The organism is Paenibacillus sp. MB22_1 (genome assembly GCF_047200555.1).
Lineage (GTDB): Bacteria > Bacillota > Bacilli > Paenibacillales > Paenibacillaceae > Fontibacillus > Fontibacillus phoenicis.
In genome coordinates this window covers 647,501-705,171 of sequence record NZ_JBLADV010000002.1, presented here as the reverse complement: position 1 = coordinate 705,171, position 57,671 = coordinate 647,501, and the positions used below count along the sequence as shown (strand labels likewise).

40 protein-coding genes and 1 pseudogene (1 of these 41 cut by a window edge) are annotated in these 57,671 nt (G+C 52.7%); 31 read left to right on the top strand and 10 right to left on the bottom strand.

Annotated features, from left to right (window positions below):
* Window positions 1–10: 10 nt before the first annotated feature.
* From ACL02P_RS15045 to ACL02P_RS15035, 3 genes are all read left to right on the top strand, one after another.
* Window positions 11–757, top strand: coding sequence for a hypothetical protein (locus ACL02P_RS15045; RefSeq protein ID WP_009225381.1), 747 nt, complete (start codon window positions 11–13; stop codon window positions 755–757).
* A 2-nt stretch (window positions 758–759) separates the two neighbouring features.
* Entirely contained in the window at window positions 760–2,310 is a 1,551-nt protein-coding gene (locus ACL02P_RS15040) for an MDR family MFS transporter (RefSeq protein WP_412837586.1), read from the top strand.
* 98 nt (window positions 2,311–2,408) lie between these two features.
* A complete protein-coding gene (locus tag ACL02P_RS15035) occupies window positions 2,409–3,686 on the top strand; it encodes an MFS transporter (protein ID WP_412837585.1) in 1,278 nt (425 codons plus the stop codon).
* Window positions 3,687–3,781: 95 nt separating this feature from the next.
* Here the strand turns inward: ACL02P_RS15035 and ACL02P_RS15030 are convergent, their stop codons facing one another.
* Complete coding sequence (locus ACL02P_RS15030) at window positions 3,782–5,098, bottom strand: CynX/NimT family MFS transporter (RefSeq protein WP_412837584.1); 1,317 nt, start codon at window positions 5,096–5,098, stop codon at window positions 3,782–3,784.
* Window positions 5,099–5,562: 464 nt separating this feature from the next.
* On the opposite strand from ACL02P_RS15030, the gene ACL02P_RS15025 reads away from it, so the two are divergent.
* Window positions 5,563–6,861 (top strand): IS110 family transposase, encoded by a 1,299-nt coding sequence (locus ACL02P_RS15025; RefSeq protein ID WP_009227147.1) that lies wholly within the window; start codon window positions 5,563–5,565, stop codon window positions 6,859–6,861.
* Window positions 6,862–7,273: 412 nt separating this feature from the next.
* Window positions 7,274–7,939: a DNA-binding response regulator gene (locus ACL02P_RS15020; RefSeq protein WP_412837583.1), complete on the top strand. Its 666-nt coding sequence runs from the start codon at window positions 7,274–7,276 to the stop codon at window positions 7,937–7,939.
* Window positions 7,940–8,198: 259 nt separating this feature from the next.
* On the opposite strand, the gene ACL02P_RS15015 is transcribed toward ACL02P_RS15020, so the two are convergent.
* Window positions 8,199–9,812, bottom strand: coding sequence for a VanW family protein (locus tag ACL02P_RS15015; protein WP_412837582.1), 1,614 nt, complete (start codon window positions 9,810–9,812; stop codon window positions 8,199–8,201).
* Window positions 9,813–10,010: 198 nt separating this feature from the next.
* On the opposite strand from ACL02P_RS15015, the gene ACL02P_RS15010 reads away from it, so the two are divergent.
* The 6 genes from ACL02P_RS15010 to ACL02P_RS14985 all read left to right on the top strand — a co-directional run bounded on the left by ACL02P_RS15010 (window position 10,011) and on the right by ACL02P_RS14985 (window position 18,064).
* Entirely contained in the window at window positions 10,011–11,357 is a 1,347-nt protein-coding gene (locus tag ACL02P_RS15010; RefSeq protein ID WP_412837013.1) for an ISLre2-like element ISTco1 family transposase, read from the top strand.
* Window positions 11,358–11,645: 288 nt separating this feature from the next.
* Entirely contained in the window at window positions 11,646–12,332 is a 687-nt protein-coding gene (ftsE, locus tag ACL02P_RS15005; RefSeq protein ID WP_009225387.1) for a cell division ATP-binding protein FtsE, read from the top strand.
* Window positions 12,322–13,236: a permease-like cell division protein FtsX gene (gene ftsX / locus ACL02P_RS15000; RefSeq protein WP_412837581.1), complete on the top strand. Its 915-nt coding sequence runs from the start codon at window positions 12,322–12,324 to the stop codon at window positions 13,234–13,236. The genes ftsE and ftsX overlap by 11 nt, the downstream gene beginning before the upstream one ends.
* A 96-nt stretch (window positions 13,237–13,332) precedes the next feature.
* The gene (locus ACL02P_RS14995; protein WP_009225389.1) at window positions 13,333–14,550 is read left to right on the top strand and encodes a murein hydrolase activator EnvC family protein; all 1,218 of its coding nucleotides are present in this window, start codon (window positions 13,333–13,335) and stop codon (window positions 14,548–14,550) included.
* 566 nt (window positions 14,551–15,116) lie between these two features.
* A complete protein-coding gene (locus tag ACL02P_RS14990) occupies window positions 15,117–16,568 on the top strand; it encodes a S41 family peptidase (protein ID WP_412837580.1) in 1,452 nt (483 codons plus the stop codon).
* 140 nt (window positions 16,569–16,708) lie between these two features.
* Window positions 16,709–18,064 carry a PDZ domain-containing protein gene (locus tag ACL02P_RS14985; RefSeq protein ID WP_412837579.1) on the top strand — a complete coding sequence of 452 codons (1,356 nt, stop codon included), beginning with the start codon at window positions 16,709–16,711 and terminating at the stop codon, window positions 18,062–18,064.
* 439 nt (window positions 18,065–18,503) lie between these two features.
* On the opposite strand, the pseudogene ACL02P_RS14980 reads toward ACL02P_RS14985, so the two are convergent.
* The 4 genes and pseudogenes from ACL02P_RS14980 to ACL02P_RS14965 form a co-directional block, all read right to left on the bottom strand.
* Window positions 18,504–19,280, bottom strand: a pseudogene (locus ACL02P_RS14980) (IS110 family transposase); the annotation flags it as partial.
* A gap of 239 nt (window positions 19,281–19,519) precedes the next feature.
* Window positions 19,520–20,170 (bottom strand): hypothetical protein, encoded by a 651-nt coding sequence (locus tag ACL02P_RS14975; RefSeq protein WP_036645353.1) that lies wholly within the window; start codon window positions 20,168–20,170, stop codon window positions 19,520–19,522.
* A 447-nt stretch (window positions 20,171–20,617) separates the two neighbouring features.
* Window positions 20,618–21,499, bottom strand: a complete 882-nt coding sequence (locus ACL02P_RS14970; RefSeq protein WP_412837578.1) for a flagellar motor protein MotB — start codon at window positions 21,497–21,499, stop codon at window positions 20,618–20,620.
* Window positions 21,496–22,332 (bottom strand): flagellar motor protein, encoded by an 837-nt coding sequence (locus ACL02P_RS14965; protein WP_009225395.1) that lies wholly within the window; start codon window positions 22,330–22,332, stop codon window positions 21,496–21,498. Before ACL02P_RS14965 ends, ACL02P_RS14970 begins: the two co-directional genes overlap by 4 nt.
* Window positions 22,333–22,593: 261 nt before the next feature.
* Here ACL02P_RS14965 and uvrB point away from each other — a divergent pair, with 261 nt between their 5' ends.
* Both uvrB and uvrA read left to right on the top strand, forming a co-directional pair.
* Window positions 22,594–24,588: an excinuclease ABC subunit UvrB gene (gene uvrB, locus ACL02P_RS14960; RefSeq protein WP_009225396.1), complete on the top strand. Its 1,995-nt coding sequence runs from the start codon at window positions 22,594–22,596 to the stop codon at window positions 24,586–24,588.
* A 597-nt stretch (window positions 24,589–25,185) separates the two neighbouring features.
* Window positions 25,186–28,065: an excinuclease ABC subunit UvrA gene (uvrA, locus tag ACL02P_RS14955; protein ID WP_412837577.1), complete on the top strand. Its 2,880-nt coding sequence runs from the start codon at window positions 25,186–25,188 to the stop codon at window positions 28,063–28,065.
* 312 nt (window positions 28,066–28,377) lie between these two features.
* Here the strand turns inward: uvrA and ACL02P_RS14950 are convergent, their stop codons facing one another.
* Window positions 28,378–30,015 (bottom strand): nitrite/sulfite reductase, encoded by a 1,638-nt coding sequence (locus tag ACL02P_RS14950; RefSeq protein WP_412837576.1) that lies wholly within the window; start codon window positions 30,013–30,015, stop codon window positions 28,378–28,380.
* Window positions 30,016–30,369: 354 nt separating this feature from the next.
* Here ACL02P_RS14950 and ACL02P_RS14945 point away from each other — a divergent pair, with 354 nt between their 5' ends.
* From ACL02P_RS14945 to ACL02P_RS14935, 3 genes are all read left to right on the top strand, one after another.
* Window positions 30,370–30,585 (top strand): DUF2759 family protein, encoded by a 216-nt coding sequence (locus ACL02P_RS14945; RefSeq protein ID WP_016314089.1) that lies wholly within the window; start codon window positions 30,370–30,372, stop codon window positions 30,583–30,585.
* Window positions 30,586–30,885: 300 nt separating this feature from the next.
* Window positions 30,886–32,097 carry an S-layer homology domain-containing protein gene (locus tag ACL02P_RS14940; RefSeq protein WP_412838253.1) on the top strand — a complete coding sequence of 404 codons (1,212 nt, stop codon included), beginning with the start codon at window positions 30,886–30,888 and terminating at the stop codon, window positions 32,095–32,097.
* Between the two features lie 632 nt (window positions 32,098–32,729).
* On the top strand, window positions 32,730–35,426 hold the full coding sequence (locus ACL02P_RS14935; protein ID WP_412837575.1) for a DUF5704 domain-containing protein: 2,697 nt from the start codon (window positions 32,730–32,732) through the stop codon (window positions 35,424–35,426).
* Window positions 35,427–35,470: 44 nt separating this feature from the next.
* On the opposite strand, the gene ACL02P_RS14930 is transcribed toward ACL02P_RS14935, so the two are convergent.
* The gene (locus ACL02P_RS14930) at window positions 35,471–36,022 is read right to left on the bottom strand and encodes an AbrB/MazE/SpoVT family DNA-binding domain-containing protein (RefSeq protein WP_412837574.1); all 552 of its coding nucleotides are present in this window, start codon (window positions 36,020–36,022) and stop codon (window positions 35,471–35,473) included.
* 209 nt (window positions 36,023–36,231) lie between these two features.
* Here ACL02P_RS14930 and ACL02P_RS14925 point away from each other — a divergent pair, with 209 nt between their 5' ends.
* The 3 genes from ACL02P_RS14925 to ACL02P_RS14915 all read left to right on the top strand — a co-directional run bounded on the left by ACL02P_RS14925 (window position 36,232) and on the right by ACL02P_RS14915 (window position 40,551).
* Window positions 36,232–36,855: a deoxynucleoside kinase gene (locus ACL02P_RS14925; RefSeq protein ID WP_412837573.1), complete on the top strand. Its 624-nt coding sequence runs from the start codon at window positions 36,232–36,234 to the stop codon at window positions 36,853–36,855.
* 3 nt (window positions 36,856–36,858) lie between these two features.
* A complete protein-coding gene (locus tag ACL02P_RS14920) occupies window positions 36,859–37,512 on the top strand; it encodes a deoxynucleoside kinase (RefSeq protein ID WP_009225404.1) in 654 nt (217 codons plus the stop codon).
* Between the two features lie 438 nt (window positions 37,513–37,950).
* On the top strand, window positions 37,951–40,551 hold the full coding sequence (locus tag ACL02P_RS14915) for a DUF3656 domain-containing U32 family peptidase (RefSeq protein WP_412837572.1): 2,601 nt from the start codon (window positions 37,951–37,953) through the stop codon (window positions 40,549–40,551).
* A 300-nt stretch (window positions 40,552–40,851) separates the two neighbouring features.
* Here the strand turns inward: ACL02P_RS14915 and ACL02P_RS14910 are convergent, their stop codons facing one another.
* The gene (locus tag ACL02P_RS14910) at window positions 40,852–41,151 is read right to left on the bottom strand and encodes a DUF6809 family protein (RefSeq protein WP_016314083.1); all 300 of its coding nucleotides are present in this window, start codon (window positions 41,149–41,151) and stop codon (window positions 40,852–40,854) included.
* Between the two features lie 666 nt (window positions 41,152–41,817).
* Between ACL02P_RS14910 and ACL02P_RS14905 the strand changes: the two genes are divergently transcribed.
* The 5 genes from ACL02P_RS14905 to rfbD all read left to right on the top strand — a co-directional run bounded on the left by ACL02P_RS14905 (window position 41,818) and on the right by rfbD (window position 45,681).
* Window positions 41,818–42,015 carry a hypothetical protein gene (locus tag ACL02P_RS14905; protein ID WP_036645370.1) on the top strand — a complete coding sequence of 66 codons (198 nt, stop codon included), beginning with the start codon at window positions 41,818–41,820 and terminating at the stop codon, window positions 42,013–42,015.
* Between the two features lie 145 nt (window positions 42,016–42,160).
* On the top strand, window positions 42,161–43,036 hold the full coding sequence (galU, locus tag ACL02P_RS14900; RefSeq protein ID WP_412837571.1) for a UTP--glucose-1-phosphate uridylyltransferase GalU: 876 nt from the start codon (window positions 42,161–42,163) through the stop codon (window positions 43,034–43,036).
* A gap of 171 nt (window positions 43,037–43,207) precedes the next feature.
* A complete protein-coding gene (rfbC, locus tag ACL02P_RS14895; RefSeq protein ID WP_412837570.1) occupies window positions 43,208–43,753 on the top strand; it encodes a dTDP-4-dehydrorhamnose 3,5-epimerase in 546 nt (181 codons plus the stop codon).
* Window positions 43,754–43,786: 33 nt separating this feature from the next.
* The gene (rfbB, locus tag ACL02P_RS14890; RefSeq protein WP_412837569.1) at window positions 43,787–44,809 is read left to right on the top strand and encodes a dTDP-glucose 4,6-dehydratase; all 1,023 of its coding nucleotides are present in this window, start codon (window positions 43,787–43,789) and stop codon (window positions 44,807–44,809) included.
* Window positions 44,806–45,681, top strand: a complete 876-nt coding sequence (rfbD, locus tag ACL02P_RS14885; RefSeq protein ID WP_412837568.1) for a dTDP-4-dehydrorhamnose reductase — start codon at window positions 44,806–44,808, stop codon at window positions 45,679–45,681. Before rfbB ends, rfbD begins: the two co-directional genes overlap by 4 nt.
* A 47-nt stretch (window positions 45,682–45,728) precedes the next feature.
* On the opposite strand, the gene ACL02P_RS14880 is transcribed toward rfbD, so the two are convergent.
* The gene (locus ACL02P_RS14880) at window positions 45,729–46,871 is read right to left on the bottom strand and encodes an acyltransferase (protein WP_412837567.1); all 1,143 of its coding nucleotides are present in this window, start codon (window positions 46,869–46,871) and stop codon (window positions 45,729–45,731) included.
* Window positions 46,872–47,048: 177 nt separating this feature from the next.
* Here ACL02P_RS14880 and ACL02P_RS14875 point away from each other — a divergent pair, with 177 nt between their 5' ends.
* From ACL02P_RS14875 to ACL02P_RS14845, 7 genes are all read left to right on the top strand, one after another.
* Window positions 47,049–47,939 (top strand): phosphatidylinositol-specific phospholipase C/glycerophosphodiester phosphodiesterase family protein, encoded by an 891-nt coding sequence (locus ACL02P_RS14875; protein WP_412837566.1) that lies wholly within the window; start codon window positions 47,049–47,051, stop codon window positions 47,937–47,939.
* A gap of 417 nt (window positions 47,940–48,356) precedes the next feature.
* On the top strand, window positions 48,357–49,058 hold the full coding sequence (locus ACL02P_RS14870; protein WP_412837565.1) for a heptaprenylglyceryl phosphate synthase: 702 nt from the start codon (window positions 48,357–48,359) through the stop codon (window positions 49,056–49,058).
* A 49-nt stretch (window positions 49,059–49,107) separates the two neighbouring features.
* Window positions 49,108–51,486: a DNA helicase PcrA gene (pcrA, locus tag ACL02P_RS14865; RefSeq protein ID WP_412837564.1), complete on the top strand. Its 2,379-nt coding sequence runs from the start codon at window positions 49,108–49,110 to the stop codon at window positions 51,484–51,486.
* Between the two features lie 386 nt (window positions 51,487–51,872).
* Window positions 51,873–53,891 carry an NAD-dependent DNA ligase LigA gene (ligA, locus tag ACL02P_RS14860; protein ID WP_412837563.1) on the top strand — a complete coding sequence of 673 codons (2,019 nt, stop codon included), beginning with the start codon at window positions 51,873–51,875 and terminating at the stop codon, window positions 53,889–53,891.
* Window positions 53,892–54,102: 211 nt separating this feature from the next.
* Entirely contained in the window at window positions 54,103–55,470 is a 1,368-nt protein-coding gene (locus ACL02P_RS14855; protein WP_412837562.1) for a radical SAM protein, read from the top strand.
* 282 nt (window positions 55,471–55,752) lie between these two features.
* Window positions 55,753–57,213 (top strand): ABC transporter substrate-binding protein, encoded by a 1,461-nt coding sequence (locus ACL02P_RS14850; protein ID WP_036645378.1) that lies wholly within the window; start codon window positions 55,753–55,755, stop codon window positions 57,211–57,213.
* A gap of 179 nt (window positions 57,214–57,392) precedes the next feature.
* On the top strand, window positions 57,393–57,671 hold the 5' end (the start) of the coding sequence (locus tag ACL02P_RS14845) for an MFS transporter (RefSeq protein ID WP_260070890.1). 960 nt of this gene lie beyond the right edge of the window; only the first 279 of its 1,239 coding nucleotides appear in the window; it begins with the start codon at window positions 57,393–57,395; the stop codon falls past the right edge of the window.

Sequence of the window (57,671 nt, the reverse complement as noted above, 5' to 3'; positions counted from 1 at the left end):
GGGATTGGGGATGGCTGAACAAGTCATGCAAGACCGCAGCGCCGATTTGAAAATCGTCGGCAACGGGACGTCAAACGGCGGGTTTTTTAATAAAGTCAAAATTGTCGGCGAAGGCGAAATCAACGGAGATGTAGATTGTCGCAGCTTAAGTTGCACGGGGACGCTGGAGGTTGACGGAGGCTTGCGTGCCGAGACCGTCAAGGCGACAGGTACGATTGCAGTCACCGGACCGATGCGCGGAGAAGAGCTGAACCTCACCGGCACCCTTAACGTCCGGGGCAGCCTTCAAGCCGGCAAAGCCAAGCTGAATGGGGAAATCCGCATCGATGGCGGCATCGCAGGGGAGGAGATCGGGCTGTTCGGAAGCTGCGAGTTGAACGGCGACTGCCAAGCCGAGCGGTTACGCCTGAGAGGGTCCGTGCAAACCCAAGGTACGATCAACGCCGAGCGAGTGGAGCTTGCGATGTTCGGCCGTAGTGAGGCCGGTGAAATCGTCGGCGGGCAAATCCGCATCGCCCCGCACCCCACGTGGAAGTGGGTGTCGTTGTTTAAGCCCTGGGGGACACCAGCGCTGCAGGCGAAGATGATTGAAGGGGATGTCATTCGCTTGGAAAATACCGTAGCCGATGTCGTGCGCGGCGGGGATGTCTTCATTGGTCCCGGCTGCCGGATCCGGCTCGTGGAATATACAACACATTATCATCAAGACCCGCACGCAGAGGTGGGGGAGCACTTGAATGTTTGGAGGAATGAATAAGGATGAACGCGCAAAAAAGCGGCCGTCTCGGCTTCGTTGTTGCCGGTTTGCTGCTCGGCATCTTAATGTCCGCCATGGACAATACGATCGTGTCCACGGCGATGGCCACCATCGTGTCTGAGCTGGGCGGCCTGGATAAATACGTATGGGTGACCTCCGCGTACATGGTCGCGGAAATGGCAGCGATGCCGATTTTCGGCAAGCTGTCCGATATGTATGGACGTAAACGGTTTTTTGTTTTTGGCATCGCCATGTTCCTGCTAGGGTCTGTGCTCTGCGGTACGGCTGACACCATCGTGCAGCTTAGCATCTACCGAGCGATCCAGGGGATCGGGGGCGGAGCGCTGATGCCAATCGCTTTTGCCATCGTGTTTGATGTGTTCCCGGTGGAGAAACGCGGCGCCATGGGCGGTTTGTTTGGCGCCGTCTTCGGGATCTCCAGTCTGGCCGGCCCGTTGCTTGGGGCATTTATTACCGACCATCTGAACTGGCGCTGGAATTTCTACATCAATATCCCGCTGGGGATCGTCGCTTTGTTCCTGATCCTGGCTTTTTACCGGGAATCGGCCGTTCACTCCAAACAACACATCGATTGGTGGGGGGCAGTAACCTTGATTGGTGCGGTGGTTGCCCTGATGTTTGCCTTGGAACTGGGCGGGCAGCTGTACGCCTGGGATTCCGGACAGATCCTTGGCCTGTTTGCGGCGTTTGCCGTGCTGTTTACGATTTTTCTGCTGGTAGAACGTAAGGCGGAGGAGCCGATCATCTCCTTCGCGATGTTCCGCAAACGGCTGTTTGCGAGCAGCAACCTCGCCGGGTTGTTTTACGGTGCCGCATTTATCGCAGCTTCGGTGTATATTCCGTTGTTCGTGCAAGGAGTCACGGGTGGTACAGCTACCAATTCGGGCTTGATCCTGTTGCCGATGACGCTGAGCTCTGTAGTTGCCTCGCAAGTCGGGGGCTTTCTCGTGCAGCGTACCAGCTTCCGTAATGTGATGATCTTATCGGCGGTTATTTTTATCTTGGGGATCGCTTTGCTGGCTACCATTACGCCGGACACGACCAAGTTGATGCTGTCGATTTATATGGCCATCGCAGGCTTTGGCGTGGGGTTCTCCTTCTCTGTATTGGGAATGTCGGCCATTCAAGATTTTGGACCTTCACAGCGGGGAGCTGCCAGCTCGACGATGTCGTTCATTCGCTCGCTGGGGATGACAGTGGGGATCACCATCTTTGGGATCGTGCAGCGGAACCTGTTTGCGAACCGGTTAAACGAATCGTTATCCGGCATGGGCGGCGGAGCCGAAGGGCTTCCATCCCTGGATGATCCGCGGACGCTCCTGGCTTCGGAAGCACGTAAAGCCATTCCGGCACCGGTTCTGGAGCAGATTGTAACGGATCTGTCGAAGTCGATTACCACGATGTTTTGGTGGACGCTGGTGCCAGCTGTACTGGCTTTGATCACGGTATGTTTTATGGGCCATGCCAAAATGAGCGGGTTTGGGCCTAATGCGGCGGGTCGAAATGAAACGAAGCCGGTGGTTTCGGAGTGAGATATATCCAGATTCAAGGGAATCAAAGAAACAATTGACATCCCTACAGTTGATATGGATAATCTATAGTTTATCCTGAGCAATAATGAGGTGTTTACGTGAAAAGTAATGGGTCACAGGCTTTGCCTTCCGGGAGCTTGTTCCGGAACAGGTTCTACCAGACGATCCTGATCTCTAACCTGTTCTTGCAGATTGGGATCTGGGTCCGTAACTTTGCGATTCTGATGTTTGTCACTGACCAGACCAATAACGATCCGCTGGCGATTTCGCTCATTTCCGTCGTGGAGTTTGCGCCGATCTTCGTGTTCTCTTTCATCGGAGGGGCATTTGCGGATCGATGGAAGCCGAAGCGGACGATGATCTGGTGCGACTTCTTGTCCGCCGTCTCGGTTTTTGCCGTACTGCTGACGCTGCTGTACGGTTCGTGGGAAGCGGTTTATTTTGCCACCTTTATCTCGGCCATTCTGTCGCAATTCTCACAGCCGTCGGTGATGAAGTTGTTTAAGCAGCATGTCCATCCGGATAAAGTGCAGCAAGGGATGGCATTATTTCAGTCACTGGTTGCCATCTTTATGGTCATTGGTCCGTCGTTGGGGATTTACTCCTACCACCAATTTGGGATCTATGTCTCGATTGGCGTGATGGGCGTGGCTTTCCTGCTCTCCGCTTTGGTGCTGTTCCGGCTGCCGGCGGATGCGGAGCCAGAGGAGAAACAGGAGAAGACCTCCAATATCCGCAAGGAATTGGCGGACGGCTTCCGCTATGTCTGGCGTAGTCCTGTACTGAAGGTATTGGGCGCCACGTTTGCCATCGCTGGCTTCTCGGTTGGGATTATTCAGACGCTGGGGTTGTTTGTCGTCACCGAACGGTTGGGGCAGTCGAAGGAATTCCTGCAATTTTTGCTGGCGGTGAATGGGGTAGCGATGTTGATTGGCGGCGGTGTAATTATGGGCTTAGCCAAAAAAATCCCACCTCAAATGCTGTTAGCCTTCGGGATGGCGGTCAGCGCTGTCTGTATCGCGGGCATGGGGCTGTCGACCAGCGTTCCGTTGACGTTGGCATTGCAGTTCCTGAACGGATTGACGTTCCCTTGCATCCAGATCGGAATCAACACGATGATCCTGCAATGGACGGAGCAATCCTATGTCGGCCGCGTCAATGGCGTACTTAGCCCGATGTTTATGGGCATGATGGTCATCATGATGTCGGTGTCCGGCGTGTTGAAGACGTTCTTCCCGCTTGTTGGCATTTACGCGGTATCCGGCACCATCATGCTGCTGGGCGCGATGATCCTGGTCCCGATCTTCAAGCACAAGCCGGCGGTGCTGCCACAGCCGCAGCCGCAGCCGCATCTGGAAGGACAGCCAACGAGCTGAGGTTGGCAGTAATGAGAAAAGCTGTCCCTTTGGGGCCTATTTGCGGGCCTCGGGGACAGCTTTTTTGAGTTGTGGCTTGGGGGCTTGCATCTCCTTTAGCGTGCATCAACATATCCCTTGCGCCCGGCGGCATAGCCAAAGAGGGCGGTTATGATCGAAACACCGGTGATCACAGCAAGCGGGGTGTCCCAGTTGCCGCTAAGATCGTGGAGATAGCCAAACAGCGTTGGCCCAAAAGCAGCCAAGATATAACCAATCGATTGAGCCATGCAAGATAGAGCACTGGCCTGTTCCGTTGTGCGCGAGCGCAGCGAGAAGAACACGATCGCCAGACCAAAGGTGGAGCCGGAACCAACCCCAAGCAGAAGGATGAAGAGTGGAGCTAACGAGACCGATCCGGCCCAGATGCCTCCAAAGCCTATCACGCATAACGCAGCGGAGGCGGCGGTCAGCCACTTCTGGTTGTCCGATCGCGCGGCGAACAGCGGCATTAAGAAGGAGCCGGCCATACTGACTAACTGCATCAGCGATAACATCCAACCGGCTTGTTCGGCATTCACCCCGCGCTCCTGCAGGATGTCCGGCAGCCACGAAATGCTGACGTAAAACAGGATCGACTGGAAGCCCATAAACATCGTCACCAGCCAGGCAACCTTGGAACGCCAAATATTGCGGAGCCGTGGAGCAGAAGCAGGGCTTAGATCAAGCTGATCGGACTGGGAGCGTAAGGAAGTGCTGATTGCTTCCCCCTCCTTCGGGGCGACGGAACGGCCCGCAACGGCTGCATTGTTCTGGTTCTGGCCAGCTTCGGTACGTTTGGGCAGGAGCGGCAGCCAGGCCAAGCTGGCAATCGCCGTCAACACCACCCAAATCGTTAACGCACCGCGCCACCCCAGCGGGCCTTGGGACAACGGCACGCTGATCCCGGAGGAAATCGCCGCCCAGAAGGTTAAGCACGTGGTGAACAGGCTAGTCATCAGACCGACTTGCTGCGGGAAGTCGCGTTTGATCAGCCCGGGCAGCAGCACGTTACAAACCGCAATCGCGATGCCGATCAACGCGGTGCCGGCAAATAGCGCAGCAACGGACGGCAGGGAGCGGACTAGGATGCCGCCGGTCATCAGGACCATGCTGAAGAACAACGTCCGCTCGATCCCCAGCTTTGCGGACAAGCCCGGCGCAGCCAGCGCAAACACCGCGAAGGCGATCAGCGGCAGTGTCGTCAGCATGCCCGACATCGCGTGCGACAAGCCCGTGGCCGCCTCGATTTCGCCAATGAGGGCACCTACGCCGGTGATGGGCGACCGCAGGGCAGCGGCGGTCAGAAGCACGGCAGTGACCAGTAGCCCTACTGAGGTGCGACGCGTTTGATCTAAGTCTGGGTTAGAGGCGGCCGCGATCGTTTTATTCATCTATAAGGAAGCCTCCTTCTGACATCGACAATAATTTCAGCAACAACGATGGATTCGCTTAAAGTTGGATACCCTAGTTTGGAGAAGCTGTCAATTATTTTATGCAGTAAATTTATGATGAAACGGTTGTTGCAGGTTTTAGATGCAGTTCAGTATACTTCAAGTTTACATCGGGTGGCAAATTGCGGATTAGATGACTTGTTCAGGAGGGATATGGAAGAATCTGACGAACATGTGGTAAAATCATGTGTAACCGAAAAATATAGAGTCGTGAAGCACACGCCTTTTGTTGTCGGACGATGCCGTTTGTCTCGTCTGTCGATGAAAGGCGTTTTATTTTTTCATAAATTGAGGAGCAATTCCTGTAGTGAATTAATTTGCGGTTTGAAATGAAAAAGCGCCTCCTGTATGCTGGGTCTCGGAATGTCGCACATTCACTGCCCTAAATGAGGAGGACGCTCTAGATGAAGCATAACCAATCCAGCAAACAAAATCAACGGATTTCGAGAATTTCTGAAACAACACTGGTCATCGGGACCGACATCGCGAAGCACAACCATGTCGCTCGGGCCTTCAACTATCGTGGCATTGAGCTTGGCACGCGTTGCCTGTTCCAGAACGACGAGAATGGCCTGCTGAACTTGTTGGCTTGGGCCGAATCCATCCAGCAAGAACATGGACTGACGGACGTACTACTTGGCGTAGAGCCAACCGGGCACTACTGGTTCCCGCTGTTTCACTTCCTGAAGCGGCGCGGCGTCGAAGTCGTTTTGGTGAATCCGCATCACGTCAAGAAAAGTAAGGAACTCGACGACAACTCGCCGACCAAGAACGACATCAAAGATGCGAAGGTCGTTGCCAAACTCGTCATCGACGGACGCTATACACAGCCGCAGCTGCCGGAAGGCGTTTACGCCGACCTGCGTGTGCTGATGAACCAGCGAGACCGTTTGTGCGGGGATTTGAACCGGGTGAAAGGAAGAATCCATAATTGGCTGGATCGCTTCTTTCCCGAATATAGACAAGTGTTCAAAGACTGGGAAGGCAAGGCCTCGCTTATTACGCTCACGCACCTTCCCCTGCCGCAAGACGTCGTCGCCGCCGGCGAAACAACGGTCGTGGCCATCTGGAAGAAGAACGGCGTGAAACGAGCGGTAGGCCCCAAGAGAGCGGAACTGCTCTATCGGAAAGCCCGAAAGTCCATCGGCCTCACGGAAGGCGCTACGGCGGCCAAGCATGAGCTAGCCATGTACTTGGAGCAGTACGCCATGCTGTGCAGGCAGATCGAAGAACTGATGGAGCATGTGGCGGCTCTGGTGGAGCAGATTCCGGGCGCCTGTCACATGATGAGCATTCCATGCATCGGCCTCGTTACGGTTGCAGGCTTCCTGGCGGAAGTCGGGGACTTGAGCGGCTACGATCATAGCCAGCAAATTGTCCGTCACGCCGGTCTCAGTCTGCGGGAAAACAGCTCCGGGCTCCACAAGGGGGAAACGACCATCAGCAAGCGAGGTCGCTGTCGCCTTCGGGCCCTGCTGTACCGAGCAGCGCTGACGATGGTTGCCAAGAACCCGGAGTTCCGCGCGCTGCACCTGTACTTTACGACGCGCCGGGATAACCCGCTGAAGAAGAAGCAGTCGATGATTGCGATCTCGAGCAAGCTCATTCGCGTCATGTTTGAGCTAGGCCGTAAACAGAAGGACTATGACGCCAGCAAAGTGCTCGGCCCCCATCGGGAGGCTCAATTGCAAACAGCAGCTTAATTCATTCACAGCTGGATAACTCACTCACGTTTTATCGCTTATACACATGTTGATCTTTGACAAACGAAGCACGGATAGGCTGGGAGGAATTCATTCCATTAGGGCGTCGACCCCGCAGAGGAGCTAACCTGGCCTCCACCCCTTGAAAGGTAGAACGAAGGAATGTAAGGGCATCGACCCAGGGAGATATGGGAGGGTAAACCGCAAGGGCTCATGTGGAGATCCATATGCGACCATACGGCTTTCAAAAAGCGGGGTGGTCCCCACCTCTATTCCCGCCAACAGGTCGATCCCAAATATTCGCTCCTCGTCAAATCCTATCCAAGGGGGCTTTGGATGTCAAAGAAGAAAACATGCGAAAAAGTGAGAAAAACGGAGAAACCATTAATTTATTGAGGGAGGTTGGTGTTGGATGGGATTTCAGCAGATGCATGCGCAGTGGATCAGCGAGCATTTGGAACGTCGGCAAGGGGAGAGTGAACGAAGGTTGAGGGAGGGGCATGGGCACGCAGAAAAAGCTTTTGTCGAAAAAGTGTGGTGGCCGGCTTTCGGGCATTTTCGGCAGCTTCATCCCGAATACGAGGTAACGGATTTTAAGGATGGGTACCGCTATCTTGACTTTGCTTATCTTCGTTCCGGACTAAAACTAGCGATTGAAATTGACGGATACGGCCCGCATCTGCGCGGGATCAGCCGGAATCGCTTCTCGGACCAATGCCGCCGGCAAAACGACCTGATCCTAGATGGCTGGAAGGTGCTGCGATTTACTTACGATGATGTCAGCGAGAACCCGCGTTACTGTCAGCAAACTCTGCAGCAGTTTATGGGACGGTGGTTGGGGGAGGCGGATAATTTGAGGCAGATCAACTACCAGGAGAGGGAACTGCTTCGTCAGTTTCTTCGTGCGGGAAGACCGTTAACACCGGCGGATATCTGCCAAACGATGGGCGTGGAAAATAAAACTGCGCGCAAATGGCTGCGGCAGTTGTTGGAGAAGCGGTGGATCCAGCCGGCCAGCGGCAGCGTACGGATCCGTTCTTATCGACTTTCGCTCGACGCCGAGCGTCTTCTTTTGTAGACCAAGAGGGAATAACGCCCTTTTGTGGTCTTATTTGACTCCCCCAGACAATTTCCGGGGAAATAACGGTAAAAAATGTCCTTATCCTTAAGGAAACGTCGCAATAAGGGCGGGTTTAGGTTTCATATTGTAAAATAACGCCACAATTTTCCCTTATTTCAGTGAAGCGGCGTGAAATTGACGAAATAAGGCCTATTTTTACCGTTATCCTCGGGGTTAGAAGGGAGGGAGGAGGGGCAATGCCGCCTCCCCGTGATTCTTACCGAAAATTCGGCCCGGTGACGCCGTCCTCCAAAATCTGCTTAGGTGAGCTATCAAAGGAGTTGCCGCCGCTGGAGTTGCCACCCGAGCTGCCCGAGCCGACTTGACCGCCGGTTCCTGAACGGCCCGTGCCGCTACCTTTGCTGCCGCCATTTCCGCTCCGGTTGTTCTCGCGATTGCCACTACCTGCATCTCCGCCATTGCTGCTCCCGGTGGACCCCGCCTTGACTTCACGCACTGCGATGACATTAGGTTGCGCGGGGTACGTGTCTTTGGAGAGCAGAGTGCGTTCGACCGTCTTGCCGTCTACTTTTTTGATGCGGTACGTCTCCACGACATATCCCTGCTTCCCGCGCACGAGCACTTGCTGGCTGCCCGCAGGCAAGGAGCGGTTGATCACATACTTGTTGGGCGGGGAAATGACTTCGGTTGTACGCGACTCCAGCATGTATCTCACGTTCTCCGGCATATCGCCAAAAAGCTTAACAGTTAGTTGACCGTTTTTCACCTCGGCGCGGATGAGGAGATGGTGGCCGGAGGTGTTTTGGAAGCGGAAATTGATGTAGCCTTTGGCGAACGTGGCGTCCTGACCTTTGGGCAAGTATTTGACCGGAAGGGAGTGGTTGCGCCGCTCCACGATGGTCAGCCCGGCACGAACCGCCGCATTGTAGAGCGTGCTCGACACTTGGCAAATCCCGCCTCCAACCCCAGGGGTCAGCCGCCCTCCAAAAATAACCGGCGCCTCCCGGAAGCCGTACGTTTTCTCGGCATACTCAATCACTTCGTTGTAATCGAAAACTTCGTCTGGAGCCAATACCATCCCGTCGATGCTGCGGGCTGCCGCGTCCACGTTATGCACCCGCCCGGTCCCGCTGGACATCAGGCTTGTGGAGAACTGGACGATTTTGCGGCGGATGCCTTCTTTTTGGAGCCATTCTACGGTGATTTCGGGCTCTACAGTTTTGAGCGGCACGGTAAACTGCAACGTAGGAAGCTGTTTCGATAACGCGTTTGAGGTTGGTTCATGCCATGAATTTTTTTCCAAACGACGCACTTCATCACCAAGCTGCTTTGGCACCATCTCCAATAAGCGTTCCCAGTCGATGCGTTGCACGGCCGTACCCGGCAAATAGCGAATTTGGTCTTGCGGCGTAATCGTTCGCACGGCGTTCACTGGGGAGCCGAATCGATTCTTTTCCCATTCAGGGGAAAACACCGTCTGCAGCTTCTGCGGATCGAAGGTGATGGTGAGCGTCCACTGCCGATGAAAACTTCTTCTCGCCACTCCTCGTTCCCATAAGGAGCCCTCTTCCAGCCGTTGCACCTCTTCGCGAAAAGCTTCTGCATCAAACGTAACCCCGGCTTCCGCCCAGGTGAGGGTTTTCGTGCTGCCGTCGACCGCAAACACAGCTTGCTTCCGGTTTAATGCGGCGATCTCCTGGTCAAGGAGCCGCAGCGCTTCATCACGCTGGCGCCGGCCCAGATCCAGTCCGGCCACAACGGTGCCCGCAGGCAAGGTGTCCTGTGAGACATAAAGTGCGAGCGCTCCCCAACTTGCAGCGCCGAGAAGCCCAATGCAGAGGAATATAGCTGCCAAATGTTTCTTTTTCATCGCCGTCTCCTTTAGGCCGCAGCCCTTGAGATTCATAGAAAAGAACCTTGTACAACTATTTGTATGATCAAACAGCTGGAAACGATAGTGTAAAATCTCTGTGGGTGTAGGAATTGGAAAAAGCGGATATAGAAAAAGAGCTTCTCCCTTGGTAAAGTGATGTTTGACGCACAACACACCAAGAAGGAGGAAGCTCCTGTGAGCCACTTTACCACAATAATGCCGACGATGAAAGAGATTGAGCAATGGATTTTCCGGAAAATGCAGGAGGAATTCGCTCGTGCGATGAAGCAGGTACTGGAGGCGCTGGATCAGCAGATCCTGGAGGAACGGGACCGAGAGCGTTATCGAGTAAAGGACGAGCGTGAAACAAGCGTCAACACAGTGTTCGGGAATGTGCGCTTTAAGCGGAGATTGTACTGTGACCGTAGAAGCGGCAAACACGTGTATCTGCTGGATCAGCTGTTGCAATTCGAAGGGCGCGGGAAAGTCAGTCCGCATTTGGAAGAGACAGCAATCGCATTCGCAAGCCAAGGACCGTCGTACCGGGACAGCGCAAAGCGGCTGGAGCAGCTTTTGGGCTACAATGTGCTGAGCCACCAAGCGATCAGGGAAAAACTGATGGAGCGTGCGCAACAGCCGATGCCAGCGGTGAAACGGCGCGCTGCCCGCGTGCTGTTCGTGGAAGTGGATGGGCTGTACACGAAGCTGCAGCGGAGCAAAAAGCGCGGGATGGAGAACGCAATTGCAGTCGTACACGAAGGCTGGGAGAAGAACGGCAAGCGGGTACAGCTGAAGAACAAACAGCATTACCTGCATACGAGCGGCGGCGACTTCTGGGAAGGGTTCGGGGACTTTCTGGTGGAGCGTTACGAAATCGACGAGAACACGTGGCTTGTGGTGAACGGAGACGGCGCGGCGTGGATCGGGGAATGTACATCCTACTTTCACCAATGTCTGTACATGCTGGACCGCTTTCATGTGGCGCGTGATTTGAAACGCTTTGTCGGTCATTTGCCGCAGGTGTGGGAGACCGTGAGACGGTCTTTGGCCAAACAGGATGCAGCCGCGCTTATGGCGGTCCTGGAAGGCGTGTCGGAGCAAGAGATAGCGGAAGAGAACCGGAAGGATTGGAAGCCGTATAAAAGATTTCTAAAGCGGCATGAGAAGCATTTGGACGACTACCGAAAAACACTCCAGGCGAAGGGGATCGACACAAGCGGCATGCGCCCGATGGGAAGCGCGGAATCGCAGATGCGTATATTCGCCAAGCGGACGAAGCGTGGCGGGTACAGTTGGAGTGAGCGAGGCGTCAGGGCGATGCTGAGGACGATGATGAGGATTCAAGAAGCGGGCACGGTGGTAAGAACGGTTGAAGGACAAGCGAGTAAGCAGGCAACGCCGCAGCAGTCGATAAACATGCGGCAATTGCTCAAGAACGTGACGCAACCGGTCAAGGGTTGTATCGCTGGAATGATTCGCATGCTGCAAGGACCGAAGCAAAGCAGCACAACGGGTATGGCACTCAAAGCACTTCGCGGATAACGGCAAAAAATTCTGACAAATCACTTGTGTTTGATGAAAGAACGAAGCAAAGCGCTTACAAGGAAGAGGTTCCTTCGGGGTTCGCGTTCCAGGCATCTTAAATGACTGCCCACGCTAGCTTGACACTGACGCTGGAAACTTTCGGGTACTCAAGTGGTAACATCTTTGTTACAATAAATATCGGACTTCAAGGAATTTCCTCAACTTTTAAAGGATTTGGCTGGAACATGTCGAATGTAAGATAGGGCCACCTATAGAAACGGAATCATAGATTTAGGACGTGATCAAGTGATAGAAATGCAGGATGTCTGGAAGACATATCCGAACGGTACCCACGCCCTTAAAGGCGTTTCGGTCAAGATCGACCGTAATGAATTCGTGTATTTGGTTGGTCCCTCCGGCGCAGGGAAATCGACTTTTATGAAGCTGATTTACCGGGAAGAAGTGCCCACCAAGGGGCAGATTTCTGTGAACGGCTTTAACATTGGCAAGCTAAAACCTCGCAAAATTCCCTATGTGCGCCGAAATATCGGGGTGATTTTCCAGGACTTTCGTCTGCTCCCGAAGCTGACGGCTTACGAGAACGTGGCTTTTGCTTTGGAGGTTATCGAAGCCCCGAAGAAGATTATTAAGAAACGCGTGATGGAAGTGCTCGACCTGGTCGGGCTGAAAAATAAAGCAAACCGCGATCCATCCCAACTATCCGGCGGTGAGCAACAGCGGGTGGCGATCGCTCGGGCGATCGTCAATAATCCATCTGTTATTATTGCGGACGAGCCTACAGGGAACCTCGATCCTGAGACCTCCTGGGGGATCATGCAACTGCTGGACGAAATCAACTTCCGCGGCACCACAATCGTTATGGCTACCCACAACAAAGAGATTGTTAATACGATGCGCAAGCGCGTTATCGCGATTGAACACGGCAATATCGTGCGAGACCAGCTGAGAGGGGAATATGGTTATGACTATTAGCACCTTCTTGCGGCATTTGCGGGAAGGCGCAAAGAGCGTGTTCCGCAACGGTTGGATGTCGGTGGCGTCCATCACCTCGATCATCGTATCGTTGCTGATCTTAGGCGTGTTCACCTTGCTTGTGCTGAACGTCAATGCGTTTGCCGATGAGGCGGACAGCCAGGTACAGATCAAAGCATACCTCAACTCAGATGTGACCGAAGCCGTACGCGACCAGATCTATAACGATATCGGCTCCATGGAAGAAGTCAGCAAAGTGAAACTGATTCCTAAAGCCGAAGGTCTCAAGGATTTCCGGGAGAAGCTCGGCGAGGAAGGCAAGGACCTGCTGGAAGGGTACGACGAGACGACGAACCCGATTCCTGATACGTTTGAGGTTCAGGTCATTGAGCCTACTACGGTGCCTTACGTAGCCAGCAAGATTAATGCCCTGAACGATAAATACGAGGAGAAGCCGATCTATAAGGTTAACTACGGACAAGGTACGGTGGAAAAGTTATTCAAAATCACGCGGGCGATCCGCAATATCGGATTTGCCTTTGTAGCGGGTCTTGCCCTGATGGCGATGTTCCTCATCTCCAATACGATCCGGGTTACCATCTTAGCCCGTCGCCGGGAAATTGGCATCATGAAGCTGGTGGGCGCGACGAATACCTTTATTCGTTGGCCTTTCTTCGTAGAAGGCGCACTCATAGGTCTGATCGGTTCCCTGATCACCGTAGGCGTGCTGTTCTTTAGTTACAACGAGCTGGTGACATCGGTCAAATCCGACGTGACGCTGGCCATTCAGCTGGTACCGCTCCAAGAAATCGGTCTGGAACTAGGCGGATTGCTTGTCGGCTTAGGACTTTTGATTGGCATTTGGGGAAGTACGATGTCGATTCGGAAGTTTTTGAAGGTGTAACGGAATTAAGGAAGCGAAGGAAACGAGCCGATACATTGTTATATCTACAAAAGTCGGAATTTTTAATTACCTTTTAAGAAGGATGGGGAAACGAAGTTGAAGAAATGGATAACCACACTCACCGTTGTCGCATTAGCCGCTTTGATTTTCCAACCTACTGAAGGCTTCGCCAAGACCAAAACCATCAGCCAGATCGACAAAGAGCTGAAGCAGCTTCAGGAGCAGGCTAAGCAGGCCAAAGCGCAGCAGGAGAAAGCCGAGAGTCAGAAGCAGGAAGCGCAGCATTACGTCAATAAAAACACCAACTATCTGAAGCAATTAATGAGTCAGATTGAGGTTGTCAGCAACGAGTTAACGAAAATCTCCCTCGAAATTGAGGAAACGGAAGAGGATTTGCGCGAAACCGCGCAAAAGTTGGACGAGACCCAAGCACGAATTGAAGAGCGATCCCACCTGCTCGACACTCGCGTTCGGTTGATGTATACGGATGGCGTCGTTTCCTATTTAGATGTGCTGCTGTCCTCTACCAGCTTCACCGATTTTCTTGAGCGCGCGGACTCCCTCCAAGCGATTGCCAATCAAGACCATATCCTGTTGGACGAGCATAAACGGGATAAGGAACTGATTGAGCAACAGAAGCAGCAACTGGAGCAGGATTATGCCAAAGTGAAGCAGCTTTATGCGGATGCCGAGTCGCGGAAGAGTGATCTCGAAGCGAAAGAGAACGAGAAGCAGCAGCTGATCGCGAAATACAACGCAGAGATTGAGGAATCCGAAGATATCAGCGCGGAGCAAGAAGCGCTCTTGGTTGAGCTGGCCAAGAAGCGGTCGGCGCTGGAACAAGAGAAGAACAAGCTGAAGGCTGCCCAAGTATACAAATACAATAAGAGTTCGTCCGGGTCCGGCGGATTTAAGGGCAACGGCGGCTCGTTTGGATTGCCGGTGGATGGCGCCCGCCTTTCTTCCGGTTACGGTACGCGTATCCATCCGATTACCGGCGTGAAGAAGACCCATACCGGCATCGATTTAGCTGCTCCGCAAGGCACGGACATCCATGCCGCCGAGGACGGCGTTGTTATCGTCGCAGAATGGTGGAGCGGTTACGGCAACACGGTCATCATCGACCACGGAGATAACGTCTGGACGCTTTACGGTCATATCCGCAACGGCGGCATCAAAGTGGAGAAAGGTCAGAAAGTGAAGAAAGGCGAGAAAATTGCCGAAGTTGGAAGCACAGGCAACTCCACCGGTCCTCACTGCCACTTCGAAGTCCGGATCAACGGCAACCCGGTAGACCCAATGCCTTATTTGTAATAAAATAACTATAGTGTTCGAGCGAAAACGGATACCGCCTCTTTGGGGCAGGGTCCGTTTTCACCGTTAGATTAGGTTATTAGCACCGAGAAGGTTGGATGAAGCTAGAGACTGAGTAGCGGAGCTAAACGTTTTCGTAGAAAACGACTTCGGAAGCATAAGCTTGTACGGGCTACGTGAGCAACGGAAGACTCGGCTGAATTCAAGATTCGACGTCGATTATGCTCCTTAGAAAGTGCATCGTGATAAGAAGCCAATTTTAAATCCACCTGGTTAGCATGGAAGATTTAAAATTGGGTTATTAGCACCGAGAAGGTTGGATGAAGCTAGAGGCTGAGTAGCGGAGCGTAGGCAAATCCTACGTGAGCAACGGAAGACTCGGCTGAATTCAAGATTCGACGTTGATTAGGCTACTTGAGAGTGCCACGTGATAAGAAGCCAATTTTAAATCCAACTTAAATTGTAAATATTTCTCATGGGTGGAACATATACTATGTGACGTTCAATTCGGACGTGCCGGGCACGCCGCCCGGTGATGTTCATTTTTTCGGAGGCGGTGATCATGGATGTTTAAAGGTCGTACGGTAGCCCTGCTCGTTGTCGCAGCCATGCTGGTCAGCAGCTTGTTGACGTTAACGCTGACGGGGGAATGGAGCTTTGCCGGAACGGGACCGCTGCGCAGCGGAAGTTATGCCGACACGGCCGGCACCGGCTCGAAGCAAAATATCAAAAAAATCGAGACGGCGCTGCAGCTCGTCCAAAAAAACTACGTCGAGGACGTGGATACGAACAAGTTAATTGATGGTGCGATCGACGGGATGATGAATGCGCTGGGGGATCCTTTCTCCTCGTACATGGCCCCGGATACGGCACAGCAATTCTCGGAGCAGATTGAGGGTTCTTTTACCGGAATTGGGGCAGAGGTGTCCATGGAGAACGGCAATGTCGTGGTCGTTTCCCCAATCAAGGGCTCTCCTGCTGAAAAAGCCGGCATTCAACCGAAGGATATCCTGTTGTCGGTGAATGGGGAGTCATTCGAGGGGCTGAGCCTAAATGAGGCAGTGGCCAAAATTCGCGGCCCGAAAGGCACTGTAGCGAAGGTGAAGGTCAAACGCGCTGGCGTCGCCAATACGCTGGAATTCGAGATTGTCCGCGATGACATTGCACTGGAAACGGTCTATGCTGAGATGAAGGATGGCAAAATCGGGGTTATTACGGTGACCGAGTTTTCGCTGAATACGGCGGATCGTTTCAAGAAGGAGCTGGAAAACCTCGAGAAACAAGGCATGAAAGGCCTGATCATCGATGTGCGCAACAACCCGGGCGGGGTGCTGGACGTCGTCGAGGCGATGTCCGAACAGTTCGTGCCGGCAGGGAAAGCCATCGTCCAAATCGAGGATAAATATAAACGCCGGCAGCAATCGGTTTCCAAAGGAAGCGGGAAGTCCTACCCGGTCGTCGTGTTGACCAACAAGGGCAGCGCCAGCGCCTCGGAAATTCTGGCCGGTGCTCTCCAGGAATCTGCAGGAGCGAAGCTGGTTGGTGAGACAACTTACGGTAAAGGAACGGTGCAATCCAGCTACAGTCAGGAAATGGGCGATGGCAGCATGCTGAAGATCACCATCGCCAAGTGGCTGACGCCAAACGGCGAATGGATCCATAAGAAAGGGATCAAGCCGGATGTTGAGGTGTCCCAGCCGGATTATTTTATGGTAGCACCCATCAATAAGGAAAAAACGTACAAATACGATATGCTCGGTGAGGATATCAAAAGCGCTCAAACGATGCTGGACGGACTCGGATACAATCCGGGCCGGAAGGACGGTTATTTCGATAAAAACACCGAGAAGGCGCTCAAAAAGTTCCAAACAGACCAGAAGCTTACGGCAAACGGTGTGCTGGACGCGAAAACCGCTGAGGCTTTGGAAGCCAGCATCATCCAACAAATCCGCGATCCGAAAAACGACATGCAGTTAAATCGTGCGCTGGAGATCATGCGGAAGGAAATTGCGAAGTGAATGTCGAATCCCTTAGAGGGCTGATGTGCGGCCCTCTTTTTTGCTGAATTTCGTTGGAGTACATAGGTAAACCGATCATTACTCCTAGGGCAAGATGACAAGCTTGAACTTATACACCAAAAAAGGAGCGTGAATACCTCTTGGATCTCATTCTGGAAGGATTGTGGAGTCTGGCGGAAGCAGGGGCGCAGCTATTGCTGCAGCCGTTCTACTATATCTCGATCATCGTCATCCTGCTGCTCTATCGCAGACAGGTTGTGCTGGAACGCCGTCTGTTTCATGTTCGCCTGCACAGATGGGGCTTGCAGACTTGGCGAACCGCCCTTGGCGGGCTGCTGGCGGGGCTGGCGGTTTCCGTCGTCTTCGTCTTCCTCGGAATGAATCTGACGATGGAGGGAATTCTCTGCCTTTGGGTGGTTACGCTAGTGCTGATGCTGTTCCGCATCCGCTATTTGTGTCTCGCTTACGCCGTGGGCTTGCTGGGGGTACTCCAGTTTGTATTCAATCTGATCCCGGATACGGCAGGGGTTGCGGTTCTGAGCGACGTCGTTCGCGTCATTCGGGAGCTGGATATTCCGGCATTGCTTTGTCTGGTCGGCCTGCTGCATTTGGCCGAGGGACTGTTGGTCCGGTGGCAGGGCGCTTCGTTTGCGGGGCCGTTGTTTTTTGAAGGCAAACGGGGCAAGCTGATCGGCGGGTATCAAATGCAAAGCTTGTGGCCGGTGCCGCTGTTCCTGCTTGTCCCGGCGCAGACGTTGGGCGGGGTCCTGCCGTGGACGCCATTGTTTGGCGGGGAAGCATGGCAAGACGGCTTTAGCTTGATCGGGCTGCCGATCGTGCTTGGATTCTCGGAGATGACGCTGGGGATGCTGCCTCAGGATAAAGCGCGCGTTTCGTCCAACCGCCTGCTGGGGTATGGTGCGGTGATCACCGTGCTGGCGTTGCTCGCGGCGTGGTGGAGCCCGCTGATGCTGGTAGCCGCCATCGCGGCGTTTGGGTTGCACGAAGCGTTGATTTGGCTGAGCCGTTACGAGGAGCAGCAACGCAGCCCGATGTTTGTCCATCCGCTAGGAGGACTGAAGGTGCTGGCGGTGTTGCCGGGCAGTCCGGCGGAAGAGCTGGGCATTCGGGCCGGCGAATCGATCGTGAAGGTCAACGGCGTGCCGGTGCCTACGAAGGAAGATCTGCATGCGGCGCTGCGGATCAACCCGGCTTTTTGCAAGCTGGAGGTGCAGAATCTCGCGGGCGAGAGCAAATTCCTCCAGCGCGCCATCTACGCCGGCGATCACCACCAGCTCGGCGCGATTCTCGCGCCGGACGAGCTGGCGCCGGCGGCAGTAAGGCTGCAGCCGCTCTCGCTGCTGCAGCTGCTGCGCCCGCGCGCGAGCGCCCGCGCGGCGCGCGGCGCTCGGGGCGCCACGCCCGCGCCGCAGCGCGATGCGCGGGCGGGCGGCGACGCGCCGGCGGCGGCCGATGGGCCGGCCGCCAAGGCGTAAGGGTGCGCCCGCGCCGCGGGGTGCACAGCACCCCGCGGCGCCGTGGCGCCATGCCCGTGCGCAGCGCGGATGCACGCGTCTGCGGCGGCCAATGGCTGCACCGCGGTGGCGGGCTGCCGCGCGGTGCGACGACAAACCCGCCTGGGAGAGGCAAGGCCTCCCAGGCGTTTTTTGCGTTCGCTAACGGACCCAGGTGACGCTATTTGCATGAGATAAGCAGCCATGAGAATGTAACGGACCCAGATGCTCTTATTTGATTGAAATTAGGATGAACTGTCCTACTTTACCTGAAATAAGGCCACCTCAGTCCGTTAGAACGGGAAATGATGCGGGAAATCGAAAATAAGGTCATTTGGGTCCGTTGCTATCCGTGGGTTGGTTACTTTCGTCAAGGAGAGCTTTTGCAAGCTAGAAACGCACGGTCAGTTTCTTTCAAAACCTAGTGCAAACGGACCACGCAAATTCTCTCCCAAACCTTCGTTTGCTCCCGGGCCTCGTGCTCCGGCGTGAGCTTGTCAAGTGTCTCAAGGGTAATGGCTGTAAGCAATCCAATCCCCCGTAGGGACTGAAGAGCTTGGATCAGAGAAGCCTTAGAACCGGTCGCAGCTTGCTGGACCAGTGCTTTTTCTAGGCGCCCCTTGCGCTGCTCGATTTCATCTAAGGCATGAAGCATTTCACTGAATGCCACGTGTATGGACTCATACGGGAACGTAAGCTGCCCTAACCAGACGCGATACTTCTTGGTCCAGCGACGCTTTATGGTGGCTGGCGGTTCAATCTGGTGACGAAGCAGGAACTTCAAGATCCGCTGACGAGCCCGATGGGCATCTTCCTTGGCCGTTTCCCGGGCGCGAACCAATTCTCGCAGAGCCTCATCTTCCCGCTCGGGGACGTAAATGGGAGTGAGTTCTCCTGCACGATACAAACGTGCGAGTTGCTCCGCATCCCGTCGATCTGTTTTCACTTGGTCGCCGGGGCGTTTGGGAATAAGTGAAGGCGCAATGACAACGCACTCGGCTCCCATGGAAGTAATCCACCGGTAAGTTTCATAGCCTGTGGGACCGGCCTCATAACAAAACGAGAGGTTTTCGGCCGGACCCAGTTCCTTGATAAGTTTGCGTAATGCCGCCGCCGTATGAGGGATAGTCCCATAATAGCGGGGTGACTCCCCACCCACATCTGCAATCGCAACCGAAATTTTTTCTTTGGATACATCTAAACCGACGAATTTTGTGGTAGACTACATAGTATCAGCTCTCCTTTGCTATGTAGCTCTGAAATGGTTTGGTTTACACTTTCCATTTTAACCTACGAGATGTAGCAATTTGGAGGGCTGTCTTTTGTTTACGTTCATCTTAGCTAGAAATCCTGAGCAGAGAGCCACGTCTCACATCACATATGGGTAGACCCACCATACGGCAAATCCACTGCTGGAAGTTGCTCGACCCCCGCTTCTCAACGCACAAGACAATATGTCCGATATCGGTGCTTCCCGCTTGCAACAGATAATTGCTGTTTTTGAGCTAACCCGTGCAATATGCGTCTGGCGTGTCGATCCGTAATCCGCAAATGCTCCGAAAGTTCCAATGGACTAAAGGGCCGTAGCAGACGTCTCGCAAAACGTACTGTTTCCGCCTCAAGCCAATCTAAATCTGGTTGTACTGCAAGGGTCATGAATTTGCCGACAAAAGACAGGACCAGCTGTTGGCATTGCTTCGGCTCCTCTACAATAGACAAGTAAGCGATAGGGAGTAACGTCCAACCATCCAAAGCCAATAAACTGTGACGCCAACATAAATCTTTAAAACGTCGGACATCTAGATCTCTTGCATGGGGGCCGTATCCTTGAATCTCAATCGCCCCCTTAGCCGAGCCTGCCCCTGGGAGATAAGCGAGGTCCAAGTATCGGTAACCGTTATTAAAGTCGCGTACCTCCCACTCCGGGTATAAGTGATCAAATTGTCCAACGGCAGGGAACCATACGAACCTCAAAAACTCCATGGTGCCGTGCCCCAACCCCTTTTTGAGGAGCTCCAATCGTCTAGGATTCTTCTCCTCCTCCATTTGTTGTGCCATCCACGCATCAAATGCTTGTTCAAATTTCATCCCATCTCCACCTTTCTCCAATTGTGAAAACAAAAACGCCGTCCCGATACCTTTTCACCACTAAGGGGCGAGGTATCAAGACGGCGTGTGCTTCACGTCCGATTTGAGCTTAGTTTATCTCGTTTGACGTATGCATGCAATGGTTGAGTGCTTCATAAAAAGCTCAGGTGTTATGTTGTCTGTAACGGTAACGGACCGTAGAGCCCTTATTTCGTTCACAGTTCCCCCTCGTGAAAACTAACGGACTCCAGTGACGTTATTTGGCGTGATATCAGACATAAATAACGAAAAAACAAGTAATAAGGTCATTCCGGTCCGTTAGCCGGGGAAATCGTCCGGGAAATAGCAAATAACGTCATTGTGGTCCGTTAGAGCGCGGGATAAGGGAAAAGAGCACCAGCATCATTGCGGACGCTCAAACAAACGTAGTCCCATTCCACATCCCCCCTACTGCTGCAACTGCCGCAACACCGTGATTTCCACCCGGCGGTTCTTCTGGCGGCCTTCGGGGGTGTCGTTGTCGGCGGCGGGGCGGGTGTCGGCGTAGCCGGCGTATTGGAATTGCTGCGGATCCAGCTTCTCCTTGTCGACGAAAAACCGCAACACCGAAAGTGCCCTTGCCCCCGACAGCTCCCAGTTGTCTTTGAACTCCGACGCGTACACAATCGGCAGGTTGTCGGTATGGCCCTCAATACTGATCACGGTGTCGAGCTGCCGGAACAAGCTGGCTAGCTTGGCGAGCGTTTTGGCGGAGCCGCTTTTGAGGTCGGCCTTGCCGGTGTCGAACAGAAACCGGTCGCTTAACGTGATCGAAATGCCCTGAGGCAAGTCAGCCACGTGGATTTGATCCTCCAGCGAATTGTCCTTGATGTAACTCTCAATGAGCTTCATCAAGTTGGCGAGCTCTTCCTCCTGCTTGCGAAAAGCAAGCTCCCGTTCGGTCAACGGAGCCTGTCCGCTGCTGTCCGCTTGTCCTGTCGTGCCTTGTCCTTCGCCTTGCTTGCTGCCGCTATCTGCCGAGGCCGGCGGATATTTGTGACTGTACCGGGCTGCGGTGCCTGTAATCCCGCTGCCTAACTCCAGAATGGAATCGCCGCCTTTAAACGTTTGCTGGAGGGAGGAGGTCACAACTTCATATTTTTCCACGTCTAACCGGCTCATGGCATACATCATCACGAAAAAAATCAACAACAGCGTAATCAAATCCGCATAGGTGATCATCCAGCGGTCCTTCGCATCGTTTCGTTCCGAGCGGCGTGCACGCCTGCGGGATTCACGCGTCGAAACGTCCGGCTCGTTTATTTTCCCCGATTTGCTGGACGGTCTCATAGTTCATTCTCCTCGGAGGCTTGAATGCGAGCGCCGCTTCCGAAGCTGGCGGGTTTTTCCGCCGGACCGTCATCCGGCAGAAGACGCGCGGTTTCCGCGGTAAAAGACTCCAGCTTCCGCCGCACAAGCAGAGGATGGTCGCCGTTTTGGATCGACAAAATCCCCTCCAGCATCATCTCCATCCGGTCGATTTCGTCATCGCCGCGCGCTTTGATTTTGGAGGCGATCGGAAGAAAAATCAGGTTGGCGCTGGCCACCCCGTACAACGTCGCCGTAAAAGCAAGCGCAATCGAAGGCCCCAATGCCGTTGGTTCGGACAAGCTGCCAAGGACGTGGATGAGCCCCATCACCGTACCGATGATCCCCATCGTTGGGGCGTATCCGCCGGCCGATTCGAAGATTTTGGCGTAGCCGTCATATTTTTTCGATACCGCATCGATTTCCAGCTCCATGATTTGCCGCACCATCGCCCGATCCGTTCCGTCCACCACCAGTTGAATACCCTCGCGCAAAAAAGGATCCCGATGCTCCGCCGCCTTCTTCTCCAAAGCCAAGACGCCTTCGCGCCGGGAAGTGGAAGACATCTCCACGATATCCTCGATCACGCCGTCCTGCGCCGGGGATTTGGTCATAAACGCGAGTGCCAGCGCCTTCGGAACCGTTCGCAGCTTGGCGACCGGGAAGCTGATCAACACGGCTGCAAAGGTGCCGCCGAACACAATTAAAGCGGCTGTAACCTGCAACAGACCGCCTAATTGACCGCCTTCGAGCGTAAATCCGCCAACAAGGGCGGCGAGACCAACAATGATGCCTATCAACGTTGCAATATCCATGAAATATGAACAACTCCTATCTTCGACTTACCGTTTGCATCTATAGGATGAAAAAGGTATAATACATGGGAACACCTATTCCTATTTTGATAAATTTAGGAAAGGCTCAGGGGTTAAGCTTGGTTTATTCATCGGAAGGATGACGATCCTAGTTTATATGTAGAAACAAACTTCTTGAGTAACCAACTCATGTCATAGATAAAAATAATGTCAAATGATGCCTCTAGTATTCCATTTTAGACGATAGGGTGATGTTGGACAATGAGTGAAATCGTGGTTAGCGACAATAAATTCGAGCTGATCTCCGAATATACGCTGCAAGGCGACCAGCCGGAGGCGGTGCGTCAATTGGTGGAAGGCGTGCTGGCCGGGAAAAAGCACCAAACTCTGCTCGGGGCCACGGGGACGGGTAAAACGTTTACGATCGCGAATACGATAGCGAAGCTCGGACGGCCCACCCTCGTCATTGCGCACAACAAGACGTTGGCGGCGCAGCTGGCCAGCGAATTTCGTGAATTTTTCCCCAAAAACTCTGTTGATTACTTCGTCAGTTACTACGACTACTACCAGCCGGAAGCCTACATTCCTTCCTCCGACACCTACATCGAGAAAGATTCCAGCATTAATGAAGAAATCGATAAACTGCGGCACTCGGCGACTAGCGCGCTGTTCGAGCGGCGGGATGTCATCATTGTGGCGAGTGTGTCGTGCATTTACGGTCTCGGTTCGCCGATGGAGTACCGCAATTTGGTGCTGTCTCTGCGGGTAGGGATGGAGAAACCGCGTAATCAGATTTTAAGCCGGCTGGTGGATATCCAATACCAACGGAACGATATCAATTTTGTACGCGGTACGTTTCGGGTGCGTGGCGATGTGCTCGAGATCTTCCCGGCTTCGCATGGGGAGAAGGCGATTCGCGTGGAGTTTTTTGGCGATGAGATCGAGCGGATTACAGAGATTGACGTGCTGACCGGCGAGTTGGTTGGCGAACGGGAGCATGTGGCGATTTTCCCGGCGTCTCACTTTGTGACCCAGGAAGAAACGATGAAGATCGCCCTCCAGAACATTGAACGCGAGCTGGAAGAGCGGCTGGCGGAATTCCGCGCGCAAGGCAAGCTGCTGGAGGCGCAGCGCCTGGAGCAGCGGACACGGTACGACATCGAAATGATGAGGGAGGTCGGCTTCTGCTCCGGCATCGAGAACTACTCCGGACCGTTAACCTTCCGTGAGCGGGGGGCGACGCCGTATACGTTGCTGGATTATTTTCCGGACGATATGCTGATCGTCATCGACGAGTCTCACGTCACACTGCCGCAGATCCGGGCGATGTACAATGGAGACCAGGCGCGTAAGAATGTGCTGGTAGAACACGGCTTCCGCCTGCCGTCGGCGCTGGATAACCGTCCGCTGCGGTTCGAGGAGTTCGAGGAGAAGGCGACGCAGCTGATTTACGTCTCGGCGACGCCGGGGCCTTACGAATTGGAGCACTGCGACACGATGGTCGAACAGATTATCCGTCCGACAGGTCTGCTGGATCCGGTCATCGAGGTGCGGCCAACGAAGGGGCAGATCGACGATCTGATCGGAGAAATCCGCGATCGCATTGCCAAAGACGAACGCGTACTGGTGACGACGTTAACCAAGAAGATGGCCGAGGACTTGACCGATTACCTCAAGGAAGTCGGAATCAAGGTAAGGTATCTTCACTCCGATATCAAAACGCTGGAGCGGATGAGTATTTTGCGCGACCTGCGATTGGGGACGTTCCATGTCCTGATCGGGATCAACCTGCTGCGGGAAGGGCTGGATTTGCCGGAAGTTTCGCTGGTGGCGATTTTGGATGCCGACAAAGAAGGGTTCCTCCGCTCGGAGCGATCGCTGATTCAGACGATTGGGCGGGCTGCGCGGAACGCGGACGGCCGCGTGCTGATGTACGCCGATACGATCACCGAGTCGATGGATAAAGCCATCAAGGAAACCGAGCGGCGGCGCAAAATCCAGATCGCGTACAACGAGAAGCACGGCATCACGCCGCAGACGATCCGCAAGAAGGTCCGCGACGTGATCGAGGCGACCAAGGTCGCAGAGAGCAAAGCGGACTACCTGGCCGATGCCAAGGGCAAGATGTCCAAGCGCGATCGCGAAGCGATGATCGCTCGTCTCGAGGCCGAGATGAAAGAAGCGGCCAAGAACCTGCAATTCGAACGCGCTGCCGAGCTGCGCGACGCGATCCTGGAGCTGCGGGCAGAGGCATAAGCGTAGGCGAGCTGCTGCCCCGTTTAGCAAATATGAGCCAGCCATAGGGTAGCCAAACAAGAGCGCTGACCTATGGCACTTGGCTTGGGGCGGCTGATACGGGGCTCTTAGGTTGTAAGTTGCTGTAACGGAACGGAGAGACCTTATTTGCTCTAGAGAGCAAGGTTTCTCGTTCTAACGGAACGAGGAGACGCTATTTGGCTTGATAATGCACTAAACGTCGTTATAGCTGGTGAATAAGGTCTCTGGGTTCCGTTAGGACGGGAAATATCCAGGAAATCAACGAATAACGTCGCTACGTTCCGTTAGAATCCGGGCGCCCTGGGAGTGGAGCGTCGGCAAACCAACCCTATGTGAATAGCATCGTGATGGGAAGCCGGTTTTAGAGAAGTGAAAGTTAAATCAAGTTTAAAAATCGGGTTTTCAGCACCGAGAAGGTTGGATGAAGGAGGGAGTGAGTAGCGGAGCGTAGTTAGGGCTACGTGAGCAACGGAGCGACTGACTGAATTCAAGATTCGACGTCGAAGATACTCCTGTGAATAGCATCGTGATGAGAAGCCGATTTTTAAACATCATATAAAAAGGGAGATGAAGTTGTTGGGTCGCGAGAATATAGTCATCAAAGGCGCCAGAGCGCACAATCTGAAAAACATAGATGTCACGATACCGCGCGACAAGTTTGTCGTGCTTACGGGGTTGAGCGGCTCCGGCAAATCATCGCTTGCCTTCGATACGATTTATGCCGAAGGGCAACGCCGTTACGTGGAGTCGTTGTCTGCGTATGCCCGGCAGTTTTTGGGGCAAATGGATAAGCCGGATGTGGATTCGATCGAAGGATTGTCCCCAGCCATCTCCATCGACCAGAAGACGACAAGCCGCAACCCGCGTTCAACGGTAGGGACCGTTACGGAAATCTATGACTATCTTCGTCTGTTGTACGCCCGGATCGGTCATCCGCACTGCCCGGAGCATGGCATTGAAATTACGTCGCAGACCGTTGAGCAGATGGTTGACCGCATCATGCAATATCCGGAGCGAACGAGATTGCAGATCTTAGCTCCTGTCATTTCCGGCAAAAAGGGCGAGCACAAAAGCTTGCTCAGCGAAATCGCCAAGCAAGGCTTCGTCCGGGTTCGGGTGGATGGAGAGCAACGCGATTTGTCGGAGAATATTGAGCTGGAGAAGAACAAGAAGCACACCATCGAGGTCATCGTCGACCGGATCGTGGTGAAGGAAGATGCGCGCAGCCGGCTGGCTGATTCTATCGAAACGGCGCTCAAAATGTCCGGCGGGCAAATTCTCGTTGATATTATTGGCCAAGAGGAGCTTCGCTTTAGCTCGAACTATGCTTGCCCGATCTGTGGGTTCAGTATCGAAGAGCTGTCGCCGCGGATGTTCTCGTTTAACAGTCCGTACGGGGCTTGCCCAGAGTGCGACGGACTTGGTGTGAAAATGATCATCGATAAGGACCTGCTCATCTCGGATCCTTCCAAATCGATTGAGGAGGGTGCATTTGAGGCTTGGGCTGGCGGCACCTCCAACTACTATCCGCAGTTTTTGAGATCGGTTTGTGAGCACTTTAATATCCCGCAAAATGTACCGGTTTCCGAGCTGACAGCGGACCAGATGGACAAGTTGCTGTATGGCACAGGTGATGTTAAGGTTCGGTTCCGCTATGAGAACGATTTTGGCATGAGTCGAGAAGCCTATGTGACGTTTGAAGGGATTATCCCTAACCTGGAGCGGCGCTACCGGGAAACGGTTTCGGAGGGCATTCGTGAGTTCATCGAAGAGTTTATGGGCTCCAAGCCCTGTGGTACCTGTCATGGCCACCGTTTGAAGAAAGAGGTTCTGGCCGTAACGGTGAACGGTCAGAACATCGCCCATGTGACGTCTTTGTCGATCGGCGAAGCAAGGGAGTTCTTTGGGAATCTGGAGCTGACGGATAAGGAAAAATCCATTGCCCACCTGATCCTGAAAGAGATCAATAACCGGCTTGGGTTCTTGGTGAACGTCGGCTTGGACTATTTGACGCTTAGTCGTGCAGCTGGAACCTTGTCCGGCGGCGAAGCGCAACGCATCCGGCTGGCGACGCAAATCGGCTCTAGCCTGATGGGCGTCCTGTACATCCTGGACGAGCCTAGTATCGGGCTGCATCAACGGGATAACGATAAGCTGATCTCGGCGTTAACCCACATGCGCGATCTCGGCAATACATTGATCGTCGTTGAGCATGACGAGGATACGATGCTAGCCGCGGACCATATCATCGATATCGGGCCTGGGGCAGGGATTCACGGGGGTCAAGTGATCTCGCAAGGGACACCTCAGGAAATCATGAACGATCCGCGTTCCTTAACGGGTCAATATTTGAGCGGCAAGAAGTTTATCCCGGTACCTTTGTCTCGGCGGAAGCCGGATGGCCGTTGGTTGGAGATCAAAGGGGCGAAGGAAAACAACCTGAAGAACATCAACGTGAAGTTCCCAATCGGCGTGTTTACGGCGGTGACCGGGGTATCCGGCTCCGGTAAGTCGACCCTGGTCAACGAGATTTTGTATAAAACGTTGGCTCGCGACTTGAACCGGGCGAGAGTGCGTCCAGGCCAATACAAGGAAATCAAAGGCCTCGAGCACGTGGAGAAAGTCGTTGATATTGACCAATCTCCGATTGGGCGTACGCCGCGATCCAATCCGGCAACGTACACCGGAGTGTTTGACGATATTCGCGACCTATTCTCGCAGACGAACGAGGCGAAGGTACGCGGCTATAAGAAAGGCCGCTTCAGCTTCAACATCAAGGGCGGTCGCTGCGAAGCCTGCAAAGGCGACGGGATTATCAAAATTGAAATGCACTTCCTGCCGGACGTATACGTTCCTTGCGAAGTCTGCAAAGGCAAACGGTACAACCGGGAGACGCTGGAAGTCAAATATAAAAACAAGAGCATTGCCGATGTGCTGGAGATGACGATCGAGAATGCTACGGAGTTCTTCCAGAACATCCCGAAAATTCACCGCAAGCTGCAAACGCTGATGGACGTTGGTTTAGGTTATGTGACCTTAGGGCAGCCGGCAACGACGTTGTCTGGCGGGGAAGCCCAACGTGTGAAGCTGGCTTCGGAATTGTATCGCCGCAGCACCGGCAAAACGATTTATATTCTCGATGAGCCTACAACCGGCTTGCATGTCGACGATATCGACCGATTGCTCAAGGTGCTTCATCGCCTGGTTGATTCCGGCGAGACGGTGCTTGTGATTGAGCACAATCTGGACGTGATCAAGACGGCCGACTACTTGATCGATCTAGGGCCGGAAGGCGGCAGCGGGGGAGGAACGGTGATCGCTACCGGCACGCCGGAGGACATCGTGAAGGTAGACAAATCCTATACCGGACGATATCTGGCGCCGATTCTCAAGCGGGATACGAAACGCACCGCGGAACTCAACCAAGTCGAAGAGAAAGATCGGGAAGTCGTTTAGAAGAAAAAGGAGCAGTCTCTGTTTAGAGGTTGCTCCTTTTTTGGCTTGATCGATAAACGAGGACAATATAGCTGTCCGATCCCCTCTTGGCCCCCTCTTTTTGAGGATTATCCCGTTGCATCAGATCGTGGAAATGAGATACAGAAAGTAAGGCATGCCCTTTTCACACGGCACTCCCAGTCTCGCTTGATCCACACTCTGAACGAAAGGGATAATCGTGCAAAAAGGGCCAAAAGAAAGAACTAGACCGGCCCCCATAGGGTACCAGTCTAGTTCAATAGATGTCGAGTGAAGATGCTCAAGCATCTCTACTTAAGAGGCGATTCCCGCAGCTAAAATTTGGTTCAGCTGTTCTTGGAATGCCGGAACTCCGACGCGCCGAACGAAATCATGGAAGGATTCGGAGGCATTGCGATTCGTTTTATAGAATAATAGCAACTGCTCGAGAACATATGCCACTTGGTCGCCTTTGACGCGGCCTTTAAGCGCTTGGTTAAACTGGGCATGCGGCCCGTTTGCTCCACCGCCTAATGTACCGCCTACGGCAATATCAAATGCATCCACCATACCTTCCGGCGTCTTGATCAGAGAGCCCTGCAAGCCGATATCGGCAATATGCTTATGGCCGCAGGCATTCGGGCAACCGATAAAGTGGATGCGAACCTTCTCGTCCAGTTCGACATGCTGGTCCAGGTATTCTGCAACTTCAGCGGCACGGCGTTTCGTTTCAACGATGGCCAAGTTGCAAAATTCATTGCCTGTGCAGGAAACGGTCCGGCTCATAAAATGCTTCGGAAACGGAGTTAACCGCTGAAGAACTGGCGCTTTGAGCGCTTCTTCCACCTTGTCGTCCGGAATGCCGCTGATCAAAATATTTTGCGACATCGTGGTGCGGATTTTGCCTTCGCCGTATTGGTCAGCTACATCGGCCAGTTGCTCCAGTTCATCGGCGTTTAACCGGCCAACCGGTACATTAAGGCCGATATAATTGAGACCTTCCTGTTTCTGCGGGTGCACCCCGTCGAAATAGGCGGCTTGCCAGCCGACGGTTTTATCTTCCCCGCGCGACTCCAGCTCACCAACCAGCTCGATCAGCTTCTCTTTAAATTTCTCCGGTCCCCAGTCGGCGACGAGGAATTTCAGGCGAGCGTGGTGGCGTTTCTCCCGGTAGCCGTAATCGCGGAAAATCGTGGTGACTCCAATCGCAACCTTCAGCACTTCCTCCGGTCTGACGAAAATATCCAGCGGTTTCGCCAAATGCGGCTTCGCGGATAAACCGCCGCCCACCATGACATGGAACCCGATGTTCTCTTTTCCGTCGATCACCTTGACCGCTGGTGTAAAGGCTAAATCGTTGATTTCCGCTTGCGCATTATTGTAGATGTTTGCGGAGATCGACATTTTATATTTTCTCGGCAGGTTGGAGAAGTCACGGTTTAGCAGGAAGAATCGGTTCACTTCCTCCACGATCTCCGTCGTATCGATTAATTCATCCTTGTCGATCCCGGCGAGCGGATTCCCTACGATGGTACGCGGGCAGTCACCGCAGGCTTCAAACGAATACAGACCAACCTTATCTAGACGCTCGAAAATATCCGGCAAGTTCTCCACCCGCAGCCAGTGGAATTGAATGGCTTGACGTGTCGTCACGTCCACCAGGTTGCGGCCGTACAAGCGAGAAATTTCCGCCAGCGCACGTGCTTGCTTCGTGGTCATAATACCGGTATTGATGCGCACGCGCATCATGAAGTGACCATCCTTTGGTTTTTGCTGATATACGCCGGCCCATTTGAAACGATCCATATCGTCAGCTGGAATCGAGTCGTAGCCTTTCACCGCGTACTCCTCAATAATCGTGCGGATGACGTCCAGCCCGTCTTTTTCCAATTTGACGAACTCGAATTTGTTTAATTTCTCCGGCTCTTTGGTCCATATCGGTTCATAAGCCATGCGATAACCTCCCTATGTTACGTTTGGGTAAAGAATCCTCAATGGATCCCGTTCATTAATTCCGACAATAAAACTATGAATAAGGTTATTTTTCATGGTACCATAGAAGCCTGAGAGCGTAAATAAAGTAAGGGGGCTTTCGGGCATAAAACTTCCTTATGAACAACTAAAGATCTGGTGATAATGTATTTGTCAATGATATCCTGCATAAAATAAAGCTTGAATCCGGCAACAAACACGTGAATTCAGCGAAAACTTTGACAAAATCTTGTCTTTCCTCTTGCATCCGAACCAGAGGGAAGATAACATAGAAGAAGAGTTGTGATTTCGTGGATTTCAAGAGGAGGTTTCGCGATGTTGCTCCAGGCAGCGGAAGAAACAGCAAAAACAACGAATTTTAACGGGTTCGATATTTTTATGATTTTGTTTACGATTGTGATTTTTATTGGCGTGATCCGCCTGTTGAGAGAGCGTCCGAAGAAGAACCTGTTCGCGATCGCTTTCGGGATCATTAGCTTGCTGGTCTTTTTGGCATCGGATGCGATCATGATTAAGACCTGGTTTAGCTAAGCCAAGGCGAGCGATACATATTTCATTATGTGAAATAAGCCAAGGCACTTTATTCTTGATAAAGGAGTAAGGTGTCTTTTCATTTTACAGGATCTGGATTATAATAAGGCCAGGTGAAGCACACCTTGACATCTTTTGGATGGCGAGGTGTGTTTTTTATTTGCAACAAATGGATGATTTTATCAGAAAAGCAAGAACAAAGGAGGTATACAGCGAATGGTAGCGAATAAGTGAAGATACATATTTTTCCTTTGCATGAAATCTAAAAAATTAGGCGTGGGAGTGATGAAAGTGAAAAAGATGCTGATGGTGTGGCTGGTTGGATTGTTGGTGATCAGCTTGATACCGGGTGAGCCTCACCTTCATGCTGCTGGTGGGTTCCCAGACGTTAAGCAGGGGCACTGGGCTAAAGTGGCGATTGATTCAGCCGTGGCCAAGGGATATTTCAAAGGCTATGCAGATGGAAACTTCAAGCCGAATGGAACAGTAACTCGAGCTGAATTTGCGGCCTTATTGGCGCGGGTAGCTAAAGCTGAGGAGTCGGAGGTGACGGGGCATTCGTTTTCGGATTTATCGGGACACTGGAGTGAAGCGGAGGTCGAACGTGCGGTATCCCTTGGTTTTATTCAGCCGAGCGACTATCTGAACGGGTTTCAGCCGAATACACCGATCACCCGCTTTGAAATGGCCAAGTGGATGACGTCGGGACTGGCAGCCAACAATGATGACTTTAAGCAAGCGTTGGAGGACACCAAGACAACGGTAATCCCGGTGAGAGAATATTTTAAACCGGGGATTCCACAGTCGAAATCTTCGTACGTTGCCGTCGCGTTAGGGACAAAGCTGATGAGCGGGTATCCGGACGGCTCCTTTGGGTTGGATAAGAAAGCGACTCGCGCGGAGACAGCCATCATTCTGCAAAATTACGAGCAGGTAAGTAATAGAGAAGCGGGGAGTTTTTTAGGATTAAATGAACTCCGAGAAGTCGGAACTCAACGTACAAATATGGAAACGATCAGTCCATTTACGACTGGAAATAATCCTTTGACAAATGTAGTAGATAAGACGCTGACGTTCCGAAACCATGCTGGCAGTTTAAAACTCCGCAACTATATCATTACGGATAGTCAGGACTTTAAGGACATTAAAAGTATTTACGCGCCATTATTTATTAATCAAACCGATTTTGACGCTCGCTTGGATCAACCGGGTAGATACAGAGCATACATTCAAATTACTATTTATCCGAAAACAAAGGATTTTGACTTGGATCATTACATGAACGGTTCAATTTATGGCCTTGTCAATGGCAGTAGAATTGCAAATACCAAGCTAACGGAAAAGTATGGGTATCTTACATTACCTAATATGTACACTAAAGAATTTTTTAAAGAGCACAATTCCAGTGACGGTATCACTCTATGGGTAAAAACAATTCTAGATGTAAAGAAGAATCCTAATGATCAACTTACAACAGATGATGGCTCGTTTTCATCATTAAGAGTTAAATAAGGGGGAAAAGAATGAAAAAATGGAGTGTCGGATGTTTATTACTCACTCTATTTATCGTTCCCTGGAATGTTGCCGATGCTGCTTTTGAAAATGGTTACCCTGCCGAAGGAATTGAGATTTCCCCAGCTGGGCCAGCTCAAATGCAAACAGTTAGAGTAGAGGTGAAGGGAGAGGCTTCTGCCAGACCAAAGGTAGTTTGGGTACAAAGCGATACAGATATTTGGACTGCTACCTTTGATGACGGAACTCGTGTAGACACGGGTACACATGGTCGAGGCTCCAGTGCTGAGCCCTTAAAAAAACGAATCGATTTCACTCTTGACTTGACTTCATATACTCCAGAAACTATGCAGGATGTTCTTGGTAATAAGTTCTTAAAATCATATATTAGAGATTTGTCCATCGAAGATATGGAGTGGAGAGATGAGGATAGTTATGAGCCGGTTGGAGCTAAACCAGTATTTAATCAAGGGAGCATTAATGCAACAATCAAAGTTTCGACTGGATATCCTTTAATCGTTAGCAACAAGTACAAGTACGCGACCCGGTATGATGGCGAAGATAAATTTATGGCGGAATATTATATCCCTATGTTTGTTAAATTCAAGGGCTATGTAGTTGAGAAAAAGAGAATGCGCGTGTTGGATAATGCTACGTTGGCGGTAGGCCAAACCAAGGAATTGAAGGCTCAAGTTAACACGTTGGAGTACAACATGTCTGACTGGAGCGATAAATGGTTTGATGTTACATCAGCTAGCGAGACGTCTTGGTCGTCCAGTAACGCTAGCGTGGCAACAGTTGATGGGAACGGAAAAGTGACCGCGAAATCACAAGGAACCGCCATAATCACAGCCCAATGGAAAAAAGGACCTTACTGGTTATACGGATCAGCCACAATAACCGTAGGAACCGGTGGGGGAGGCACGCCGAATCCTACAGACCCTCCCCCTGGCGGCCAATGCACTCAACCAGCCCCAAGCGGCAATGTCATTGATGTTCCCTTAAATGATCCTGCAGTAAGCGCAGTTATTAAAGCAGATAGTCGCGGGGCTGAGCGATTTAATGTGTTGGATGGGATTCCGACTTCCGAAAGTCTTTATGGGAATGTCTTTGCCAAAAGCTACTTATCGAAAAATAAATTTGTAGAGATGGCCGGGAAATGTACCTTTGAGATTACGGTAAAACGTGAGTACACGCTAACGTGGGATCCAGGCAAAGAGGTGGAAGGGCCGGATGGCACAACCTATAAGGAGCCGGATCCGCAAACGGACACGGAAACCGTGACGAAATCGTACACGATTGAACGTCCATACTCTTTTTGGGTGATCGATAACCTGGAAGTGTATCAAATTAACGAGGCCGCATTGCTAAATTACGCTTTTGAAGGCAATGGCATTCGGATACGGCCTTCAGGGTACACGCCACCGACATATTCAACGGACCTTTCACATGGGTTTACGCCACCGGATCCGGAAAATCCGGTAGAAGCACCGCCGGGCAGTATGTCAGGAGGGGAGGAGAGACCTGATCCAAGCGGGGAGGATTTGAGTTCTTTTGCTGAGAGTGGCGTAGAAGATGTGAAAGTGAAGAATGACACCCTGATATTCAACGGAAACACCATTATGAATGGTGCTGAAACGAGCCGATCGGGAGCACGGCCGGGTCAGATCCCAGCAGCGCCGCAGATCAACGAAAACGTGCTGTACAGTCCAGGTCATGTGATCCCCACCAGCAAGACGAATAAGGCGGACCAACCTAGCGCTGGCACGATCTATTACGGGCTGATGAGCGGCAACATTAATGGCGGCTCCGACAAAAGCTATCCTATTTACGGGATCAACAGTGTGACCGTACATACACCTGTAGTGATGTACCCCGGCGTCTCCGACGACCAGGCGCACAATCAGAAGACGACGCCGGCGGCGGGGCGTTCGGCGGTGATTTTGGACCGGCCGTTTACCGTCACGATGCCAAACAGCGGCCAGCATGCCAATTACCTGGGGTATGGCAACCGGGACTATTTGAAGTATATCGGCAGCAAGCAGGTTCGCTTCCCGTTTGATGTCTATGAGGGGGCGAAAGCGAGATTTTATCCCAAAAATACCTGGATTGAAGTCGACAAGGCTCGGGAGCAGTTTGACTTCTACCTGCCCGTTTGGGTGGATGAAGGGTTCTATACCGTGGAGTTCCGCACCATCGCGCATAATGCGCCGGCCGGAGCGACGGAGCAGACGAACGCCAACTTGAACCTCACCCATCATATCGCTTATGGCACGGTGCCGGTTGACGTGATTGGGCGGGTGTTCGATCTTAACGTGACGGATATCGCCGATTACAACTGGGAAAGTGTGTTTCGGACGGCTCCGGGAAGTCCGGTGCCCACAGGGGCCGTTTACTGGGTTGGGCTCAACGGAATTGATGGGGCGCCAAGAGGTAATACGCCGCAGTATACGCTGCCGATCCGCCCCGGAAGCCATCCGCTGTACAAAAACGCGGTCATCAAAACGGGATACCACTTCAAGTTTGATCTGAAAACGAAAGGGAATATGTTCGGGCCTTTAGATCAAATTGTGATTACCCCCTCGTTTGATTTCATCGACGCCGTAAGCGGGAAGCGTCAGCCCGTCGATCTGTATTACCATACCGGGAACAGGAGTTACGTTCGGATTGGGTCAGCCCTGGATCAGGTGCAGCGCTACGTGATTCTGAATGATCGTCTGCGGAATGTGCCGATGGAAGAGTTGACGGATACAGCGCTTTACAAATACGATCACGACTACACGTTTGACCAGATAGCCGGGATTGGTCGCAGCCAGTTCGTGCAGCGGTTTATCCAGAAGCAGTCGATGCAAAAAACACCCGTCGGCAGCTTTAGCCTGCTGCGGTTACCGGAGGGCGTCCGCACGCTGATCGGTCCGAAGACGGGAATTCCTGCGGGCGTTGATCCAGCTCGGGTTAATGCCGCAGTGCAACGATGGTATGGCGAATATAGCCTACCAGCTGAGCTTTACGCCGTCCCGGCGGGGACGAACGTAGCGGAGTATGGACGGACGCATGGCGGGTTGACGGATCGGTCGGAGATCTTTTTGAAAAAAGGGTATATCGTGGTGAACTTCAACATCGAGACGGTGCGAAACGGGGAGACGGAGAAGCCATATCTTCAATATATCCGCGCGCCGCTGATGAACCAGTGGACTGGCATGGAAGGATTTGCACGGAGCGTTGTAGACCCTTACGGTCGGCGCTTCACGCTGAAGGATGGGGATGTGGCGTTTTACCATGCGGATCTGTCGAGTCGGGATGATTTCAGGCCGCTCGTGACGCATTAATTGTATTCGGACTAATGGCTCCTTTCCCTAGAGGGAGGAGCTTTTTAGGTTTGGCCATCCTGTTTCTTCGTTTTCATAGCTGAATCGGATTGTCTTAATTCCTGGAGTAGTTGACTCACCCGACTCTGGGAAATGCCTATCCTTCTGGCCCATTCGCTCTGTGTGGAGTTGGGGTGGGTGCGCATGGCTTCCAATAGCCGTTCGTAGGCTTTACCGCGTTTTCGACCTCGTTTTCTTGCAGCGATATCCTTGGTGGGACGACCCGGCCCCCTATTTTCTGCGGATGCGGTTACCGCAACCTCCTCTGTTCCCGGCGAGGCAGGTGGTGAGCTGAGTTCCAGGGTAGCCTGAAGACGAAGCTCCTGGATGCAAGAGGGACAAATAAATTTTTCATGATAATAGAGCAGGTTATCCAGGGTCTGGCAGAACATGCAGGCTTGAGATTGATATTTACGAATCATGATCCATCGAGAATCGGGGTCAATGAAAAACTCCATCGGATCCTTTTCCTCGATGTCTAATACCCTTCTCCATTCAATCGGCAATACGATACGCCCGAGTTCATCCAGTGCTCGAACGATTCCTCTTCTTCTCATCGGCTTACCTCCTATAGGTTCATCCATACAGTAATTCGACATAACTTCAAAATTTCCTGTAAGCTCAAACCATAAATACCTTTTTCTCTAAATCATTTATCGCCTCTCTTCTACTAGCCTACTTAAAATGAAAAAGCCGTTTGCCTGAATTCTGTGATACAATATTCTAGTCTATTTTTCAGGCAAGTGAGATGTGGGAGGATCCTCAAGTGAAGAAGCCATGCCCGTTTATCGCCGTGGAAGGCGCCATCGGAGCCGGAAAAACCACGCTGGCCACGATGCTCGCTGAGCGGTTTGATTTTCCGCTGTTGAAGGAGATCGTGGAGGAGAATCCGTTCCTGGACAAGTTTTATCAAAATATCGAGGAATGGGCGTTTCAGCTGGAAATGTTCTTTTTGTGCAACCGGTATAAGCAATTGGAGGATACGGTGAAAAACTATGTGTCCCGGGGGTTGCCGGTCGTGTCGGACTATCATATTTATAAAAACTGGATTTTTGCCCAGCGGACGCTGCAAGGGGACAAACGGGAGAAGTACCGGCAGATTTATCATCTGCTGACCGACGATCTGCCAAAACCGAATGTAATTGTGTATATCCAGGCGGAACTGGCGACCTTGTTAAAGAGAATCGAAAAACGCGGCCGCAGCTTTGAGCAGGACATCGATCCCGGCTACCTGGAGCGGCTGATCGAGGATTATGAAACGGCGATTACGCAGATTCAAACGCGTGAACCGGAGACGGTCGTGATTACGATTGATGGCAATATGCTGGATTTTGTGGAGCATCCGGAGCATTTTGAGCAGATCGTTGTGAAGATAAAGGAGCACTTATAAAAGATGAGTCATGAATTGCACATCCCTAAAGACGCCTTAATCACGGTAGCAGGTACCGTCGGCGTTGGTAAATCCACGTTGACCACTGCGCTGGCTGCCCGGCTTGGCTTTCGCACTTCGATGGAGAAGGTCGATAACAATCCGTATCTGGAGAAGTTCTATCAGGATTTCGAGCGCTGGAGCTTTCATCTGCAGATTTATTTTCTGGCGGAGCGGTTTAAAGAGCAGAAGGCAATCGTTGAAGCGGGCGGCGGGTTTGTTCAGGACCGTTCGATTTACGAGGACACCGGGATTTTCGCCAAAATGCATGCCGATCAAGGCACGATGTCCAAGACAGATTACGAGACGTACACCAGCTTGTTTGAGGCGATGGTGATGACGCCGTATTTTCCGCATCCAGACGTGCTTATTTACCTGGAAGGGAATCTATCGTCCATCCTGAATCGGATCCGGCTGCGGGGCCGGGAAATGGAGATTCAGACGGACGTCTCCTACTGGGAGCATATGCATGAACGGTATGCGAAGTGGATCGAGGAGTTTGATGCCTGCCCGGTGCTGCGGCTGAATATCGATGAGTACGATGCCACAGATGAAGCGTCATTGGATGAAATTATCCGCCAGGCGGCAGAAATCATTCATGCGTCGCGGGCGAAGTGAAACGGTTAAATATATATCATGAGGTCAATGGGAGCTGAGGCTACTGTTGGCTTCTTTTTTTGGTGAGACAAGGGTGGGCTTGGCTTCGGATAGGAGAGGTGTGTTTGGGGCTCTCTTTGATGATTATCCCGTTGCGTCAGAGCTTGGGGACAGAGAATACTTGCAAAAAGAGAATAGGTTGCGCGGACAAGGCTACCTAATTTCGCCCCCTCTCTTGATCCCCTTTTCTGAACGAAAGGGATAATGGTGTAAAAGAGGCCTGAGAAGGGGCGTAAGGACCCTGAGGGCTGGCCCCATGTTTTTCCTTGCGAATGGATGGAAAAGCTAGAGTGCACGGGCAATGTCTGCTAGAATATATAAGTTGATAATTCGCTTAAATTTGAATTTTTGCAATCAAGTAGAATAGACGCCGGCTGCGGCCGGATTGGGAGGACATACATGAGCAAGACGACGTTAACGCGGCAGGATGTGGAGCTGCTGGCGCCGGCCGGCGATTGGGATTGCATGCGGGCGGCGGTGGCGAACGGAGCGGACGCGATCTTTTTTGGCGTAGAGAAGTTTAATGCCCGGGCGCGGGCGAACAATTTCCGGATGGACGAGCTGCCGGAGATTATGGCTTTTTTGCATAGCTATGGGGTGAAGGGGTTCCTGACCTTCAATATTCTTGTGTTCGAGGACGAGCTGCGGGATGCGCAAGAGTTGGTTGAGGCGTGCATCAACGCGGGGGTGGATGCGGTTATTGTGCAGGACCTCGGGTTGGTGAAGCTGATCCGCGAGTTGTCGCCGGATTTTCCGATTCATGGCTCGACGCAGATGACGATCACTTCGCCGGAAGCGGTGGAGTTCGTGAAGCCGTGGAATTTGGAGCGCGTCGTGCTCGGCCGGGAAAATAACCTCAAGCAAATCAAAGTCATCGGGGAACAGGCGAAGCTGCCGATGGAGGTGTTCGTGCACGGGGCACTATGCGTGTCTTACTCTGGCCAATGTCTGACGTCAGAAATGTGGGGCGGGCGCTCGGCCAACCGCGGCGAATGCGCGCAGGCGTGCCGGTTGCCGTACGACCTGATCGTCGATGGGGAGCAGAAGCCGATGGGCGATGTCGCCTACCTGTTGTCGCCAAAGGATTTGGCGGCGATCGACATCATGCCGGAGCTGATTGAGGCGGGCGTGACCTCCTTTAAGATCGAAGGACGGCTGAAAAGTCCGGAGTACGTTGCCAACGTGGTGAGCAAATATCGGAAGGCGATTGACCGTTATTTTGACGGGGACGATACGCGTCCGTCAAAGGAGGAGATCCGTGAGCTGCAGCAGAGCTTTTCGCGCGGCTTTACGCATGGCTTCCTGGAGGGGACGAACAATAAGAAGCTGGTCGACGGGACGTTCCCGAAAAGCCGGGGCGTGTACCTGGGCCGCGTAGAGAAGGTGCTGCGCGACGGCGTCGTCTGCAAGCTGGAGGCGCCGCTGAAGCGCGGGGACGGGATTGTGTTTGATGCCGGGGATCCGACGCAAAAAGAAGAAGGCGGCCGCGTCTACGACCTGCGCCGTCAAGGCGTAAAGCAGGAAGGCGAAGCCGGAGAGGGTTGGATCGTCGATATCGTGCCGGGACGTAATGACGTGGATTTGCGCCGCGTGCACGTCGGGGATCGCATCTGGAAGACGAACGACCCGGCGCTCGACAAGCGGCTGCGCCAGACGTACGAGACCGAGAAGCCGTACCGCGTCTTCCCGGTGCATGTGCGGGCGGTGGGCCACGCCGGCGGGCTGCTGAATACCTTCTGGACGGATGTCCAGAAGGGAACGACGGTGCAAGTCGACTCGGAGCTCGAGCTCGAGGTCGCGCAAAAACGGCCGATGGACGCCGCTCTGCTCGAAGAGCAGTTCGGGCGTCTCGGCGGCACGGTGTTTCAGCTCGAGAAGCTGGATGCGGAGCTTTATGGCGACGTCATCCTGCCGATTCGAGAGCTGAACAGCATCCGCCGGCGGGCGGTGGAGCTGCTCGTCGCCGAGCGGCCGAAGCCGCCCGTGTGGACGCGCACACGGGCGGCGGGGGTGTTGGACGCCCCAGCCGTGGGCGGGGCGTCTTCGGCGCCGCTGGCGCCGGCGGCGGCAGCCGCTGCGGTTGCGGGGCAACCGCAGCAGGCGCAGGGCCGCGGGCCCGCGGCGCCCGTGAAGCACGGCGAAGCGCAGCTCGCCGCGCTGTGCCGCAGCCTGCCGCAGGTGCAGGCTGCCTTGGAAGCCGGCGTATCGTTCATCTACGCCGACTTCGAGTTTATCAAGCAATTCCCGGCAGCAGTTGAAGCCGTTCGCGCAGCCGGAGCTAGAATCGCGCTGGCGACGCCGCGCATCCACATGCCGGGCGAAAACGGCTACCACAACAACATCCTGCGCCTCCAGCCCGACGCGGTGCTGGTGCGCAACACCGGGGCGCTGTATTACTACCTGCGCCACCGGCAAGAGAACCCGTCGGCCGTGCATCCGCGGTTGATCGGCGATTTTTCGCTGAACATCGCCAACCACCTGACGGCCGAGCTGTTCCTGGAGGTCGGCTGCGACGTGGTGACGCCGTCCTACGACTTGAACATCCAGCAGATGGTCGATCTGCTCCGGGTCAGCCCCACGGCCGACATGGAGATCGTTATCCATCAGCATCTGCCGATGTTCCATACGGAGCACTGCGTGTACTGCACCTTCCTCAGTGAAGGAACGGACTACACCAACTGCGGCCGCCCGTGTGAAAAGCACCGCGCTTCCCTGCAGGACCGGATCGGCATGTCCCACCCTGTCCGCGTGGACGAAGGCTGCCGCAACACGGTGTACAACGCCATCGAACAGTCGGGCGCGGAGTATCTGAATCATTTTCTCGAGCTGGGCGTGTCCAAATACCGTGTTGAGTTCCTCGAAGAAACGCCGGAGCAGGTGCATGAGGTCATCGACCTCTACAACAAAGCGTTGCGTGGAGAAATCAGCGGCACCCAGGTATGGAAAACCCTCAAAGCGACCAACCAGCTTGGTGTCACGCGCGGACAGTTGGTAAAATAAAAAACGAAGGGAGTCCCCGTAGTTCGCGGTAGTTATACCGTAGGGGGCTCCCTTCCATAAACACAAATAGACCGCCCTCGGCAAAGGAATCGGTCTATTTGTACTGAGATCCTACACAGCCTGCCGCCCTTAAAAGCGGCTATTGCCCGGAGCCGTGCCCTGTAAGCACGGCTCCTAAATAATTACTTTCATTGTATCACAATCGATACAAAATATACACGTTTGCGAACTTTTTTGCAGAGGAGCCCAACATTACTCGTACTCATCCGATTCGCTCCTATCTTCCAAGGTTTGCGAGATTTAAGGGGTGGAAGGATGCCGGACAAGCTCATCTGTACCGGTGAGTACTTCCGTGAGGAGGGAGGCGCCAAGCCTGAAACCGTATTTAAACACTGCCATCGAATGCATGTCGTTAGCTTGTGCCTGCAGATCCATCAGGTATTCCAGTTCGCTAAATTCTTCTTCGGTCAGCTTCTTACGCCATGATTCCGTAAGCTCCGAGATTTGCCGGCATAGAGGACGATACTTCGGATCTCGGGAGACAATCATTTCGTCCGGCAAAATATGCCCGGTATAAAGCTCTTCAATCAGACTACTCATACGCATCCTCCTTATTGATAGAGAGGCAGCGCCTTGAAAGGGAGGGCAGCACATGGTAGCATATTTATGCGGCCTTCCTTTGGAGGGTTGCCTCTGGGGGGAAGTGGCGGGTTCTTTTGCGAGATTGCGCCGCTTCCCTTTACTTTTGTTCGGACAAAAGCTTCTTGATCCCCAGCCGTATCGCCTCGGTGACGGTAAGTTGATGCTTGTCACAGTAAGCGATTAAGGCGTTATAAGTTTCTTCATCAAAACGTGCCTTGATAATGTATTTCTTGGGACTTTCCGCTTTTGGCCGCCCTGTTCGTGGGCTCAGTTTACCCACCTCACTTTCTGTGCCACACAATAAATATAATATTTTGTGACACAAAAAGTCAATCCTAAAAATTCCAGAATCTTGAAGAAAAACACCCTGCAAAGACATCTGTTTTCCTATCAAATACAACTTGTGGAACGTTTGTGAATTCGCTGTTCAAAGAGGCGATAACCCTTCTTTATCGCTTATAAAAATCTTGTCGATATGCTATAATGAAAGCGTAAACAAGCGAGTTGTAGAGCGGGTTTTAGCGATGTTCAGATCGCGTTGAAAAACTAGACGATTGTAAGTTGAACCCCGTCTAAATCTCGCTTGTGCCGTAGTTTTCACAAACCTTTAGGAGGGTGAAGGTGATGTTTGAAGGTTTCCTCGAGATGCAGTCAGTCGTGACTCGTGTACACGGACAATTGGAAATTGACGGCGAACAAGAATACCGCAAAATCGAGTTCGGCACGGAACGTTTCCTGCACACGCCGGAACCGGGGAATCGGATCCGAAACGAGGAAGAGCTTCCTCAGCGCTTCACATGGCGGAGATTTTGGACTCATTAATTTCGTTCTGTTTCTAAGAAATAAAATATCTTGTGCCTTAAGTCGGGCTCGGGGGAATCCCCGGGTCTTTTTTGCTAACCGTCAACTTGGAGTATGATATAATGATACTAGATAGATCATTTAAGAACGAGGGAGTCACAATTTCATGAAAATCCGCAAAGCCATCATTCCCGCGGCCGGGCTGGGAACGCGTTTCCTGCCTGCCACGAAAGCCATGCCCAAAGAAATGCTGCCCATCGTCGATAAGCCGACGATTCAATATATTGTAGAGGAAGCCGTGGCTTCGGGGATCGAGGATATTATTATTGTAACCGGTAAAGGGAAACGGGCGATTGAGGACCACTTTGACGCTTCATTTGAACTAGAGTATAACCTTAACGAGAAGGGCAAGTACCAATTGCTTGAAGAGGTCCGCAAATCATCGGAAATGGCGGATATTCATTACATTCGTCAGAAGGAACCAAAAGGTCTTGGACATGCCATTTGGTGTGCGCGCAAGTTCGTCGGTGACGAGCCCTTCGCGGTATTGCTTGGCGATGATATTGTGGAGTCGGAAGTCCCTTGCCTGAAGCAGATGATCGATGTATATAGTGAACATCAGGCTTCCATCGTAGGGGTTCAACCGGTGAGCTGGGATGAGGTATCCCGTTACGGGATCGTTGATCCGGTGGCGGTTCGGGATCGCGTCTACGAGGCGAAGCAACTGGTGGAAAAGCCAGAGGTTGGCCAAGCCCCATCCAATCTGGCGATTATGGGACGTTATATTTTAACACCCGCGATTTTTGACATCCTGGACAACCAGCGCATTGGAGTTAACGGAGAAATCCAGTTAACCGACGCCATTTCGCGGCTCGGCGAAACTGAACGAGTATTGGCCTACCACTTCGAAGGCACCCGCCACGATGTCGGCGAGAAGTTGGGCTTCATCAAGACTTCGATCCACTACGCCCTCGAAAATCCGGAGCTTCGCGATGAGTTAATTAAATATATGTCAGAGATTGTCTTGGATAGCTTAAACTAACAAAAAGCCGGCCTTTCCTTAAAGGAGAGACCGGTTTTTTCATTTGTGTCGGAGTGATCAGCCTATATCCTATCATCGCCGTAACGGGCAAATCATCGTCTGACTATAATGTATTTAGCATCATTCACACGATGGATCTTTACATTATGTCCTGTTGGGAGGTCCCAGGCGATGAAAGTCACACCTTTGGAACTAGAGGGTCTCTATTTGCTTGAACCAATCGTGCACGGGGATCACCGGGGTTATTTTATGGAGACATATAATGAAGCAATCCTTCAACGGCTTGGTCTACAAGTTCGGTTTGTTCAGGATAATCACTCCTTATCGAAGGAGAAAGGTGTCATTCGCGGACTGCATTATCAGCTGCCCCCCAAAGCCCAGACGAAGCTGGTTCGCGTGTTAGCAGGAGCGATCTATGATGTAGTGGTTGATCTTCGACGTCAATCTCCCACATTCGGAAAGTGGATTGGTATCATCCTCAGCGAGGAAAATAAACGCCAGTTATTCGTCCCCAAAGGTTTTGCCCACGGGTTTTGTACGTTAACACCAAACACGCAGGTTTTTTATAAAGTTGATGAGTTTTATGCGCCAGAGTATGATCGCGGCATTCGTTGGGATGATCCCTCGCTGCAAATTGATTGGCCGGTTAGTGACCCTGTGCTTTCGGATAAAGATCGGTCGCATCCGGATTTCAAGTACGCGGAACTAGGATTTTAAGGGGGACACTTTGAATAGGAGGCTTGTTGGAACATGAAATTGCTTGTGACCGGCGGTGCCGGATTTATCGGCAGCAATTTTATAAGGTATATGTTGAAGCATCATCCGGATTACCGTGTGGTGAATGTGGACGCCCTGACTTATGCAGGTAATTTGGAAAATCTTCAGTCCGTGGAGAATCATCCGAATTATTCGTTTGTTCGTGCTGATATTACGGATATCGCCATAATGGACGCTTTGATCGGCCAAGGGATTGATGTCATCGTTAACTTTGCAGCTGAGTCACATGTAGACCGGAGCATTACAGATCCAAGTGTATTTGTTAGAACCAATGTGTTAGGGACTCAAGTTCTTCTGGACGCAGCTAAAAAATATAAGGTGTCCAAATTTGTGCAAATTTCAACGGATGAGGTGTACGGTTCGCTGGGGGCTACGGGGCTTTTTACGGAAGAGACGCCGCTCATGCCAAACAGCCCTTACTCGGCGAGCAAAGCCGGCGGTGATCTGCTGGTGCGGGCTTATCATGTAACCTATGGCCTTCCGGTCAATATCACGAGATGTTCCAACAACTACGGTCCTTACCAGTTTCCGGAGAAGCTGATTCCACTCATGCTCTCAAAGGCGTTGGCTGACGAAGGGCTCCCCGTTTATGGGGATGGAATGAACGTTCGAGATTGGCTTTACGTTGAAGATCACTGTAGTGCGATTGATCTGGTCATACATCAGGGGCGTAACGGTGAAGTTTACAATATCGGCGGATATAACGAACGGACCAATTTGGAGATCGTACGTACAATATTGAAACAACTCGGCAAACCGGAATCCTTGATCACGTTTGTTCAGGATCGTCCTGGGCATGATCGGCGATATGGGATCGACTCTTCCAAGACCATGAAAGAATTAGGATGGAAGCCCAAATATTCCTTCGAAAATGGGATTCAGGAAACGATCGATTGGTACCTGAACAACAAAGAATGGTGGACCCGAATTCAAACAGGGGCTTACCAGGACTATTACACCAAACAATACAAGAATCGCATGGGTGAACATTCATGAAAGTTCTCGTAACCGGAGCCGGCGGGCAGTTGGGCCAAGATATCGTGAGATTGCTGGAGAACGCAGGCCATCAGGTCTTGAAGAGCGATCGGGATTCGTTGGATATTACCGATTTCTCGTTGTGCCTGGAACTTGTGCAAAAATTGAAACCGGGAGCTATTATTCACTGTGCGGCGTATACTGCGGTGGACCAAGCGGAAAACGATATCGATACGGCATATGCGGTGAATGCCGTAGGAACACGAAACATGGTGTTAGCTGCAGAGCGGGTGAAGGCGAAGTTTTGTTATATCAGTACTGACTACGTTTTTGATGGAACAAACAGTTCTCCTTACCGGGAATACGACAATACCAATCCGCAAAGTGTTTATGGGAAGTCGAAACGAGCCGGAGAGATCTTGGTTCAAAGCTTATCATCCGCCTTTTTTATTGTGCGAACTTCGTGGCTGTACGGCATCCATGGCCATAATTTTGTATATAGCATGCTTAAGCTTGGTAAAGAGAAGCCAACCCTTCACGTGGTAAATGACCAAAAGGGCTCACCTACCTATACCGTTGATTTAGCAGCGTTCCTGGTGCAATTGATTCAAACCGAAAAATATGGGATATACCATGCCAGCAATTTAGGAGAATGTACGTGGTATGAGTTTGCAAGGGCTATTTTTGAGGAAGCGTTAAAGATTCTTGGTGAAAATTACGCGGTGCAAGTAGAGCCCTGTACGACTGAGGAGTTTCCGCGTCCAGCTCCTCGTCCTCGAAATTCGGTCATGGATCATATGGCTATACGTACCAACGGACTGCAGGATTTACGCCCTTGGCGTGACGCTTTGCGCGCGTACTTACTAGAAATAAAGACTAACCAAGGAGGTTAAATTCCAGGCTAGTCTTATTTAACGAAGAAAATCGAAATATCAACCCCTCACCCTGCCATTCCTCGATCCGTGCCAACAGGAACCTTCCGCCAACGCCCCCTCATTTTGCGGTAACTGATGCACAAGCTTATGCTGACACAGGCGCACAGGATAAATGAAATCAGAGTTTGAGCGTATACGCCAAGGCCGCCGAGATAATTCAAAGCTAGTAGATTTGTATATCGCAAAATAAAGGCATGCACCAGATAGGCGCCAAAGGAATATTTGCCAATGAGGTTTAATACGAGTCCCGCCTTGGTGGGCCGGGTGAGCAGGCGTTGTACCCCATAAAAAAGAAACGGAAGCATCGCGAGCGTGGCCAACAGCATCAGCGGCTTAAGCGGCCCTGTAACGTTGGCACTAGCCAGGTAGTCGCCAGCTGCCGCGCCTTGGTTGATGGCGGCTATTTTGGTGCCTATATAGATCAAGAAAAGTACAGTAAGCGCAAGGCTGATGCCCCAGAGGGAGCGTACGGCTTTTTTCCAGCGTTCATAGTACAAGCCGACTAATCCTCCCAATACAAAATAAAACGTCCAGAACAGAAAGTTACGGTCCAGGTAGCGATAGAGGGTGTTCAGGATAGGTTGATCCGATTGAAAAACGCCCTTCGCCAGCGCCTCCAACAAGAACAAGTTGGCTGCCAGGAACGCTAAAGTTACAGCCAGGTTCATCGGAGCCGGCCGCTTACCGGACAGAAACAGGCGGAACACGGGAAACAGCAGATAGAACGGGATAATCATGACCATAAACCACAAGTGATACGAGGCTTTTCCCGTTAGAGCCAGCTCCAGCACATGAAGAAGGTCCTTCAAATGGATGAAAACGGCATCTCCGCTGCGAAGACTCACCCATATATAGTAGAAGACCGTCCAAAACAGATAGGGGAGGACGACCTGCTGCCCTCTTCTTTTTAAGAAACGTCCATATTGAAAGGATCGGTCGTAATTATAAAACAACACCACGCCCGTGATAAACACAAAGAGCGGTACAGCGAACCGAATCAATCCCAGAAAGGTTGTCCCTAAGCCGACGGATAACGGCGACATGTCGGGTTGAACAAACAAGCCGGCAATGGCGTGCTGCAGCACGACCGCTAAGAAGGCGATCCCGCGAAGCGCTTCAATCTCTTCCAGTTTTGTCTTTCTCTCCATAATGTCCTCCATAGGGGTTTGGCATAGAAAGACCATAAAGAAAATGTGCGCATTCGTCAACCGTATTCCTGAATCTACCGGAACTCTATGACGTTGTGAGATATGCTATAATGACCATTGACAATAAACGACATTTTTTAGGTCGAACACCTCCAAGTAGAATAGGATCATATACTCATGAAAAATAAACTTTTCTACAACCTCCTGCTGATCTTGGGCATCGTGCTGCTGGCGCTAAGCTGGCTGCCGGAGACGCCAAAGTCGGAGGAAGATGGCTTTCGAGCCCATCGTATGGTCGCGCACGCTATGGGCGGGATCGAAGGTCTGACGTATACGAACACTTATGACGCCTTTCTCGTAAACTATGATCAAGGCTTCCGCGTGTTTGAAGTCGATTTGCTGCTCAGCAGTGAAGGCAGACTCGTGGCGCGTCATGAGTGGGGAGAGAGCTTCACCCGGCAATTAGGGCAGGAGGACGAGTTGGCAGCGGATCGACAAGGTGCGGTTCTGAGCTACGCCGAGTTTAAGGCGGCGAAAATTCAAGGTGTGTACGAGCCGTTGGATTGGGACGATGTGCTGGAGTTGATGGAGCAGTACCCGGATGTGTATATCATCACGGATACCAAGCAGTCCAGCCCGGAAGAAATTCAACAGATTTTTACCCAGATCGTTGATCAGGCCAAGGCGAAGGACCCAGAGCTCTTGGAGCGGGTGGTGCCGCAAATCTATAACCGCGAAATGTGGGAACCGGTCCAAGCGATTTATCCGTTTGAGTCGGTGATTTTTACGTTATATCAAACGCATGATACCGACGAGGAAGTGGTGGCTTTTGCGGAGGATAAGCATCTCGCAGCCGTCACCATGTCGGATAACAGGGCGAACGCACAGCTGATCGAGGAGCTCAACCGGATTGGCGTGCCTTCTTACATCCATACGATTAACGACCTGAAGACCATGGCCAAGTTCAAAAGGATGGGGGCTTACGGGTTCTACACTGACTTTTTGACGGAGGCAGATTTGGCAAAAAACACGGGAATGCTGTCCTTAGTAAACGGATTTGCGTGGTAAAAAACGTATCATGAAGGGGATCTCATAGAGGTTGCAGGTCGTCCGCTCTCTTCTCAAGATTATCCCTTTGCATCAGGGAGTGAGGAAGTGATCCGCTCTCCAGTCAGCCTCATCTACAAGATCTCCTCTATGATCACACCAGCTAGACCTCACCCGTCTGAACGAAAGGGATAATCGCGCAAAGAGGCGCCAAAAAGGTTATAAGGAACATCATAGAGCCGCAAGAACTGCGGCGTTTTTGTGTTCGCATCGGACGCGAACATTGACAGGGTACCCCCGGTAACATAGACTAGAAACAGAACTGGAAATCTAGTCATGAACAGTAGTCATATATCAGATGGATGAGAGAGCGGGGCGGAGCGAAAAGCCCCGTTTTTCGCGGTCCTTCTGCTGAATTTATCGTTGGAGGAATGGAAATTGAAGCAGATGATATCTGGCTGGCGGCATGTGTTTAAGCTGGATCCCGACCGTCAGCTGGACGATCGGTCACTGGAAGCGGTGTGTCTGTCGGGGACAGATGCTGTGATGATCGGCGGATCGAGCGGGGTGACCTATGACAATACGGTGGACCTGCTGTCTCGCGTGCGTTGCTTTGAGGTTCCTTGCGTGTTGGAGATTTCCAATCTTGAGGCGGTCGTACCGGGATTCGACCTTTATATGATTCCGATCGTGCTGAATGCAGGACATCAAGATTGGATCATCGGGCATCATGCCAAGGCAATCGAGCAGTACGGGCACCTGATTCCTTGGGAAATGCTCGTGCCGGAAGGCTATCTCGTGCTCAATCCGGAGGCGACGGTCGCTAAGGTAACGAAGGCGCAAGCCCTATTGGAGCCGGTGTCAGTCCGGTCATACGCCCAAGTGGCGGATCGTTTGCTTCAGCTTCCGATTGTCTATTTGGAATATAGCGGGCAGATCGGAGATTTTGAGTTAGTAGCGGACGTAAGGCGGACACTGGATCAAGCCCATCTATTCTATGGCGGCGGGATCGTGGATGCGGAAACGGCGTGCCGCGCAGCTGCCGTGAGCGATACGGTGGTTGTCGGCAACGCGGTGTACGATAATCTGGAGCGGGCGCTGGAAACGGTAGCGGCGGTGAAGGATACCGCTAAGAAATAAAGGTGCACAATGACGATAAGAAGATGTTTCTATGGAAGGAGCAAGTTTGATGCAACCTGTGAACATACAAGAGGCGGTAAGCCGCCTGAATCCGCAGCAAAGACAAGCCGTTGAGGCGACCGAAGGGCCGCTTCTGATTATGGCCGGCGCAGGCAGCGGCAAGACGCGCGTGCTAACGCACCGCATCGCCTACCTGATCGCAACGCGCAAAGCTCCGCCGTGGGCGATTCTTGCGATTACGTTTACGAACAAAGCCGCCCGTGAAATGCAGGATCGGGTATCTCGATTAGTAGGCGGTCCGGAGGGACGGGACATTTGGGTGTCTACGTTTCACTCGATGTGCGTACGCATTTTGCGGCGGGATATTGAGCGGATCGGGTTCACCTCCAACTTCTCCATCCTGGATTCCACGGATCAGCTGTCGGTCATTCGCAACTGCATGAAAGAACAGAACATCGACACGAAGAAATTTGAGCCGAAGGCGGTTCAAGCGGCCATCAGCACAGCGAAGAACGAATTGATCACGCCGCAGCAGTATGAGCAGAAGATCGGCGATTATTTTGAAGGCATCGTGGCGAAGATTTATGCCCAATACCAGAGACAGCTGCGCCAAAACAACTCCCTGGACTTCGACGACCTGATTATGAAGACCATCGAATTGTTTAAAGCAGCGCCGGATGTGCTCGATTTTTATCAGAAAAAATTCCAATACATCCACGTGGACGAATACCAGGATACGAACCGTGCACAGTATATGCTGTGCCGGATGCTCGCGGACAAGCATCACCGCATCTGCGTCGTTGGCGACAGCGACCAGTCGATCTATCGTTGGCGCGGGGCGGATATCAGCAATATCCTGAATTTCGAGAAGGATTATCCTGAGGCCAAGACGATTCTGCTGGAGCAGAACTACCGTTCCACGTCGACGATTCTGAACGCGGCCAACGAAGTCATTGGACATAACACCGGACGCAAGCCGAAGAAGCTGTGGACGGACAAGGCCGGCGGGGACAAGATCAAGGTGTACCGTGCGGAAACGGAGCATGACGAGGGGTATTTTGTTACAACGGAAATTCATAATAGCGTCAAAAGCGGGCGTAACTACCGCGATCATGCGATTTTGTACCGGACCAACGCGCAGTCCCGGGTCATCGAGGAAATTCTGATCAAATCGGATATCCCGTACCAGATCGTGGGCGGTATCAAGTTCTATGACCGCAAAGAGATCAAGGACTTGCTCGCCTACCTGCGCGTGCTGTCCAACCCGGATGATGATATCAGCTTGACGCGGATCATCAACGTGCCCAAACGGGGCATCGGCGATACGACCGTGGCCAAGCTGGCAGATGCTGCAGCGCAGCGAGGGACGTCGATCTACCGCGTGCTTGAGGTTGTGGACGATCTGGGGTTTGCCGGGCGGACGCGGAATGCGTTGGTTGAGTTTTTTGACATGATTCATGGGTTGCATCAGATGGTCCCGTATTTGTTTGTTACGGAGTTGACGGAAAAGCTGCTGGAAGTCACCCAATACCGGCTGGAGCTGCAAAATGAAAATACGCTCGAAGCACGCTCGCGGCTGGAGAACATCGACGAGTTCCTCTCCGTTACGATGGAATTCGAGAACAATAATGAAGACAAGTCACTGGTTTCCTTCCTGACGGATCTGGCGCTGATCGCCGATATCGACAGCATGAACGATAACAGTGACGCGGAGAAACCAAACGACGACGCGGTTGTGCTGATGACGATGCACAGCGCGAAGGGGTTGGAGTTCCCTGTCGTGTTCATCATCGGCATGGAGGAAGGCGTCTTCCCGCATAGCCGGGCGTTCCTCGATAACGAGGAACTGGAGGAAGAGCGCCGCTTGGCGTACGTGGGCATCACCCGCGCCGAGGAGAAGCTGTACCTCTCGTGCGCGCAGATGCGCACGCTGTTCGGCCGCACGACGGCGAATCCGCCGTCCCGGTTCCTCGATGAAATCCCCGAGGAACTCAAGGAGGACGGCGGTCGCGTGCCGCGCGACCGCTACGGCCGGGGCGCCGGCGTGGGCGGCGCCTACAGCGGCCGCGGCTTCAGCAGCGCCGGCGGCGGCAACTTCGGCCGCCCGGCCACGGACGCGGCCGGCGGCCCATGGGGCCGGTCCGCTGCTGCGCCTAGCGGACCGGCCGGGCGCGGCACCGCCGCTCCGATGCGGAGCGGCGTGACCGTGACCGGCGGCGGCGCGTCAGGAGCCGCCGCCAAGACCGCCCCCGGCGATTTCAGCGCCGGGGACAAGGTCGCCCACGCCAAGTGGGGCGTGGGCACGGTCGTTGCCATCAAAGGCACCGGCAACGACACGGAGCTGCAGATCGCTTTCCCCGCACCGGTGGGGGTCAAGCGGCTGCTGGCCGGATTCGCTCCGATCACGAAGGTGACCGACGGCGAGTGACCGATGGCGGATAACCGAGTATATTTGCCTCAATCCGGGGAAGGTTGAGGAGAATAGAGGTGGGGTGGGCTCCATCAGTAGAAAATAAGGGTAATTTATGTCCTTATGATCATTGAATCGGGCCTTCCTCGTGAAATAAGACCATTTTATGTTCTTATTTTGCTCCTATGGCCCAGATTTGCTTGGATTGGCTAGGGATAGCGCCATATTTTTCCCTTATTCCCCGCAAACTAGCGTATTCCCGATAAATAGCGGTAAAAAATACCCTTAAGATCATGGGCGGCACATAGTGCACTTGCCCCAATCGCTTAACCTACGGAGTGAACCCAATCGGGTTCCTCCGTTGCTATACATAACATACCTGCATGAAGGAGGGTTGTCCCTGCATGGATGCGATGCAAAGGATGGAGCAGCTCGTTGAGCAGCTGAACCGCTACAACTATCATTACTACACCTTGGACGAGCCGATCATCAGCGACAAAGAATACGACCAGTTGTATGATGAACTGACCGCGCTGGAGGCGGAGACGGGGATCACCCTGCCTGATTCGCCGACGGGGCGCGTAGGCGGCGAACTGCTGGAGGGCTTCAAGCCGCACCGCCATCTGGCTCCGCTGTGGAGCTTGGACAAAGCGCAAAACGAAGAGCAGTTGCTGAACTGGAACAACCGGGTTCTCAAGCTGATCGCCGACTACAACAGCAAAAACCCAACTACACCGCTGCCAGATCCGACCTACGTGGTCGAGCTGAAATTTGACGGGTTGACGCTCAATCTCACCTATACCGATGGACACCTTGTTCAGGCGGCGACCCGGGGGAACGGTGTTGTGGGCGAGGGGATCTTGCCCCAAGTCAAAACGATCAAATCCGTGCCGCTGACGATTCCTTACCGCGAAGGGACGATCGAGGTGCAAGGCGAGGGCATCATGAATCTATCGGTGCTCGCCAAATATAACGAGACGGCAGCGGAGCCGCTGAAGAACGCCCGGAATGCCGCTGCCGGCGCTTTGCGCAACTTGAACCCGCGGACAACGGCGGAGCGGAAGCTCAATGCATTTTTCTATAATGTGGGGTATTCGGACAACCTGAAATTCCAGGATCATCGGGAAATGATGGCCTTCCTGAAGGAGAATCGTTTCAAGGTGAACCCTTATGTCACCTACCATGACAGCTTTGACAAGGTGATCGGAGCGCTTCATGAAATCGTGGAAAAGCGTCCGACCCTCGATTACCTCATCGACGGGGCCGTCATCAAAATCACCGATATGCGCACACGCGAAGTGCTGGGATATACGGACAAGTTCCCGCGCTGGGCGGTGGCTTTCAAATTTGAAGCGGAAGAGACGACAACGATATTGGAGTCCGTCTCTTGGAACGTCGGGCGAACCGGGAAAATCACGCCGCTGGCCAAAGTCGAACCGGTGGAGCTGGCCGGCGTCACCGTCCAAAACTGTACGCTCAACAACATCGGCGATATCGAACGCAAAAACTTGAAGTACGCTTTGGGCACCCGCGTATTCATCCGTCGGTCCAACGATGTCATTCCGGAAATTCTCGGCAAAGTGCCGGATGAACCGGAAGGCGGGGAGATCATCTACCCTGAGGTTTGCCCGGCCTGCGGTACACCGCTGGAGCAGCGGGGCGCGCATTTGTTCTGTAACAACCGCTTGGGCTGCAAACCGCAAATTGTGGCGCGGATTACGCATTTTGCCTCCCGGGACGCCATGGATATTGAGACGTTCAGTGAGAAAACCGCCGAGCAGCTGCACGATGAGCTGAACCTTCGGGAGCCGGCTGATCTGTATACGTTGACGTTTGATGACCTAATCAAGCTGGAGCGCTTTGGCGAAAAGAAAGCCAACAAACTCCTCCAGGCGATCGAGGTGAGCAAAGGGCGCGATCTGGCTTCCTTCTTGTTCGCGTTGGGCATTCCGAACACCGGTAAATCGACGACCAAGGTGCTGGCCGATCATTTCGGCAGCCTGGAAGCGGTAATGTCCGCCACTACGGAAGAGCTGACGGCTCTGCCGGACATCGGCGGGATTGTGGCCGACAGCATTGTGAACTTCTTTGCCGATCCGTTCTATCAGGCGGGCATCCGCAAAATGCTGGACCTTGGCGTTTCGCCGAAGGCTCCGGTTAAGTCGGCCGCACCGGTGACGGGCTCCTTCTTCTCCGGCAAAACGGTCGTGCTGACGGGCACGCTGCATCAGATGAGCCGGGACGAAGCAACCGAACGGCTTGAGGCGCTGGGCGCCAAGGTGACCGGCAGTGTATCGAAGAAGACCGATCTGGTCATCGCCGGCGAGAAGGCCGGCAGCAAGCTGGCGAAAGCCCAGGAGCTGGGCATCCCGGTCATCGAAGACGAGAACGAGTTGATCCGGCTGTTAAACGAAAGCGAATAGAAATCAGAACGCATAGAGAGCTTACACCAATTCCTTTTCCTATCCCTGAGCACATCTGCGGACATCCGCGGGTGGGTTCGGGGATTTTTTTGCGGCCAGCGATCACAAAAGTGACGAGAATCATGGCAAACCAGCGGCGTTTTCTTCATCATAGGGCGGTGGACCGGAGGGTTCGATAGTTAAATATCATCATAAAAAGGATGGAGAACACATGAATCACGATGCGTTACAGTGGAAGCCTTCGCGCTTTAATGCGCACAGCGAAACCGATGACGGCGGACTGATGCTGTACAACAGCTACACCGGGGCGATTGCCGCCTGTTCGCCTGCCGAACGGAATCAGGTTCTGGAGTGGCTGACCCCGGCCGCGCCCGTTCCTGAACCTGCGCCTCCGCTGTACGAATCGCTGATTGAACAGGGATTCCTTGTCCCCGGCGATACGGACGAATTGCGGCGTGCCTTGTTCCTGCATCAATCCATGCATGTGCAGGATGCGATGCATCTGGTATTACTGGTGACGGAGGCGTGCAATTTCCGTTGCACGTATTGTTATGAATCGTTTCCTCGGGCGACGATGCGCGAGGAGGTGATCCGGGGGCTGGAGGCTTATATGGCTGAGCGCGCCCGCACGCTGAAGCAGCTGACGATCAGCTGGCACGGCGGAGAGCCGCTGTTGGTCCCGCATGTCATTGAACGATTATCCCGTTCGTTCATGGCCGCCTGCGAGGCAAACGGAGCGGTATACAGCGCGGAAATGTCGACAAACGGATATTATTTGACACGTGACAGATTCGAGCAGATGCTGGATCTTCGCGTGGAGCGATTTATGGTGACGCTGGATGGAGAAGGCGAAACGCACAACGCCCGCCGCGGCCTGAACGGAGGCGGGGACACCTACCAAACCATCGTAAATAATTTAATGTCATTAAAAGAGGTAGACCGGCCGTTTGAAATCAATTTGCGCGTGAACTTCGATAACAGCAATCTGGAGGAGGTTTCCCGGTTCATCCCGGTGCTGCGCGATTTATTTGGGGATGATCCGCGGTTTAAAGTTTATTTTCGCCCCGTTGGGTGTATGGGCGGGGAGAACGATCTCAATCTGCCGGTATGCGATGAGCGAACGAAAGATCGCAGCATTTGGGCTTTCAACGAGCAAGCGATCGCTGAAGGGCTTACGGTCAGTTCGTTTATCTCGGATATTTTGCTGCCAACGGGAGCGGTTTGTTATGCGGCGAAGCCCAACTCCTTGATTGTTGGATCGGACGGTATGCTGTATAAGTGCTCGGTTGCACTGGAGCAGGACAATAACCGCTTAGGCCGGATTTATGAGGACGGCACGATGGATCTCGATGTTGACAAGCTGGCGCTGTGGACGACTTCCGGCGAGGAGACGGATGAGAAATGCCAGGCTTGTTTCTTCCGGCCGGCCTGCCAAGGGAACCACTGCCCGCTGTACCGGATGCGGACGGGGAATCGCCCTTGCTCTTATGAGAAACGTCAAATCAAAAAGACCTTGCGCACGATTTGGCTGCAAGCGCAGCGGGAAGCGACGGCTCCTACTTCCGAAGCTTTGTCTTAACGGCGTTGGGGGGCGCCTAGTTCCTGTACACCCTAGCAAGGAGGTGATAGGCATGAAGGTCATCCGTTCCGCGGCACAGCCCGCACACGTCAAAACCGGCCGGGTATCCAAATCCGTTCCGGGTAACCTGAGCTAATCTGATCTCGCTCACCTATAGACCGATTCTCAAGGCAGGTAGCTGCAAAGAGGATCGGTTTTTTTTACCAAAATATGAAACTATCACTACTTACATACGTTATTATCATAGAGTCATCATTAAAAAACATTCATTTGGAGGTCGTAATGAAGAGGGACAAGTTCATGAAGGGGCTGCTGATTGTACTGGCCTGCATGCTGTTTGCAGGTTGTACCAGCCGCCCTGCGCAGGAGAAGGAGCAAACGTCGAGCTTTAAAATCATGTTTTGGGATGAACAGTACTTTTTTCAGCAATACGGTGATTTATTCGCGATCGGGCACCCGAACGTAAATATCGAAGTGGTCAACATGAACAGCATCTACAACAGCTCGAATGGTGAGCAGATCGATTATGAGAAAGCCTTCTCTGATTTCCTCGAGAAAGAACAGCCGGACGTCATCCTATTGGACTCCAGCAACTACGAGAAATTCGTGAATGATGGGAAGCTCATGGAACTGGATACGTTCATCGCGCGGGATAAATATGATACGGAGAGCATTTATCCGGCGCTCATCGAATTGCTGAAGGAGAAAGGCGGCGGCAAGTTATACGGGCTGGCTCCGACCTTTAGCGGCAACGCGATTTTTTATAACGCCGATTTGTTTGCGAAATATGGTATCGAACTTCCGCATGACGGGATGACCTGGCAGGAAATTCTCGACTTGGCGCGTCGCTTCCCAACGGAAGGGGATAAGGATACCCGCGTCTATGGATTTGGAGTGCAATACGGGATGTCGATGGAAAATCTGGCCTCGTACATTGCATCCGCCCAGGGGTTGCAGTTCTTGAATCCGGACACGATGAAGGTAACGATCAATACGGATTCCTGGAAACAAACGTATAAGCTGGCGATGGATGCAATTGACTCCAAAGCGATTTATATTCCCGACGAAAATGGCTTCCAAGGCGGGACGATGGAAGAGTACTATAAGAGCCGGCCTTTCTTGATGGGACGGGTGGCTATGTCTGTGGAAAGCCCCTACTTATTGCAAGACATGAAGCAGGCTCAGGATGTCATTACAGATTACAAGCCATTCCAGCTTGGTGTTGCTGCCGGGCCGGTGGATCCTGCCGATCCTCAGACGACACGGTCTTTGTACTTTAGCGATATCTTCGCGATCCGGGCCAATTCGCCAAATGCGGATGCGGCATGGGAGTTTATCAAGTTTATTAATGGTGAAGAATTCGCCAGGGTCAAATCCAGAACGTTGAATAACGGATTGCTGTCCCGGATGGGGATTTCCACCGAATACAACGGGGTCAACCTGGAGGCTTTCTATAAACTGAAACCGAAGTTCGATTCGAATTCAAGCCGCGACTACGCGAAAATACCAGACGATTTCTATATGCAATACCAGCCGATTCTGGAGCGAGAGATGAAGCTAGCTCAGGAGAAGAAGAAATCGATTGATGAAGCCCTGCAAACAGTGCAGGATGAGGCTCAAGCGTTGTTGGACAAGGCGTTGAAGGATGAAGCGGCGAAGAAGGGCACTGAAGGTAACGCGGAATCCGACGCGTCCGGAGTAACAACGGAGGGTGCGGAGACGTCCGAGAGCTCGGGTCAATAGTGGGGTGGCCTGGCCCCCATTCATTTTGAGGGTGATTCCTTGCGGAAGCAGGGATCGGCCCTCTTTTTTTGCGTAACCTGAAATTTCGGAAGATTGCCATCATTCCGGTCGATTGCTTGGGGTTTTGCGGGAGGGTTATATCGTATAATTTTCAAAAGAAAACGGTTGAGGAGAACGACATGCCAAATAAGCCAACAATGCCAAATGTGCCAAATGCAAAATGGGTCATCAACCTCCTGGTCTTCATCTGCTTTATGGATTTATTTATCCAGCTTCCGGTTATGGGACCTCTAGCGCTGAGCCTTGGGGCGAGTTCGTTTCAAATCGGGCTTGCCGTGGGGATGTACTCCCTGACCAATATGATAGGGAACATGCTGGCGGGGTTCTGGATTGACCGGTATGGAGGGAAAAAAGTTCTGCTCGCCGGTTTGGTTTCGACGGCCGGAATTCTGTTGCTG

What these genes read in the sequence shown, in the direction of transcription:
- ACL02P_RS14975 (WP_036645353.1), bottom strand. Translation starts at nt 20,170, where the DNA reads ATGAAATTTGAACAAGCATTTGATGCGTGGATGGCACAACAAATGGAG.
- ACL02P_RS15025 (WP_009227147.1), top strand. Translation starts at nt 5,563, where the DNA reads ATGAAGCATAACCAATCCAGCAAACAAAATCAACGGATTTCGAGAATT.
- ACL02P_RS15015 (WP_412837582.1), bottom strand. Translation starts at nt 9,812, where the DNA reads ATGAAAAAGAAACATTTGGCAGCTATATTCCTCTGCATTGGGCTTCTC.
- pcrA (WP_412837564.1), top strand. Translation starts at nt 49,108, where the DNA reads ATGCAACCTGTGAACATACAAGAGGCGGTAAGCCGCCTGAATCCGCAG.
- uvrB (WP_009225396.1), top strand. Translation starts at nt 22,594, where the DNA reads ATGAGTGAAATCGTGGTTAGCGACAATAAATTCGAGCTGATCTCCGAA.
- ACL02P_RS15040 (WP_412837586.1), top strand. Translation starts at nt 760, where the DNA reads ATGAACGCGCAAAAAAGCGGCCGTCTCGGCTTCGTTGTTGCCGGTTTG.
- ACL02P_RS14915 (WP_412837572.1), top strand. Translation starts at nt 37,951, where the DNA reads ATGAGCAAGACGACGTTAACGCGGCAGGATGTGGAGCTGCTGGCGCCG.
- ACL02P_RS15020 (WP_412837583.1), top strand. Translation starts at nt 7,274, where the DNA reads ATGGGATTTCAGCAGATGCATGCGCAGTGGATCAGCGAGCATTTGGAA.
- ACL02P_RS14930 (WP_412837574.1), bottom strand. Translation starts at nt 36,022, where the DNA reads ATGAGAAGAAGAGGAATCGTTCGAGCACTGGATGAACTCGGGCGTATC.
- ACL02P_RS14970 (WP_412837578.1), bottom strand. Translation starts at nt 21,499, where the DNA reads ATGAGACCGTCCAGCAAATCGGGGAAAATAAACGAGCCGGACGTTTCG.
- galU (WP_412837571.1), top strand. Translation starts at nt 42,161, where the DNA reads ATGAAAATCCGCAAAGCCATCATTCCCGCGGCCGGGCTGGGAACGCGT.
- ACL02P_RS14880 (WP_412837567.1), bottom strand. Translation starts at nt 46,871, where the DNA reads ATGGAGAGAAAGACAAAACTGGAAGAGATTGAAGCGCTTCGCGGGATC.
- ACL02P_RS14990 (WP_412837580.1), top strand. Translation starts at nt 15,117, where the DNA reads ATGTTTAAAGGTCGTACGGTAGCCCTGCTCGTTGTCGCAGCCATGCTG.
- ligA (WP_412837563.1), top strand. Translation starts at nt 51,873, where the DNA reads ATGGATGCGATGCAAAGGATGGAGCAGCTCGTTGAGCAGCTGAACCGC.
- rfbC (WP_412837570.1), top strand. Translation starts at nt 43,208, where the DNA reads ATGAAAGTCACACCTTTGGAACTAGAGGGTCTCTATTTGCTTGAACCA.
- rfbB (WP_412837569.1), top strand. Translation starts at nt 43,787, where the DNA reads ATGAAATTGCTTGTGACCGGCGGTGCCGGATTTATCGGCAGCAATTTT.
- ACL02P_RS14855 (WP_412837562.1), top strand. Translation starts at nt 54,103, where the DNA reads ATGAATCACGATGCGTTACAGTGGAAGCCTTCGCGCTTTAATGCGCAC.
- ACL02P_RS15045 (WP_009225381.1), top strand. Translation starts at nt 11, where the DNA reads ATGGCTGAACAAGTCATGCAAGACCGCAGCGCCGATTTGAAAATCGTC.
- ACL02P_RS14940 (WP_412838253.1), top strand. Translation starts at nt 30,886, where the DNA reads ATGCTGATGGTGTGGCTGGTTGGATTGTTGGTGATCAGCTTGATACCG.
- ACL02P_RS14965 (WP_009225395.1), bottom strand. Translation starts at nt 22,332, where the DNA reads ATGGATATTGCAACGTTGATAGGCATCATTGTTGGTCTCGCCGCCCTT.
- ACL02P_RS14945 (WP_016314089.1), top strand. Translation starts at nt 30,370, where the DNA reads ATGTTGCTCCAGGCAGCGGAAGAAACAGCAAAAACAACGAATTTTAAC.
- ftsX (WP_412837581.1), top strand. Translation starts at nt 12,322, where the DNA reads ATGACTATTAGCACCTTCTTGCGGCATTTGCGGGAAGGCGCAAAGAGC.
- ACL02P_RS14850 (WP_036645378.1), top strand. Translation starts at nt 55,753, where the DNA reads ATGAAGAGGGACAAGTTCATGAAGGGGCTGCTGATTGTACTGGCCTGC.
- ACL02P_RS14875 (WP_412837566.1), top strand. Translation starts at nt 47,049, where the DNA reads ATGAAAAATAAACTTTTCTACAACCTCCTGCTGATCTTGGGCATCGTG.
- ACL02P_RS14910 (WP_016314083.1), bottom strand. Translation starts at nt 41,151, where the DNA reads ATGAGTAGTCTGATTGAAGAGCTTTATACCGGGCATATTTTGCCGGAC.
- ACL02P_RS14935 (WP_412837575.1), top strand. Translation starts at nt 32,730, where the DNA reads ATGCGCGTGTTGGATAATGCTACGTTGGCGGTAGGCCAAACCAAGGAA.
- rfbD (WP_412837568.1), top strand. Translation starts at nt 44,806, where the DNA reads ATGAAAGTTCTCGTAACCGGAGCCGGCGGGCAGTTGGGCCAAGATATC.
- ACL02P_RS14905 (WP_036645370.1), top strand. Translation starts at nt 41,818, where the DNA reads ATGTTTGAAGGTTTCCTCGAGATGCAGTCAGTCGTGACTCGTGTACAC.
- ACL02P_RS14920 (WP_009225404.1), top strand. Translation starts at nt 36,859, where the DNA reads ATGAGTCATGAATTGCACATCCCTAAAGACGCCTTAATCACGGTAGCA.
- ACL02P_RS15030 (WP_412837584.1), bottom strand. Translation starts at nt 5,098, where the DNA reads ATGAATAAAACGATCGCGGCCGCCTCTAACCCAGACTTAGATCAAACG.
- ACL02P_RS14950 (WP_412837576.1), bottom strand. Translation starts at nt 30,015, where the DNA reads ATGGCTTATGAACCGATATGGACCAAAGAGCCGGAGAAATTAAACAAA.